The 55711-nt window shown below is 64.4% G+C and carries 57 protein-coding genes (2 of these 57 cut by a window edge); 37 read left to right on the top strand and 20 right to left on the bottom strand.

What is annotated here, in order from left to right; all coding sequences use genetic code 11:
• From N2605_RS29235 to N2605_RS29220, 4 genes are all read left to right on the top strand, one after another.
• On the top strand, positions 1–394 hold the end of the coding sequence (locus N2605_RS29235) for a TRAP transporter large permease (protein WP_260344248.1). Its footprint begins 911 nt before the window's first position; the window shows 394 of its 1305 coding nt (coding positions 912–1305); the start codon falls outside the window, past its left edge; its stop codon occupies positions 392–394.
• A 322-nt stretch (positions 395–716) separates the two neighbouring features.
• Complete coding sequence (locus tag N2605_RS29230) at positions 717–2435, top strand: pyrroloquinoline quinone-dependent dehydrogenase (RefSeq protein WP_035998486.1); 1719 nt, start codon at positions 717–719, stop codon at positions 2433–2435.
• A gap of 90 nt (positions 2436–2525) precedes the next feature.
• Entirely contained in the window at positions 2526–2864 is a 339-nt protein-coding gene (locus N2605_RS29225) for a c-type cytochrome (RefSeq protein WP_225187947.1), read from the top strand.
• 17 nt (positions 2865–2881) lie between these two features.
• Positions 2882–3649: a substrate-binding periplasmic protein gene (locus N2605_RS29220; protein WP_057028082.1), complete on the top strand. Its 768-nt coding sequence runs from the start codon at positions 2882–2884 to the stop codon at positions 3647–3649.
• 36 nt (positions 3650–3685) lie between these two features.
• Here the strand turns inward: N2605_RS29220 and N2605_RS29215 are convergent, their stop codons facing one another.
• Positions 3686–4330: a glutathione binding-like protein gene (locus N2605_RS29215; RefSeq protein WP_036021833.1), complete on the bottom strand. Its 645-nt coding sequence runs from the start codon at positions 4328–4330 to the stop codon at positions 3686–3688.
• Between the two features lie 106 nt (positions 4331–4436).
• On the opposite strand from N2605_RS29215, the gene N2605_RS29210 reads away from it, so the two are divergent.
• On the top strand, positions 4437–5117 hold the full coding sequence (locus N2605_RS29210; protein WP_225156802.1) for a TetR/AcrR family transcriptional regulator: 681 nt from the start codon (positions 4437–4439) through the stop codon (positions 5115–5117).
• 15 nt (positions 5118–5132) lie between these two features.
• Here N2605_RS29210 and N2605_RS29205 read toward each other — a convergent pair whose 3' ends face one another.
• Positions 5133–6098, bottom strand: coding sequence for a 2-hydroxyacid dehydrogenase (locus N2605_RS29205; RefSeq protein ID WP_225183479.1), 966 nt, complete (start codon positions 6096–6098; stop codon positions 5133–5135).
• Positions 6099–6238: 140 nt separating this feature from the next.
• On the opposite strand from N2605_RS29205, the gene N2605_RS29200 reads away from it, so the two are divergent.
• From N2605_RS29200 to N2605_RS29185, 4 genes are all read left to right on the top strand, one after another.
• The gene (locus N2605_RS29200; RefSeq protein WP_035998498.1) at positions 6239–6607 is read left to right on the top strand and encodes a YciI family protein; all 369 of its coding nucleotides are present in this window, start codon (positions 6239–6241) and stop codon (positions 6605–6607) included.
• Positions 6604–7890: an RNA polymerase sigma factor gene (locus N2605_RS29195; RefSeq protein ID WP_035998501.1), complete on the top strand. Its 1287-nt coding sequence runs from the start codon at positions 6604–6606 to the stop codon at positions 7888–7890. Before N2605_RS29200 ends, N2605_RS29195 begins: the two co-directional genes overlap by 4 nt.
• Positions 7891–8008: 118 nt before the next feature.
• The gene (gene kdpF, locus N2605_RS29190; RefSeq protein WP_260344246.1) at positions 8009–8548 is read left to right on the top strand and encodes a K(+)-transporting ATPase subunit F; all 540 of its coding nucleotides are present in this window, start codon (positions 8009–8011) and stop codon (positions 8546–8548) included.
• Between the two features lie 30 nt (positions 8549–8578).
• On the top strand, positions 8579–8992 hold the full coding sequence (locus N2605_RS29185; RefSeq protein WP_035998505.1) for a VOC family protein: 414 nt from the start codon (positions 8579–8581) through the stop codon (positions 8990–8992).
• Positions 8993–9185: 193 nt separating this feature from the next.
• Here the strand turns inward: N2605_RS29185 and N2605_RS29180 are convergent, their stop codons facing one another.
• From N2605_RS29180 to N2605_RS29170, 3 genes are all read right to left on the bottom strand, one after another.
• Complete coding sequence (locus N2605_RS29180; RefSeq protein ID WP_035998508.1) at positions 9186–9530, bottom strand: hypothetical protein; 345 nt, start codon at positions 9528–9530, stop codon at positions 9186–9188.
• A gap of 395 nt (positions 9531–9925) precedes the next feature.
• Positions 9926–10363, bottom strand: coding sequence for a hypothetical protein (locus N2605_RS29175; protein ID WP_260344245.1), 438 nt, complete (start codon positions 10361–10363; stop codon positions 9926–9928).
• A 126-nt stretch (positions 10364–10489) separates the two neighbouring features.
• Complete coding sequence (locus N2605_RS29170; protein ID WP_260344244.1) at positions 10490–11278, bottom strand: SDR family NAD(P)-dependent oxidoreductase; 789 nt, start codon at positions 11276–11278, stop codon at positions 10490–10492.
• A gap of 265 nt (positions 11279–11543) precedes the next feature.
• Between N2605_RS29170 and N2605_RS29165 the strand changes: the two genes are divergently transcribed.
• From N2605_RS29165 to N2605_RS29140, 6 genes are all read left to right on the top strand, one after another.
• Positions 11544–11948: a YciI family protein gene (locus N2605_RS29165; protein WP_260344243.1), complete on the top strand. Its 405-nt coding sequence runs from the start codon at positions 11544–11546 to the stop codon at positions 11946–11948.
• Positions 11949–11996: 48 nt separating this feature from the next.
• On the top strand, positions 11997–12362 hold the full coding sequence (locus N2605_RS29160; RefSeq protein WP_260344242.1) for a hypothetical protein: 366 nt from the start codon (positions 11997–11999) through the stop codon (positions 12360–12362).
• Between the two features lie 124 nt (positions 12363–12486).
• Complete coding sequence (locus N2605_RS29155) at positions 12487–13227, top strand: TetR/AcrR family transcriptional regulator (RefSeq protein WP_057028075.1); 741 nt, start codon at positions 12487–12489, stop codon at positions 13225–13227.
• A 121-nt stretch (positions 13228–13348) separates the two neighbouring features.
• A complete protein-coding gene (locus N2605_RS29150; protein ID WP_036041312.1) occupies positions 13349–13840 on the top strand; it encodes a DUF2852 domain-containing protein in 492 nt (163 codons plus the stop codon).
• A gap of 254 nt (positions 13841–14094) precedes the next feature.
• On the top strand, positions 14095–14352 hold the full coding sequence (locus tag N2605_RS29145) for a hypothetical protein (RefSeq protein ID WP_260344241.1): 258 nt from the start codon (positions 14095–14097) through the stop codon (positions 14350–14352).
• On the top strand, positions 14349–14483 hold the full coding sequence (locus N2605_RS29140; RefSeq protein WP_260344240.1) for a hypothetical protein: 135 nt from the start codon (positions 14349–14351) through the stop codon (positions 14481–14483). The genes N2605_RS29145 and N2605_RS29140 overlap by 4 nt, the downstream gene beginning before the upstream one ends.
• Positions 14484–14516: 33 nt before the next feature.
• On the opposite strand, the gene N2605_RS29135 is transcribed toward N2605_RS29140, so the two are convergent.
• Positions 14517–15680, bottom strand: coding sequence for an acyl-CoA desaturase (locus tag N2605_RS29135; RefSeq protein WP_057028073.1), 1164 nt, complete (start codon positions 15678–15680; stop codon positions 14517–14519).
• Between the two features lie 255 nt (positions 15681–15935).
• Between N2605_RS29135 and N2605_RS29130 the strand changes: the two genes are divergently transcribed.
• The gene (locus N2605_RS29130) at positions 15936–16706 is read left to right on the top strand and encodes a serine acetyltransferase domain-containing protein (protein WP_260344239.1); all 771 of its coding nucleotides are present in this window, start codon (positions 15936–15938) and stop codon (positions 16704–16706) included.
• A gap of 7 nt (positions 16707–16713) precedes the next feature.
• Here the strand turns inward: N2605_RS29130 and N2605_RS29125 are convergent, their stop codons facing one another.
• Positions 16714–17232: a DUF2231 domain-containing protein gene (locus N2605_RS29125; protein WP_035998550.1), complete on the bottom strand. Its 519-nt coding sequence runs from the start codon at positions 17230–17232 to the stop codon at positions 16714–16716.
• A 421-nt stretch (positions 17233–17653) separates the two neighbouring features.
• Between N2605_RS29125 and tolQ the strand changes: the two genes are divergently transcribed.
• The 14 genes from tolQ (at position 17654) to N2605_RS29055 (ending at position 33950) form a co-directional block, all read left to right on the top strand.
• Positions 17654–18370, top strand: a complete 717-nt coding sequence (gene tolQ / locus N2605_RS29120) for a protein TolQ (RefSeq protein WP_225126318.1) — start codon at positions 17654–17656, stop codon at positions 18368–18370.
• A 43-nt stretch (positions 18371–18413) separates the two neighbouring features.
• Positions 18414–18866, top strand: coding sequence for a protein TolR (gene tolR / locus N2605_RS29115; RefSeq protein ID WP_036021864.1), 453 nt, complete (start codon positions 18414–18416; stop codon positions 18864–18866).
• Between the two features lie 4 nt (positions 18867–18870).
• Entirely contained in the window at positions 18871–19830 is a 960-nt protein-coding gene (locus tag N2605_RS29110) for a protein TolA (RefSeq protein ID WP_081494442.1), read from the top strand.
• A 39-nt stretch (positions 19831–19869) separates the two neighbouring features.
• Complete coding sequence (gene tolB / locus N2605_RS29105; protein WP_035998559.1) at positions 19870–21213, top strand: Tol-Pal system beta propeller repeat protein TolB; 1344 nt, start codon at positions 19870–19872, stop codon at positions 21211–21213.
• Positions 21214–21291: 78 nt separating this feature from the next.
• Positions 21292–21435 (top strand): hypothetical protein, encoded by a 144-nt coding sequence (locus tag N2605_RS29100; RefSeq protein WP_157783954.1) that lies wholly within the window; start codon positions 21292–21294, stop codon positions 21433–21435.
• 36 nt (positions 21436–21471) lie between these two features.
• A complete protein-coding gene (locus N2605_RS29095; protein ID WP_036021865.1) occupies positions 21472–23793 on the top strand; it encodes a putative bifunctional diguanylate cyclase/phosphodiesterase in 2322 nt (773 codons plus the stop codon).
• Positions 23794–23953: 160 nt separating this feature from the next.
• Complete coding sequence (locus N2605_RS29090; protein WP_035998571.1) at positions 23954–24715, top strand: N-acyl amino acid synthase FeeM domain-containing protein; 762 nt, start codon at positions 23954–23956, stop codon at positions 24713–24715.
• Between the two features lie 243 nt (positions 24716–24958).
• Complete coding sequence (gene pal, locus N2605_RS29085; RefSeq protein WP_035998574.1) at positions 24959–25447, top strand: peptidoglycan-associated lipoprotein Pal; 489 nt, start codon at positions 24959–24961, stop codon at positions 25445–25447.
• Positions 25448–25653: 206 nt separating this feature from the next.
• Positions 25654–26736, top strand: coding sequence for a tol-pal system protein YbgF (ybgF, locus tag N2605_RS29080; RefSeq protein ID WP_109142503.1), 1083 nt, complete (start codon positions 25654–25656; stop codon positions 26734–26736).
• A gap of 64 nt (positions 26737–26800) precedes the next feature.
• Positions 26801–27856 carry a tRNA lysidine(34) synthetase TilS gene (tilS, locus tag N2605_RS29075; RefSeq protein ID WP_260344235.1) on the top strand — a complete coding sequence of 352 codons (1056 nt, stop codon included), beginning with the start codon at positions 26801–26803 and terminating at the stop codon, positions 27854–27856.
• Between the two features lie 276 nt (positions 27857–28132).
• Entirely contained in the window at positions 28133–30055 is a 1923-nt protein-coding gene (ftsH, locus tag N2605_RS29070; RefSeq protein ID WP_035998585.1) for an ATP-dependent zinc metalloprotease FtsH, read from the top strand.
• 252 nt (positions 30056–30307) lie between these two features.
• Positions 30308–31147: a universal stress protein gene (locus N2605_RS29065; RefSeq protein WP_225146443.1), complete on the top strand. Its 840-nt coding sequence runs from the start codon at positions 30308–30310 to the stop codon at positions 31145–31147.
• Between the two features lie 6 nt (positions 31148–31153).
• Positions 31154–32389: an APC family permease gene (locus N2605_RS29060; protein WP_260347520.1), complete on the top strand. Its 1236-nt coding sequence runs from the start codon at positions 31154–31156 to the stop codon at positions 32387–32389.
• A gap of 121 nt (positions 32390–32510) precedes the next feature.
• Positions 32511–33950 (top strand): hypothetical protein, encoded by a 1440-nt coding sequence (locus N2605_RS29055; protein WP_225146445.1) that lies wholly within the window; start codon positions 32511–32513, stop codon positions 33948–33950.
• Positions 33951–34014: 64 nt separating this feature from the next.
• Here N2605_RS29055 and N2605_RS29050 read toward each other — a convergent pair whose 3' ends face one another.
• The 3 genes from N2605_RS29050 to N2605_RS29040 form a co-directional block, all read right to left on the bottom strand.
• Positions 34015–35010: a glycosyltransferase family 2 protein gene (locus N2605_RS29050; RefSeq protein ID WP_225112948.1), complete on the bottom strand. Its 996-nt coding sequence runs from the start codon at positions 35008–35010 to the stop codon at positions 34015–34017.
• Between the two features lie 64 nt (positions 35011–35074).
• Positions 35075–36571 (bottom strand): hypothetical protein, encoded by a 1497-nt coding sequence (locus N2605_RS29045; protein WP_260347519.1) that lies wholly within the window; start codon positions 36569–36571, stop codon positions 35075–35077.
• Between the two features lie 110 nt (positions 36572–36681).
• Positions 36682–38172 (bottom strand): hypothetical protein, encoded by a 1491-nt coding sequence (locus N2605_RS29040; protein ID WP_260344234.1) that lies wholly within the window; start codon positions 38170–38172, stop codon positions 36682–36684.
• A 297-nt stretch (positions 38173–38469) separates the two neighbouring features.
• Here N2605_RS29040 and N2605_RS29035 point away from each other — a divergent pair, with 297 nt between their 5' ends.
• The 3 genes from N2605_RS29035 to N2605_RS29025 all read left to right on the top strand — a co-directional run bounded on the left by N2605_RS29035 (position 38470) and on the right by N2605_RS29025 (position 40030).
• The gene (locus N2605_RS29035) at positions 38470–38634 is read left to right on the top strand and encodes a Flp family type IVb pilin (RefSeq protein ID WP_035998610.1); all 165 of its coding nucleotides are present in this window, start codon (positions 38470–38472) and stop codon (positions 38632–38634) included.
• A gap of 167 nt (positions 38635–38801) precedes the next feature.
• Positions 38802–39863 carry a glycosyltransferase family 87 protein gene (locus N2605_RS29030; RefSeq protein ID WP_260344233.1) on the top strand — a complete coding sequence of 354 codons (1062 nt, stop codon included), beginning with the start codon at positions 38802–38804 and terminating at the stop codon, positions 39861–39863.
• On the top strand, positions 39863–40030 hold the full coding sequence (locus tag N2605_RS29025) for a hypothetical protein (protein WP_260344232.1): 168 nt from the start codon (positions 39863–39865) through the stop codon (positions 40028–40030). The genes N2605_RS29030 and N2605_RS29025 overlap by 1 nt, the downstream gene beginning before the upstream one ends.
• A 143-nt stretch (positions 40031–40173) precedes the next feature.
• On the opposite strand, the gene N2605_RS29020 is transcribed toward N2605_RS29025, so the two are convergent.
• The 5 genes from N2605_RS29020 to N2605_RS29000 form a co-directional block, all read right to left on the bottom strand.
• A complete protein-coding gene (locus N2605_RS29020) occupies positions 40174–40470 on the bottom strand; it encodes a hypothetical protein (protein ID WP_260344231.1) in 297 nt (98 codons plus the stop codon).
• Positions 40471–40721: 251 nt separating this feature from the next.
• A complete protein-coding gene (locus N2605_RS29015; protein WP_260344230.1) occupies positions 40722–41891 on the bottom strand; it encodes a glycosyltransferase family 87 protein in 1170 nt (389 codons plus the stop codon).
• A 136-nt stretch (positions 41892–42027) separates the two neighbouring features.
• Positions 42028–43626: a glycosyltransferase 87 family protein gene (locus tag N2605_RS29010; RefSeq protein WP_260344229.1), complete on the bottom strand. Its 1599-nt coding sequence runs from the start codon at positions 43624–43626 to the stop codon at positions 42028–42030.
• 313 nt (positions 43627–43939) lie between these two features.
• Positions 43940–44359 carry a hypothetical protein gene (locus tag N2605_RS29005; protein WP_035998618.1) on the bottom strand — a complete coding sequence of 140 codons (420 nt, stop codon included), beginning with the start codon at positions 44357–44359 and terminating at the stop codon, positions 43940–43942.
• Positions 44360–44611: 252 nt separating this feature from the next.
• On the bottom strand, positions 44612–45337 hold the full coding sequence (locus N2605_RS29000) for a hypothetical protein (RefSeq protein WP_260344227.1): 726 nt from the start codon (positions 45335–45337) through the stop codon (positions 44612–44614).
• A gap of 437 nt (positions 45338–45774) precedes the next feature.
• Here N2605_RS29000 and N2605_RS28995 point away from each other — a divergent pair, with 437 nt between their 5' ends.
• A complete protein-coding gene (locus N2605_RS28995) occupies positions 45775–46455 on the top strand; it encodes a TetR/AcrR family transcriptional regulator (RefSeq protein WP_057028549.1) in 681 nt (226 codons plus the stop codon).
• Positions 46456–46489: 34 nt separating this feature from the next.
• Here N2605_RS28995 and N2605_RS28990 read toward each other — a convergent pair whose 3' ends face one another.
• From N2605_RS28990 to N2605_RS28980, 3 genes are all read right to left on the bottom strand, one after another.
• Positions 46490–47401 (bottom strand): DMT family transporter, encoded by a 912-nt coding sequence (locus tag N2605_RS28990; RefSeq protein ID WP_260344225.1) that lies wholly within the window; start codon positions 47399–47401, stop codon positions 46490–46492.
• Positions 47402–47632: 231 nt separating this feature from the next.
• Positions 47633–49069 (bottom strand): pyruvate kinase, encoded by a 1437-nt coding sequence (gene pyk / locus N2605_RS28985; protein ID WP_036021924.1) that lies wholly within the window; start codon positions 49067–49069, stop codon positions 47633–47635.
• Complete coding sequence (locus tag N2605_RS28980; RefSeq protein ID WP_035998649.1) at positions 49066–49647, bottom strand: DUF1036 domain-containing protein; 582 nt, start codon at positions 49645–49647, stop codon at positions 49066–49068. Before N2605_RS28980 ends, pyk begins: the two co-directional genes overlap by 4 nt.
• A 153-nt stretch (positions 49648–49800) precedes the next feature.
• On the opposite strand from N2605_RS28980, the gene N2605_RS28975 reads away from it, so the two are divergent.
• From N2605_RS28975 to N2605_RS28965, 3 genes are all read left to right on the top strand, one after another.
• The gene (locus N2605_RS28975) at positions 49801–50106 is read left to right on the top strand and encodes a DUF1244 domain-containing protein (protein ID WP_035998652.1); all 306 of its coding nucleotides are present in this window, start codon (positions 49801–49803) and stop codon (positions 50104–50106) included.
• 195 nt (positions 50107–50301) lie between these two features.
• Entirely contained in the window at positions 50302–50574 is a 273-nt protein-coding gene (locus N2605_RS28970) for a DUF2312 domain-containing protein (RefSeq protein WP_018641571.1), read from the top strand.
• A gap of 86 nt (positions 50575–50660) precedes the next feature.
• The gene (locus N2605_RS28965) at positions 50661–52427 is read left to right on the top strand and encodes an adenylate/guanylate cyclase domain-containing protein (protein WP_035998656.1); all 1767 of its coding nucleotides are present in this window, start codon (positions 50661–50663) and stop codon (positions 52425–52427) included.
• 49 nt (positions 52428–52476) lie between these two features.
• Here the strand turns inward: N2605_RS28965 and mepK are convergent, their stop codons facing one another.
• Together mepK and N2605_RS28955 are read right to left on the bottom strand one after the other, a co-directional pair.
• Positions 52477–54084, bottom strand: a complete 1608-nt coding sequence (gene mepK / locus N2605_RS28960; RefSeq protein WP_260344220.1) for a peptidoglycan L,D-endopeptidase MepK — start codon at positions 54082–54084, stop codon at positions 52477–52479.
• Positions 54085–54368: 284 nt separating this feature from the next.
• Positions 54369–55711 carry the 3' portion of a L,D-transpeptidase family protein gene (locus tag N2605_RS28955; RefSeq protein WP_260344219.1) on the bottom strand. The gene runs 826 nt beyond the window's last position, so the window shows 1343 of its 2169 coding nt (coding positions 827–2169); the start codon falls outside the window, past its right edge — the gene reads right to left on this strand; it ends in the stop codon at positions 54369–54371.

Raw genomic sequence — 55711 nt, 5'->3', positions numbered from 1 at the left:
CATCCCGCAGGCGGTGGCCGCGTTCGTCAAGAGCCTCGGCCTGTCGCCCTTCATGCTGATCGTGGCGCTGATCGTCTTCTATCTCGTGCTCGGCTGTTTCCTCGACGGCTTCTCGATGATCGTGATGACGCTGCCGATCGTGCTGCCGATCGTGAAGGGTGCCGGCTTCGACGAGGTCTGGTTCGGCGTCTTCCTTGTGCTCGCCGTGGAGATGGCGCAGATCACGCCGCCCGTCGGCTTCAACCTGTTCGTGATCCAGGGGCTGACCGACGACGGTCTCGGCTATATCGCCCGCGTCACGATGCCGTACCTCATGATCATGATCGGATTCGTGCTGCTGCTGACGCTGTGGCCGGGCATCGTCACGATTCTGCCGAAGGTGCTTTACGGATAAGGCGACTTGTTCCGGGATCGGCGGCTCAAAAGCAAAACGGTCAGCGCCGCTGCCGTTTCAAGTCGCCCTGCATCGAAGCGACTTCGGCGCGCATTCCATATTTGCAGGCCCTGTGATCCGTCGTACAGTGTGACGGCAAGCAGAAGTACAACAGCAACCACTCCGGTGAACGTGGCTCCTCAGCGCGATGCGCCGAGGAGGGGACGTCTGTTGACGATTCGGTCCGATGGAGGACGATCGACGCACACTGAACTGCAAATACCCCTCGCAAGCCGCATTCACGAGACGCAATCAACAAACACAAGAGCGGGAGGAAGTGCAAATGAGGAAACAGTGGCTCAGCTCGGCCTTGGCTGTCGTTGTCGTTGCGACACTTGCAGCGACGGCGGCATTGGCTCAGTCCGTGGATACGGCCCGGATCGAGGCCGCCGGCCAGAACGATTGGCTCACCTATCACGGTTCGTACAAATCCCATCACTACAGCCCGCTTACACAGATCAATACGAGCAATGTCGGCAATCTGGGCGTGGCATGGATGCACATTCCCGGGCGATCGACGCGCGGCCTGCAGTCGATGCCGCTCGTCGCCGACGGCGTGCTGTACTATTCGGGCTCTTACAGCCGGGTCTTCGCGCTGAACGGCGCCAGCGGCGAGGTGATCTGGTCGTTCTTTCCGGAGCTGGATGAAGCGCTGATCAGCCGCCAGACCCACTCGCCCTATAACCGCGGCGTCGCTCTCGGCGAAGGCAAGGTCTTCGTCGGCACCATGGACGGTCGTGTCTTCGGGCTGGACGCCAAGACCGGAAAGGTTCTCTGGGAGACCAGGCTGATCGACTCGCAGAAGCTGACGGTCGGCTTCACCGGCGCGCCGCTCTACGCCAAGGGCAGCGTGATCATCGGCGCGCAAGGCGGCGAATGGCCGGGCCGCGGCCCGATCTTCGCGCTCGATGCCGCAACCGGAAAGAAGAAGTGGGAGTTCCTCACGGTCGCAGGCACCGAAGAGGCGATGAAGACCTGGGGCAACGAGTCCTGGCGCACCGGCGGTGGTGGCGGCTGGATGCCGGGCACCTACGATTCCGAGACCAACACTGTCCTGTGGGGCACTGCGAATCCGGCGCCGCTCTACGATTGGTCGGGTCCGGACTACAAGACCCAGGGGGCGCGTCCCGGCGATAACCTCTATACGAGCTCGGTGATCGGGCTCGACATCGATACCGGCAAGCTGAAATTCTACCATCAGGAACTGCCGCACGATGCCTGGGACTTCGACAGCTCGGTCGGCGAATTCGTGATGCTCGAGCGTGATGGCCAGAAATACGTGGTCCATCCGAACAAGGGCGGCTTTGTCTTCGTCTACGACCGCAATCTCAAAGTGAAGAACGTCTGGCGGCTGGTCGAGAACATCAACTTCGTCAAGGACATCGATCCCAAGACCGGCGCCCTGATCGGCCGTCGCGATTTCCCGGTCGGCAAGGTCACCGAACCGCCGCTGTGTCCGTTCATCGGCGGCGGCATCAGCTGGAACGCCGGCTCCTACAGCCCCAAGACCGGTCTCTATTACAAGATCGGACAGGAATGGTGCATGACGCTGGATATCCAGAAGACGACGCCGGTCACCACGCCGCAGGTCCAGCTCAACATCGGTGCCGATTTCAAGATGGTGCCTCCTCCGGGTGGCGAGATCTACGGACATCTCGACGCGCGCGATCCCATCACGGGCGCGAAGAAATGGGAGGTTCGCTATCCCGAGCCTCCGCTCGGAAGCGTGCTGTCGACCGCAGGCAACCTCGTCTTCGTGCCTGATTCGCGTGGCGTGCTGCACGCCTATGATGCCGAAACTGGCGCCGAGCTATGGAGGCACAACAACGGCACCGGCCATCAGGGCGGCATCGTCAGCTACTCCGTCGGCGGCAAGCAATATATCGCGGTGACGGCGGGCTTCGGCGGGATGCTGGCGGACGAATATGCGCCGAACTTCGGCGGCGTCTACAAGAGCATGCCGCGTGACGACGGCGCCCTGGTCGTCTTCAGCCTGAAATAGTCTGCCGCAGATGTTCTGATCATGGAGCGGGCGCAAGCCCGCTCCTCGATCGATGTCGCGGCCGCGTGGCTCAGGAATGGAGCGTAGCTGTTGAGACTGTCTTGCAAGACGATTTTGGCGGGGCTGGGCGCCTCGTTGCTGTGGGCTGCGATGGCCCAGGCCCAATCCGCCACACCCGCGCCGGAGAACACGGCGTTCGAGGTCGAGCAGGTGTTTGCGGGGACTTGCGGCTTCTGTCACTCCGACGGTGGCCGGGCCGCTGGGAAGGGGCCGCAACTGATGAATTCGCCGCGCGACGACGACTATATCCGCAGTCGCATCAAGCTCGGCAAGCAAGGAGCGATGCCGGCCTTTGACGGCGCCTTCACCGACGCCCAGATCGACCAGATGGTCAAGTACATCCGCGCCCTGAAACCGCGCGACGGCTGACTAGCATAGAGTGTGGAATGAAGACATTTGTCCCGGTCATCGTCGCTGCCGCCATCGTCCTGTCGGGGCAGGCGGCGGCGCGCCCCCTGGAGGCGATCCGCTCCAGCGGCGTGATCGGGCTCTGCGCACATCCCAATTCGCTTCCCTTCGCGCACAAGACCGGCGATCCGCCCGGCTTCCAGGTCGAACTCGGTCGGGTGCTGGCACGCGAGCTCGGTGTCTCGCTGCGGCTCGACTGGATCATCACGCAGTACCAGATGCGCAGCGCCGGCTGCGACATTCTCCTGGACGTCATCGCCGATCGCGAAGCGCAAGGCGAAACCCGTCTGAGAATCTCCAAACCGTATTATCGCACAGGCGTCGCGCTCGCCGTGCCGTCATCCAGCACGCTCACGTCCTTCGCCAGCCTCAACGAATCGACCAAGGTGGGCGTGCAGGTTGGATCGATCGCAGCCATGATCATCGGTCAGCGGCGCGTGCCGATATCGACCTTCGGCTTCGAGAGCGACAGCCTGGAGGCCGTGTCGAACCGCGAGATCGACGCCGCCGCGGTCACGCCCACCGCCGCCAGCTATTTCAATCTGACCCACCCGGACAAACCGCTCCGGATCCTCGATCGCGACGAGAGCACGGCCGATCTGAACTGGAACGTCGGCGTCGGCATGGTCCGCCCGGACGATGCGTTGCGCGAAGCCATCGACGCAGCCGTGGAGCGGCTGCGCAGCGACGGCACGATCGACCGGATCTACCGCCGCTACGGCATCGCGCTGCAGGCGCCGAGATAGCGCGCTGCCGCGCGAATAAGGAGCTCGCGTGCGGCCTCAGGCCGCCGCCTTCTTCCGCGCGAGCTCGGCCTTGTACAGCTCGAACTCCTCCGCGATCGCCTTGGCAATCGAAGGTCGCTGACGCAGCCGCTCGTGATACGCCTTCAGGTTCGGCCATTTCGCAAGCTCGATCGGCGGCGTCGCCATGGTCCAGTTGATGACCGTGACGAGATAGGCATCGGCCACGCTGAAATGGTCGAGCAGGAACTCGCGTCCCTTCAGGTAATTGTCGAGATAGTCGAGCCGCGACAGGTTCTTTTCCAGGGCATAGGCCTTGACTTCCTGCGGCGCCTTGCGGTCGAGCATGGGGATGAAGAGACCCTTGTGCAGCTCGGTGCCGATGAAGCAGAGCCATTGATGCAGCCGCGTGCGCTCGATGCCGGCGCTCGCGCCGAGGCCGGCTTGCGGGAAACGGTCCGCGACATATTGCAGGATCGCAGCGTTCTCGGTCAGCACCATGCCTTCATCGGTGCGCAGCGTCGGCACGAGGCCGATCGGATTCACGGTGCGGAAGTCGGAGCCGTCGCTCAAGACCTTCTTGGTCGGCGGATCGACTTCGAGGTAGTTCGCCTCGGCGCCGGCTTCATACAGCGCGACGCGTGTCGCCATCGAGCAGGCAAGCGGCGAGAAATAGAGATCCATCTGTAGCCTCCTTGGGCAATTCCTCTTTGGGTGTCGCTCAACCTGGCCAGATTGATTTTTGTACCATCTTGCATAATATGGGTGAGGTCAAGGAATAACTTGCGGAATGGTACAAAAATCGAAGCCGCCAGCTGCTGCCAATCAGCCCGAGCGTCGCGGCGAGTCCGAGCGTCGCGGTGGGCCTAAGCGCCGCGGCCGTCCGCGCGCCTACGAGCCCGATATCGCGCTCGGCAAGGCGCTCGACCTGTTCCGCAAGCAGGGTTTCGCGGCCACCTCGCTCGACGATCTCAGCGCAGCCACCGGCATGAACCGGCCGAGCCTCTACGGCGCCTTCGGCGACAAGCGCGAGCTCTACATCAAGAGCTATCAGCGCTACCGCGACGAGGCGGGCGCGGCGATGGTCGCGATCTTCCGCGAGGAGATGCCGCTGCGCCAGCGGCTGGAGCGCATCTACGCAGCCGCGCTGGACATCTATCTGTCCGGCGACACCGGACCGCGCGGTTGCTTCACGGTCGTGACCGCGGCCTCCGAGGCGGTCGGCGATCCCGAGATCCGCGCCATGGTGCTGGACGGCCTCACCGGGCTCGACAAGGCCTTTGCCAGTTGCTTCCGCCGCGCCAAGGAGAAAGGCGAGCTGCCGGAGAGCGCCGATCCGTTCGCGCTGGCACAGATCGCATCGGCCACCATCCACACCATCGCCATCCGCTCCCGCGCCCGCGTGCCGCGCAAGGAGCTGGAGGCGATCGTCAAGTGCGCGATCGACGTGATGATCGGCGCCAAAGGATAAGCTGGAAGCGAAGCTTCAATATCCCCGCGTTCGGTCCACCACGTTCTCCAGCGCGCCGCCCGCCTCAAACCGGGCGATCTGCTCGGCGACATAGGCCGAGATCGCATCCGCGTCGGTGTCGGCGGCATTGTGCGGCGTCAACACCACCTTGGGGTGGGTCCAGAACCGGCTGTCCTTCGGCTGCGGCTCCTGCACGAAGACGTCGAGCGAGGCGGCGCCGAGCGTGCCGTCGTCGAGGCAGGCGAGAATATCGGCCTCGTTCTGCAGGCCGCCGCGGCCGGCATTGATCAGCACCGGCGCGCCGAGCGGGCTGGTGCGATTGAGCTTGGCGAAGACCTCGCGGTTGAGGATGCCGTGCGTGTCTGATGTCAGCGGCAGCAGGCAGACCAGGATATCGGTCTTGCGCAGGAACGCGTCCATTCCGGCGGCGCCATGGAAGCATTCGACGCCCTCGATCGTGCGCGGGCTGCGGCTCCAGCCGGCGACGCGGAAGCCGAGCCGCCGCAGCACGTCGGCCGCATCGGCGCCGAGCGTGCCCAGCCCCATGACGCCGACCGTGATCGCGCTCGCCGGCCACTGATATCTGGGCTCCCAGCGCTTCTCGCGCTGCGATTGCCGCAGGTAAAGCTCCTGGCGGTGATGCATCAGAACGTGCAGCACGACATATTCGGTCATGCGATTGGTGAGATCGGGCACGGCGACGCGCACCAGCGGCACCTCGGGCAGGCTCTTGTCCGCCATTAGCGCGTCAACGCCGGCGCCAAGGTTGAAGATCGCCCGCAGATTGGGGAACGCACCGAGATCGCCGGGCACCGGCTTCCACACCGCCGCATAATGCACCTCCGTCGGATCGAGCCCGGCGTCCGGCAGCAGCACCACGCGGCGTCCCCCGCAGACCGCGTCGAAGCGGGCCTTCCAGCGCTCCGGCAGCCAGTTCTGCTGCGTGCTGTTGATCAGGACGGCCAGTGTGCCCATGGTCATTCGAAGTGCCTCTTCAGGTTCCGCGCAAGAAGGCCCTCCTTGGCACGATCTGCCGGATTTTTCTTGCAAATTTTTTCCGCAGCGCTGTCGGGGCGGGGCATATTGGCGCGTCTTCAGAACAGACGAGGGAAGTGCTGCCCATGCTTTACGCCATTCTTTGCTATCACGATGAGGATTTCGTCGGCTCCTGGAGCAAGGAACAGGACGAGGCCGTGATGAAGAAGCTCACCGTGGTGCAGGAGAAGCTCACCAGGCAGGGTCGACTCGGGCCGGTGGCGCGGCTGTTGCCGACGACCGCGGCGGCGACGCTGCGCAAGGAGGATCCGCCGCTGGTGCTCGACGGTCCCTATGCCGAGACCAAGGAGCAGCTCCTCGGCTTCTACATCGTCGACTGCAAGAATCTCGACGACGCGCTCGACGTCGCACGCGAGCTGGGTGCCGCCAATCCCGGCGGCGCCTATGAGGTGCGTCCCGTCGGTGTGTTCCGGCCCGGAGGAAACCTGACGTGAGCGAGGCCGATACCGCCTGGATCGAGACTGCGCTGACTTCGGCGCGACCCCAGGCGGTCGGCGCGCTGCTGCGCTATTTCCGCGATCTCGACACCGCCGAGGAGGCGTTTCAGAACGCCTGCCTGCGCGCGCTCAAGACCTGGCCGCAGAATGGGCCGCCGCGCGATCCCGCGGCCTGGCTGATCATGGTCGGCCGCAACGTCGCGATCGACGAAGTGCGACGCGCGCGCAGGCAGCAGCCGCTGCCTGAGGACGACCAGGCGATCTCCGATCTCGACGATGCCGAGGGCGAACTCGCCGAGCGGCTCGACGGCTCGCATTATCGCGACGACATCTTGCGGCTGATGTTCATCTGCTGCCATCCAGGACTGCCGGCGACGCAGCAGATCGCGCTGGCGCTGCGCATCGTCTCGGGCCTCACGGTGAAGCAGATCGCCCGCGCGTTCCTGGTCTCGGAAGCGGCGATGGAGCAGCGCATCACGCGCGCCAAGGCAAAGGTGGCCGAGGCCGGGACGCCGTTCGAGGCGCCGGGCGCGGTCGAGCGCTCTGAACGGCTCGCCGGCGTCGCGGCGATGATCTACCTGATCTTCAATGAAGGCTATTCGGCGAGCGGTGACACCGCGGAGATCAGGAAGCCGCTGTGCGAGGAGGCGATCCGGCTGGCGCGGCTGCTGCTGCGGCTGTTTCCGAGCGAGCCGGAGATCATGGGCCTGACCGCGCTGATCCTGTTGCAGCACGCGCGCAGCGCGGCGCGCTTTGCCGCGGACGGGTCGCTGATCCTGCTGGACGATCAGGATCGTTCGTTGTGGAACGGCACCATGATCGCGGAGGGCCTCGCGCTGATCGACAAGGCGATGCGCCACCGCCGCAGCGGGCCCTACCAGATCCAGGCCGCGATCGCCGCCCTGCATGCGCGCGCGGCGACGCCGGAGGAGACCGACTGGACGGAGATCGACCTGCTCTACGGCGCGCTCGAAGTGGTGCAGCCCTCGCCGGTGGTGACGCTCAACCGGGCGGTCGCGGTCTCCAAGGTGCGCGGGCCGCAGGCCGCGCTCGAGCTGATCGAGCCGCTGGCGCCGAAGCTCGCCAATTATTTCCATTTCTACGGCGTGCGCGGCGCCTTCCTGATGCAGCTCGGCCGCAACGACGAAGCCCGAATCGCCTTCGACCGCGCCATCGCGCTCGCCAACACCTCGGCCGAAGCCGCCCACATCCGCATGCATCTCGATCGCCTGATCCGGGACAGCCAGCCGAAGGCAAAGGAAAGCGCCAAGGCGAAGTAGGCCCGTCTGTTTCCACGCCATGACGTGGGGTGCGCAGTGCGCCAAAGAATTTCTGTCCCATTGTCGGGCCGGGGCCTCCCCCGTTCGTCCTAGGCTCCGTATCCACGGAGAGCCATCCATGCTGAAAGCCATTGCGGTCATCGCCATCGTTCTCGCCGCCGGCCTTGCCGCGGTCCTCGTCTTCGCCCTGACGAAACCCGACACGTTCCGTGTGGAACGCTCGCTCGCCGTCAAGGCACCGGCCGCTGTGATCTATCCGCTGGTTGCCGATTTCCATCGCTGGACCGCCTGGTCGCCGTATGAGACCCGCGATCCCGCCATGAAGCGGACGTTCGGCGGAACCGCGGCAGGGAAGGGTGCGACCTATGCCTGGGAGGGCGACAACAAGGTCGGCGCCGGCCATATGGAGATCCTGGAGGCGACCGGGCCCACCAAGCTCCGGATCAAGCTTGATTTCGAGCGGCCGTTCGAAGGCCACAACACCGCCGAGTTCACCTTTGTGCCGCAAGGCGATGCAACACTCGTCACATGGGTAATGTACGGTCCGGCCCCGTTCATGTCCAAGCTGATGCAGGTGTTCTTCAACATGGACAGCATGATCGGCAAGGATTTCGAGACCGGCCTCGCCGGCCTGAAGAAGCTCACCGAGAAGCAATAGGTCTCACGGCAAACGAAGAGGAGAGAAACGATGCTCAATCCCTATCTGTTCTACCAGGACAATTGCGAAGCAGCGTTCAACTATTACGCCAAGGTTCTCGGCGGCAAGATCGACGCGATGATGCGCGCATCGGATGCTCCGCCGGAGGTGCCGGCTACGCCCGGCCGCGAGAAGATGATCATGCATGCGCGGATGTCACTGCCGGACGGCACGGTATTGATGGCCTCCGACTCGCCGGCCGAGCATTTCCAGAAGCCGCAGGGCTTTGCAATCTCGCTTACGGTCAAGGACCCCGCAGATGGTGAGCGCAAGTTCAACGCGCTTGCCGACGGCGGCAGCGTCACCATGCCCTTCAGCAAGACGTTCTGGGCCAAGGGCTTCGGCATGTGTGTCGACAAGTTCGGCATTCCCTGGATGGTGAATTGCCCGGCCGAGGGCATGTGATAGAGCATGATCCGGAAAAGTGTGAAGCGGTTTTCCGAAAAGATCATGCTCACACAACAACCTAAAACGCGATGACGATTTATCCTATCGCATCGCGCTTTGGGCGCGACCGTCACCCGATCCCCTCTCTCCAATGCTGCGGGAGAGGGGACGTACGTTTCGTTACGTCAGGCGCCGATCAGCCGTTGTCCTTTCACCGGATTGATCCGGTGACGTCCTCGGGCGACGATTCCACGCAGCGAGGACAGATCACGAGCTTGGCGCCCAGCTTCCTGTCGTTCTCCGCCTGTATCTCGTCCTGGACCGCCCACCACGCCTCGGAATAGGGGCGCAATGTGCCGAGCACTTTTTCGCGCTCCTGATTGGGATCACTTGCAGCCGGCGCGCCGGTCGTGACGCGCCGCTTGGCCACATGCGGACGGTTCGGATCCTTGCCGAGGCCATCCCATGCAATGGCGCGGCGTTCCTGCGCTGGCGCCTCTGCGCATCCGATCAGCGCTGTGCAAAAAGTGAGCACGATCAAGCCGTGTCGAATCATGCCGGGCTTTTGCCTCCACAATCGGCGCGCAGAATCTGCGTGAGACACGCGCATCGTCGGTTCAATGGAACTCAAGGCAAAACAAACTTGCCGGCATGGCCGAATATGAGTCGTGCTTTCGCATCACTTTGCGGACGCAGTGAGGCCGCTTCGTGAAGCGAGCTGCATCGCACAACAATTGGCGCAAGATTGGGCTGTGCTCTGCACGTCAGAATCGTTATTGGTGAGTCATAAAAGCTACAAACTGGGATGGACGTCACTTGCAAGGGGAGCGACCGATGGCGGCGGCGCTACAGATCAACTTTGCTCTTTGGGGAATGCTCATTTGCGCCAGCGCGAAGCTGGCGCCAGTGATCCAGACGCTGTTTTGAAAGCGGTGGCGGCTGCCGGCTGTATCAGCGGCAACGCGGATAGATCGCGGCGAGTTCGCGCCCCTTCAACAGCAGCAACCGCGAGGTCAGACCGCCACGTCGGCTGATCCAGTCGCGCACCGGACCGGGATAGGCGGCAAGCACCGCGACCGATGCTTCCGGCTCGGCATAGAAGCGGCCGCGCCGGTCAACCGAGCGTGCGGCATGGAAGCCGAGCACGGCGCGCTTGGTGACGCAGATGCGCTCGCCCGGCACGATGCTCAGCACCAGCGTGCAGGCGGACAGGCAGGGACCGTCGATCACCACGCGCTCGCCACTGTCGCGGACCTTTTCGAACAGATCGAGGAACGGCCCGACCTGTCCGCCCGGAGACTGGATGATGCGGATCTCGGCCGCTGCGGGCGCGGCGGCGAGCAGCGCGGATGCAAGCATCAGAGCTTTGAGGAAGGTGATGCGTTGCATGAACTCTCCACCAACTCGCTTTCGAGGGTGGGCAAAGCGTAGCGTGCCCACCATCCGCACCGCAAATTTGGGATCGATGGTGGGCACGGCGCGTTGCGCCTTTGCCCACCCTACGAAATCTTGTTCCTACCCGTTGTGCCTTTGCCCGCGCAGCGTCGGCAGGCCGATGCCCGCCGCATCGAAGCCGCCGTCCACGGCCAAAATTTGGCCGGTGATGTAGCTCGCGCGGCCCGAGCACAGGAAATAGATCGCTTCCGCGAGTTCCTCTTCCAGGCCGTAGCGGTTGAGCGGAATGGCGTCGTGATAGTCGGCGCGGATCTCCTTGGTGTGCACCTGCTTCGCCATCGCGGTGTCGACCGGCCCCGGTGCGACCGCGTTGACGCGGATGTTGAGGGAGGCGAGCTCGACCGCGAGCTGCTTGGTAAGGTGTGCAAGGCCTGCTTTGCTGGTGCCGTAGGCCGAGCGCAGCGTCGAAGCGCGCACGGCTGAGATCGAGGTGATGTTGACGATGGCGCCGCCACCACCGTCGCGCATCAGGGGCACCGCGGCCTTGGTGCAGAGGAACGGTCCGGTGAGGTTGACCTCGAGCACGCGGCGCCAGTCGGCATCCGACGTCTCCATCAGCGGCGCGAACACCGCGATGCCGGCATTGTTGACCAGCGCGTCCAGCCGGCCGAACCGCCGCTCGATCGTCGTCATTGCGGTGCTGACTGCGGCTGCGTCGGCGACATCGCAGGTCAGCGCCAGCGTCGCCTCGCTCTGGCCGATGTCCGCGACCGCGCGGCCGAGCAGTTCGTGCTCGATGTCGAGCAGGGCCACGCGCCAGCCCTCGGCCAAGAATTTCTTCGCGGTCGCAAGCCCGATGCCGCGGGCGGCACCGGTGACGAGGGCGACTTTTTGCGGGGCTTGCGGCATTGGCTGATCTGTCCTGTGTCCGGGAGCAGCGCGCGAAGCGCCGGTTCCTTTTACTGCGCTTTCGTTCCGGCATGAAAGGCCTCGCCTAGCCCGATCGAGCCCGATGCGGCCCAGAATGCGCCAGCCGCGGCTGCGCTGCGGCCTCGAAATAATTTCTGTCCCGCTGTCGGCCCGGCAGAAGGCCGTTCGTCTTGGAGGGGACGCGGGCCCGGCCGTTTCCGCCCGCAGGACATATCGGAATGACTGAGAGCAGCAAGGAACTCCCATGCGATTCATGATGCTGATGATCCCGCTCGGCTACGAGAACGCGCCGCCGGAGCTGCAGCTCGATCCCGAGCGCGTCTCCGCGATGATGCGCTACAACGAGGCGCTGAAGGACGCAGGCGTGCTGATCACGCTCGATGGGCTGCACCCGCCGTCGACCGGGGCACGCGTCTCGTTTGCGACCGGCCAGCCCATCGTCACCGACGGGCCCTTCGCGGAAGCCAAGGAAGTCCTGGGCGGCTATTGGATGATCGAGGTCGCCTCGCGCGCCGAGGCGATCGCCTGGGCCAAGAAATGTCCCGCTTCAGCCAACGAGATCATCGAGGTCCGCCAGGTGCAGGAGATGGCCGACTACTCGCCCGAAGTGCAGGAGATCGTCGCCGGGTTCGGCGACCTGAAGACGTAGACGAGACGGCGGCTGCGCGATTCCCAATCAATCTGAAGGAGAAAACCCATGAGCACCGAACACAAATTTCTCGCCGTCTATCTCGGCAGCACGAGCGGATCGAAAATGGCGGCGTGGCGCGCGCTGCCCGAGGCCGAGCGGAAGGCGAAGGAGCAGGAGGGCATGGCCTCTTGGCACGGCTGGGTCGAGAAGCACAAATCCGCGATCGTCGAGATGGGCGGCCCGCTCGGCAAGACCCGCAGGATCGACGGGAGCGGAATCACCGAGGTCAGCAACGCGCTGACCGGTTTCACGGTGGTGCGTGCCGCCTCGCAGGAGGACGCTGCAAAGCTGTTCGAGAACCATCCGCATTTTGCGATCTTCCCGGGCGAGGCAATCGAGGTCATGCCCGTGCTGCCGATTCCGGAGATGTAGCCCCGGCCACCCGTCATTCCGGGTTCGATGCTCCGTATCGCCCCGGAATGACGTGAAAATACGGGTTAACCAGTCCGGCCGCCGCTAGTGACCTTCACGCCCGGCTCATGTAAAGCTCGTTCACATGAGCTGGCGCAAGGAGCAGCGCCGCGCCGAGCGCGGCTATCACCACGGCAATCTGAAGGAAGCCTTGTTGCAGGCGGCCCTCGGGCTGATCGCCGAGAAGGGGGCGGCCGGCTTCACCTTCGCCGATGCCGCGCGCATGGCCGGAGTCAGTGCGGCGGCGCCCTACCGGCATTTCCGCGACCGTGACGAGCTGCTGTCCTCTATCGCCCAGCGCGGTTTCGAGCAGTTCGAGGCGCGCCTGTCGGCGGCCTGGGACGACGGGCGGCCCGACACCGTCACCGCCTTCGAGCGCGTCGGCAAGGCCTATCTCGCCTTTGCCCGCGCGGAGCCGGCCTTCTACAACGCGATGTTCGAATCGGGCGTGCCGGTCGATGCCAATCCCGCACTTCAGGCGGCCAGCGAACGCGCCTTCAACATCATTCGAGCCGCAGCCGAGCGGCTCGCCGCACTGACGCCGCCCGGCACACCCCGCCCGCCGGCGATGATGATGGCGCTGCACATCTGGTCGATGTCGCATGGCGTGGCCTCGCTGTTTTCCCGCGGCGATGCTGCGCGACGCAAGCTGCCGATGTCGCCGGACGAGCTGCTGGAGGCCGAGGTACTGATTTATCTGCGCGGCCTCGGCTTCCCGATCGACCGCCGTCCTCCGGCCAGGGGCGCCGAGCCGCCACCGGTGCCGCCGGAGGCTCCCTCCGGTTCGGGCCTGCCGCCCGGCAGCCCCTGGGGCAAGCCGAAATAAGATTGCGCCAATAATCACGCGGGCGTGTCTTGCTGCCAGCTTGACAAAATCGCGGGATGGTCTAGCTATGTAAATGTTATTTACATTCACAACGGCGCTGGTGCCGTGATGGAGAAGGGAAATGGCCTACACCGCTGATGTCAATCGCTGGCGCGGCCCGTCGAACCAACAGCAATATTACGAGCGCCCCCGCATGCTGGACACGCCCTGGCATCCCGGCTGGATCGCCGTGACCATTCTCGGCTTCATCATCTGGTGGCCGATCGGACTTGCCCTTCTCTTTTTCACACTCGGGAGCAGAAGAATGTCGTGCTGGAGCAATCAGGATCGCTGGCAGAACAAGATGGAAAAGATGCAGTACAAGATGGATCGCATGCGCGACCGCATGGAGCGCCGGGGCTTTGGCTTTGGCTTCGGCCCGCCGTCCTCCGGCAACCGCGCCTTCGACGAGTATCGCAGTGAGACGCTGCGCCGGCTCGAGGAAGAGCAGGTCGAGTTCAAGAACTTCCTCGACCGCCTGCGTCACGCCAAGGACAAGGAAGAGTTCGACCAGTTCATGGCGCAGCACAAGACGCGTCCGACCCCGCCGCCGACCGATCAGCAGCAGGGCTGATCCGAAGAATTGCACCTCTCAAAGCCTTCAGGCGCATGCCCCCAAAGTCCTGATGGCCCCGAGCCGCCCGTCTGCGCAACCCGCAGGCGGGCGGTTTGGCTTATGTCACACTTCGATGGTCGTCCTGGCGATGCGAAGCGCCTGCGAGGGCTTTGCGAGGCCCATCACGCAGATGTGCAGGATCGATAGAACCCGGACCGCGCGAGCACCGACCAAGCCTTGACTGCGCCTCCGCGGCGCCGACGGGCACGATCATGACCAATATTGAACGCAAACAAATCAGCCAGCGCCTCGCATTGTTCGAGCGCGCGGCCGTGTTGTTCGAGCGCTTCGGCCCGGTCGTCCCGGTGGCGATCGCGTTCCTCAATGGATGGCCCACGGAAGTTCAGCTCTACCCGGAATGGCAGCTCGGTGAGTCCTGGCGGTTGTTTCTTAGCGCCTATCTATATTGGGGCGCATCGTACGCACTCAGCCGCGCGGTGTCGTTCGCGCAGGGAAGTATCGTCCCATGATCCTGCTCCGCGATTTCGCGCTTTTCGTCCTGCCCGTGCTGATCGCCGCAGGCGGCTGGCTCTATGCGCTCAGCCTCCGCAAGCAGGCTGACCCCGGCCGCGCCCGCGATGGACGCGCCCCGGCAACATGACCGCTGCCGGCCGGTGTCGCATGGCGTGGAGTTTCAGCGCGCCGTGGCGAGTTGCGCGTGAACCGAGGCCAGGAAGTATTCGTAGGCGTGGTCGACGATCTCGTTGAGCGATCGCGTTCGCGCGAACATCGCCTTGGCCTCCGCGAGAAACTCCTCGCGTGTCGGGATCTTCGGCAGATGCAGATGCGTCAGCGCGTCGACACCTTCATGCGCGCGATTGAGGATGTCGTGCAGCGTCGGCAGCTGCAACTGGGCGAGATCGGCCCGGCGGCGTGCCGACGAGATCGCATGCGCCAGGGTTTGCGCATCGAACCGTCCGGCGAGCTCGCGGGCCGCCCGCTGGATGACCCGCGCGCCGAGCGGCTGCTCGTTGCGCAGCACCTGTTCGGGCGGCGCCTTCATGTTCCAGACGACGCCGATCCACGACAGCAGCGTCAGGATGTAATAGGTCACGTCGACCTCCCACCAGCGAAAGCCCTGTCGCACGCTGCTCTGATAGGCGTGGTGATTGTTGTGCCAGCCCTCACCCAGCGTGACCAATGCCAGCAGCCAGTTGTTACGGGAATCATCGCCGGTCACGTAGCGCTTGCGCCCGTGCACATGGGCAAGCGAATTGATGCAGAAGGTCGCGTGATAGACCAGCACCGTGCTCCAGAGGAAGCCGACCACCAGACCCGACCATCCTGCGACCAGGAAGCAGAGCCCTGCCAGCACGAAGGCCGGCAGCAGCTCCAGCCGATGCAGCCACATCAGCTCGGGATAGGCGGCGAGATCGCCGACCTTCACGAGGTCGGTTGCGTCGTGCTGCCGGTAAAAGATCCAGCCGAGATGGCTATAGAGGAAGCCGCGGTGACGCGGTGAATGCACGTCGTTTTCAGTGTCGGAATGCAGGTGATGGTGGCGATGCTTGGCGGCCCACCACAACACGCTCTTCTGGGCGCTGCTTTGCGCAAGGCAGGCCAGGATGAACTGAAACACCCGGCTGGTCGCAAACGCCCGATGCGAGAAATAGCGATGGTAGCCGGCTCCGATCGCGAACATCCGCAAGCAATAGAGTGAGACGCAGATCGCGACCGCCTCCCAGGTGACGCCCGACCAGATTGCCGCAAGGCAGCCGAGATGGACCAGCAGGAACGGCAGGGCGGATGGATACATGATGTCGTCGTGCTGGTCGTCGGCGGGGGCGTTGAGCGGCATATTTGAGCGTGACCTCGGATGACGTGGATTCGGAACTGGCCGGCAGCTTGACGTCCGGCGGGTACCAAAACCCGCGGATGCCACCGCGGGCTTCGGCCGAAGGCTGGCCGCAGCTCTCTGGCAAGCAAGCCCGTAGCCTTACGGGGAGCATGGCGCACAGGTGGCCGCGCGTGTTGCCGACGCCAATTGGCGCGCAGGCGGCCTGCGTCCTATATTCGACAGCGAGAAGCAAGCGTCAAAACACCGCAGGCGGCAATGCGGACGGAGACTGCGATCGTGGCGAGCGACATCCTCTGGCAGGAGATACGCGGCGAGGCGCGGCGCGCCGCAGCGGCGGACCCCGTCTTCGGCAAGGCTGTCGCCGATGCCATCCTTGCCCATGATGATTTTACCGCTGCCTTGGCCGATCTGATCGGGCGTCGGCTGGGCGGCAGCGCCGCCGATCGCGAGCGCTTCACGACGTTTTCCCGCGATGCCTTTCGCGGCCAACCGGATCTGGTCGAAGCGGCCGGCCGCGATCTGCGCGCCATCATGCTCCGTGATCCCGCCATCGCCGGATTGTTGCCGCCGCTGCTGCACTTCAAGGGCTATGTCGCCCTGCAGTCCTGGCGCGTCTCGCACTGGCTATGGCGTCATGACCATCGTGATGCGGCGCTGCTGTTGCAGAACGAGGCTTCGAACGTCCTGCAGGTCAGCATTCATCCGGCCGCGAGCCTCGGCTCGTCGGTTTATCTCGACCATGCCACCGGCATCGTGATCGGTGCCAATGTCGTCATCGGCGACGAGGTGACCATCCTTCAGAATGTCAGCATCGGACGCCATGGCGACCTGCCGATGCGCTCGCCTCGCATCGGTCGCGGCGTGTTCATCGGCTCCGGCGCGACCATCCTCGGCGACATCGAGATCGGCGACTTCGCCAAGATCGGCGCCGGGACTGTCGTGACCGGTGACGTGCCTGGCGGCTGCACCGCAATCGGCAATCCCGCGCGGCTCACCAATTGCCTTGCGGCCGCTTCGTCCGCTTGACTGTCGCTCAGGCGGCGCGGCGGTGGCTTTCGCCGCCATGATGCGGGTTGACCGGCTCCGAGCTGGTCTGGCCCGGCGCATCCAGCACCGCGACGTGGTGGCGATAGACCATTTCCCAGCCCTTCCATCCCGTGAACAGAAGGATGCCGACCACGACCAGGGACAGCACGACGCCCCAGGGCTTGATCGCCGCCTCCGCGCCTTGGGCGTAGCGGAGATAGAAATTGACCAGGGCCAGCACCACCGCCGCGAGATTGCCGACCATGTGGTACCAGGCATCGTTCAGGCGGCGGATGCGTGGCTCGCTGAAGAAGTCGGTGAAGCCGGCTGCGGCGGCAACCAGCGCCATGACGATGCCGGCGCCGATCAGCCACATCGCGGCGCGTGCCCAAAAACCGTCGCCGGTTCCGATGAAGGCCAGATCGGCGATGGGAGCGCCGACCAGGAACGCGACGGGGAACGGAATCAGCATGGGGTGGAGCGGGTGATCGCCGATCGCGGCGGTCGTCTTGGGGTTGATGGACATGGCAGGACCTCGCTGAGCGTGATTTTCCGGACAATTTTTGGCACGAGAGCAGGTTCCTCCGGCCGGTGCGTCTGGAACACGGGATCCGGGGTCCATCCCCCTGCAGGGACTGTCTTTCCTGCAGCCAAATGCGCCGCCGGTAACCCCGCATTAACCATCGGCGGGCTCTGGTATGTGCGGACAGGCGTGCCCGGAGCCCGACGTCAAGGCCTGGGGTCGAGGCCCCTTAGTTTTGACATCTTGGCGGGGAATGCAGGCGGCCGGCTTTTGACGAGCCTTTGGACGAGCCCTGCACCCCAGAAAGACAAGGCTTTGAGCGGGCTTGCCCGCCGCGCGGGTCCGGCGCGGCTGTTGGGGAACACCGGCCGCGATTTGCTGGCCGAAGACATTAGGTAACGATCGCCTTGAGAGGATACTGCTTATGAATCCGGCCGAATTGGCTCAGACAGCCCTTCCGGTTGCTGCCTCCGCCGACGTGTCGCTGATCGCGCTGTTCTGGCAGGCTCACTGGATCGTGAAAGCGGTGATGCTGGGGCTTCTGGCCTGCTCGGTCTGGGTCTGGGCGATCGCCATCGACAAGATCTTTCTCTACGCGCGCACCCGCCGCTCGATGGACCGGTTCGAGCAGGCGTTCTGGTCCGGCGAGTCGATCGAGGAGCTCTATCGCACGCTGTCGGCCAAGCCGACGCATTCCATGGCGGCCTGCTTCGTGGCGGCGATGCGCGAGTGGAAGCGCTCGTTCGAGAGCCATGCCCGCTCGGTCGCAGGGCTTCAGATGCGCATCGACAAGGTGATGAACGTCTCGATTGCGCGCGAGGTCGAGCGGCTGGAACGGCGCCTTCTGGTGCTGGCGACCGTCGGCTCCGCCGGCCCCTTCGTCGGCCTGTTCGGCACGGTCTGGGGCATCATGTCGAGCTTCCAGTCGATCGCGGCCTCGAAAAATACTTCTCTGGCGGTGGTCGCCCCCGGTATCGCCGAGGCGCTGTTTGCGACCGCCGTCGGCCTTATCGCCGCCATTCCTGCCACTATTTTCTACAATAAGTTCACCTCCGAGGTGAACCGGCAGGCCCAGCGGCTCGAGGGCTTTGCTGATGAATTTTCAGCCATTCTGTCTCGTCAGATCGACGAGCGGGGCTGACGGACGGCATGTATAGTGTGAAGGGCAATCTGGGCACGCGATCATGGCCATGAACGTTGCGAGTTCGTCCGGCGGCGGCGGGCGCCGCGGCCGGCGCAAGCCGGTTGTGGCCGAGATCAACGTCACGCCGATGGTCGACGTCATGCTAGTGCTGCTCATCATCTTCATGGTGTCGGCACCGATGTTGACGGTCGGCGTCCCGCTCGACCTGCCCCAGACCAGTGCCAAGAGCCTCGAAAACAACGACCAGAAGCCGATCCAGATGTCGGTCGACATCAAGGGCAAGGTGTTCATCAACGACACCGAGATTGCGCTGAACGAGCTGATCCCGAAGCTGAAGGCGATCACCGATGCGCGCGGCGGCCTCGAGGAACGCATCTATCTGCGCGCCGACAAGAAGGCGGATTACGGCACCGTGGCCAAGGTGATGGGCCAGCTCTCGGGCGCCGGATTCAAGAAGCTGGCGCTCGTCACGGAAGCGGATCAGGGGTCTTGAGACCGTGAAGGTGAACGTCGACAAGACACTCGTTGCGTCGATTGCCCTGCATGTTCTCGTGCTGGGATGGGGGCTCGTCACCTTCAGCAGCAAGGCCTACATCGCTACGCAGGAATCGCTTCCGATCGACATCATCTCCTCCGATCAGCTCGCCAAGATGATGGCGGGGCAGAAGACCGGCAAGAAGGAAGAGCCGAAGCCGAAGGTCGAGAAGATCGCGGAGCCCAAGCCCGAGGAAGACGCCGTCGGCAAGGTCACCGAGAAGAAAGAGCTGATCAAGACCAACTCCCAGCCGGAGCCGCCGCCGAAGCCGGTCGAGAAGCCGGTGGAGAAGAAGCCGGAGCCGCCGAAGCCCGTGGCGGAGGCCAAGCCGAAGGAAGAGCCGAAGCCGCAGGAAAAGAAGCCTGATCCGGCCAAGGAAGATCCGATCGCCGAGCTGCAGAAGAAGATGGAGGCCAAGAAGCCGCCGCCCAAGCCCGTGGAGCAGAAGGTCGCGGCGGTGCAGCCGCAGCAGCAGCCCAAGCCCAAGGAGCGCACCTTCGACCCCGCGCAGATCCAGCGCGACCTCGACAAGCGCGCCGCGACCCGGCACGAGCAGACCGGCTCGGCGTTGAATGCATCGGCGTCGCTGGGAGCAGCAACCGGGACGGCCGCCAACAATGTTGCGACCTGGCAGGGCGCGTTCATGTCGGCGGTCAGGCGCTGCTTCACGCCCACCTACAACGGGCAGGATGCCGACCAATACGAAGTCGACATCGATATTTTTATGAAGATCGATGGAACACTGGCATCCGAGCCGGTTGTCGTTGCAGCGCGTGGGCCGTCCAGGTCGATCGCTCAGGCCGTGGCGGAGAGTGGCAAGCGTGCCATCGTCCAGTGTCAAGTCTATTCGTTCCTGCCGAAGCAGCAGTATGACACTTGGAAAACCATTCCGATGCGCTTCGGCCTGAAGGATATGTTGTGATCCGAACAAAAGAATTTTGCGATGAATGACATTCGATCGATGAACCGCCGCCGCTTCATGACGCTGACCGGATCCGCGCTTGCGACGCTTGGGGCTGGACATGCGCTCGCCCAACCGCAAAAGCGGCTTGAAATCAATCCCACCGAATTCCAGCCGATCCCGATCGCGATCAGCAACTTCCTGCCCGGCTCGCCCTCCGACGGCGACGTCGGCAACGGCGTCACGCAGGTCATCACCAACAATCTGAAGCGCTCGGGCCTGTTCGCGCCGATCGATCAGGCCGCCTTCATCGAGCGCATCAACAACATGGATGTCGCGCCGCAATTCCAGAACTGGAAGACCATCAACGCGCAGGCGCTCGTCACCGGCCGCATGACGCGGCAGCCGGACGGGCGGCTCAAGGCCGAATTCCGTCTGTGGGACGTCATCTCCGGCCAGCAGCTCGCCGGCCAGCAATATTTCACCTCGCCGGAATATTGGCGCCGCATCGCCCACATCATCTCCGACCAGATCTACGAGCGCATGACCGGCGAGAAGGGCTATTTCGACAGCCGCGTCGTGTTCGTGGACGAGACCGGGCCGAAGGAGCGCCGCGTCAAGCGGCTCGCGATCATGGATCAGGACGGCGCCAATGTGCGCTATCTGACCCGCGGCTCCGATCTCGTGCTGACCCCGCGCTTCTCGCCGAACTCGCAAGAGATCACCTACATGGAGTTCGGCCAGGGCGATCCGAAGGTCTATCTCTACAACATCGAGACCGGCCAGCGCGAGATCGTCGGCAACTTCCCCGGCATGACCTTCGCGCCGCGCTTCTCGCCGGACGGCCAGCGCGTCATCATGAGCCTGCAGCAGGGCGGCAATTCCAACCTGTTCGTGATGGATCTGCGCTCGCGCTCGACCACGCGTCTCACCGACACGCCGGCGATCGACACCTCGCCGTCCTATTCGCCCGACGGCAGCCGCATCTGCTTCGAGTCCGATCGTGGCGGCAGGTCGCAGATCTACGTGATGAGTGCGGGCGGCGGACAGGCGCAGCGCATCTCCTTCTCCAAGGACGACACCAACGCCAGCTACTCCACCCCGGTGTGGTCGCCGAAGGGCGACTACATCGCCTTCACCCGGCAGGGCGGCGGGCAGTTCGCGATCGGCGTCATGAAGCCCGACGGCTCGGGCGAGCGACTGCTCACCTCCGGTTTTCACAACGAAGGCCCGACCTTCTCGCCGAACGGCCGCGTGCTGATGTTCTTCCGCGATCCTGGCGGCAATGGCGGGCCGTCGCTGTACTCGGTCGACATCTCCGGCCGCAACGAATTGAAAGTGCCGACGCCGGGTTTTGCCTCGGACCCGGCATGGTCGCCACTGTTGTCCTCGACCTCGGGCTGACCACGGCGCAGTTGAAACATCGCGCGTTCAGACGCGCGATGTTTTCGAAAAACCGCACCGATTTTTTCCGAGTTTGCCGTGAACGGCAACACTTCCTTCACCTTGCGCCCGGCAAGGCTTGCCTACCTGCTTGATATTGCAGCGGAAATCATTTCGCTATTGCCGAAAAACAACCCGACTTTAACGATGTTCCCTCAGAAAAGCTTCATCTCGGCTGGGTAAGACTACGCGCTGAACAGGACGCGCGTACAAACCAAAATGCAGTTCGCAAGCCAGAGCGGAGAGCAGGGGCAGCCGCCGCCGGTCAATCCGGCGGCGCAGATCGATTCGCTCTTTGAAGCGCCCGGACCGCTGCTGGCCGGTCTCATCTTCGTGTCGATCGGTGCTGCGCTGACTGCGCTGAAGACAGGTGAGCCCCTGATTTGGGCGTGCGTGGCGCTGCTCGTCTTGGCCGGAACGGTGCGGGCGATCGATTTGCGTCGCTATCAGGGACGCAAGTCGAGTGTGACCGCCGAGGCGGCCAAACGCTGGCAGGCGCGGTATCAGATCGGCGCGAAGATCCAGGCCGCGGCGATCGGCATCTGGTGCGGCACGACTCTGCTCGCCACCGACGACGCGGTCGCGCACATGATTGCCTTGTCGGTCACGACAGGCATCGCCGCAGGGGGAGCGGGAAGGGCGTACGGACGACCGTCGATCTTCCATCTGCAGGCGCTGCTCATTTTCGCCCCGGCGGTGCTGGCATTGGCGTGGCGCGGCACGCCCTACTACATCGCGATGGCCGTTGTGAGCGCGGCCTTCCTGCTGGCGATCATGCAGCTCTCGGTCAACTTGCACCGGATCTTCATGGGCGCCGTGGTGGCGCGCGAGCGCGAAGCCGCACTTGCGGGCCAGTTCGATACCGCCCTCAACAACATGCCGCACGGTCTTTGCATGTTCCATCGCGATGGCCAGCTCGCGGTGATGAATCACCGCTTCGCGGCGATGATGAACCTGCCCGACCATCTGCCTCGGAGCGGCGCCAGCGCGCGCGACATCATCGCGGCATGCGTGCAGGCAAGATCCATCTCGAGCGCGGACGGCGAGCATATCGTCGCCGGCATCGAAAGTTCGCGGGAGAAGGAGATCATCACCGCCGAGGCGAACCTGGAGCGAAATCGGTCACTGTGCTGGACCGTTCAGCCGATGGCGGACGGAGGGGCGGTGCTGCTGCTCGAGGACATCACCGAGCGGCGCAACGCCGAGGCCAAGATCACCCATCTTGCGCGATACGACGACCTGACGGCGTTGCCGAACAGGGTCAACTTCCGCGACCAGATCGAGCACCTGCTGGCTGTCTCCCACGATGCGGCGCAGCTCTCCGCGCTGCTGTTCATCGACCTCGACCAGTTCAAGCAGGTCAACGACACGCTGGGCCATCCCTGCGGCGACCAGCTCCTGTGCGCCGTCGCCAACCGCCTGCGCGAGATGCTGCGCCCCGAGGATTTCGTCGCCCGGTTCGGCGGCGACGAGTTCGTCGTGTTCCAGCAGAACCTCACGTCGCCCGAGGATGCCGCGGCACTCGCCCGCCGCATCGTCGAGCGATTGAGCGAGCGGTACCGCATCGACAATCATCTGGTCGAGATCGGCGCCAGCGTCGGCATCGCGCTGACCTCGCCGGAGGGCACCAGCGCCGACACGCTGCTCAAGAACGCCGACATGGCGCTGTACCGCGCCAAAGCCGACGGCCGCGGCACCTATTGTTTCTTCCGCGACGAGATGGCCGCGACCGTCGAGGCGCGCCGCATCCTCGAGCTCGACCTGCGCAAGGCGCTCGCCAACGAGGAATTCGAGCTGTTCTTCCAGCCGCTGGTCAATCTGAGGTCCGGCAAGATCACCACCTGCGAAGCGCTGCTGCGCTGGAATCATCCGGTGCGCGGCACGGTCTCGCCGGTCGACATCATCCCGGTCGCCGAGGACATGGGCCTGATCGTCGATCTCGGCCGCTGGATCCTGCGCCGCGCCTGCATGGAATGCATGAAGTGGCCGGAAGGCGTCAGCGTCGCCGTCAATTTCTCGCCGCAACAATTCCACCAGCGCGACGTCCTGAGCGAAATCCGCTACGCGCTCGAAGTGTCGGGCCTGCCGGCGCATCGTCTTGAGATCGAGATCACCGAGTCGTCGCTGCTGCGCAACACCCAGCTCACCCACGACATCCTGTCGCAATTGCATGCGCTCGGCGTGCGCATCTCGCTCGACGATTTCGGCACCGGCTATTCCAGCCTCAGCTACCTGCACAATTTCCCGATGCAGAAGGTGAAGATCGATCGCTCCTTCCTCGAAGGCATCGATTCCGACCGGCCGCTGACGCTGCTGCGCGGTGTCGCGCGGCTGTCCGCCGATCTCGGCATGGCCGTCGTGGTCGAAGGCATCGAGACCAACGAGCAGCTCGAGCTGATCAGCGCCGACGGCACCGTGACCGAAGGGCAGGGCTACCTGTTCAGCCGGCCCGTACCGGCGGTGCGAATCCGGCAATTGCTCAACGCCTCGCATGGTCGTCGCGTGCCCGACGACCAGCTCGCCCTCGTGTCGTCGCGATAGGCCCGATTCCCTTCCCCTCTCTCGCAATCGGCTCCCATCGGCACCGTAGTCTTGCGGGCTCGCAAAGGTTAACCCTAACGATTCTATAGCTTTGCAATTCCGTTAAGGAACCATTAAGGTCTGGCTACTCGTGGAAGTTGCTTGGAGTCAGAGGTTGCAGATGAAGTCCGGAGCCGAACCGAACACGGCGCTCCTTCCACGAGGCGCCGCGTTGTTTGACCGCATCGATTATCGGCTCATCGAAACGCCCGAGGACAAGGACAACCTGTATCTGATGCGCTACCGCGCCTATCTGCAGGCCGGTCTGATCGAGCCATCACCTTCGCTGCGCGTCAGCGATCGTTTCGACGAAACGCCCAACACCTGGAATTTCGGGGTCTACGTTGACGGAGAGCTTTGCAGCTCCGTCCGCATCCATCTGCTGACGTCGGAATGGCGGATGTCCTATACCACCGAGGTGTTCGGCGACATCCTGCATCCCCGCCTCGATCGCGGCGAGGTTTTTGTCGATCCGTGCCGGCTCGTTGCAGATCCCGACAAGCACCACCGCTTTCCCGAGCTGCCCTATTTGACCGTCCGCCTCGCCTTTGTCGCGTGCGATCATTTCAACGCCGACACCGGCCTTGCCATGATCCGGACCGATCATCAGGCGTTCTACCGCCGCATCTTCCTGCACGAGACCATTTCGCCGGAGCCGCGGGGCTTTCCGGGCTGGCCCACCAAGAAGGCGGTCCTGATGGCGACCGACGTCCGGCGGCAGCGGGACAAGGTGCTGGCGCGCTTTCCGATCATGCGCTCCAGCGCGTTCGAGCGGCGCATGCTGTTTGAACGCAGCATCCCCCGCCAGGCCGCCACGCGGCCGATTCTGCTCACCACGCCGCGGACCCTGGACGTGGCCTCTCAAGCGCTCGGTTCGGTCTAGGCGGGCGCCCCCGGTCATTTCGGCCCAAAATTCCATCAAGTGCCGGCCCTTTTGCCGGCCGACGCGGCTTGCCTTCACCCTCGCGCCACATTTACAACCCATTAACCATGACGTTTGCTTTTCGCTGGTTGGGGGCATTTGACCGGCTGAGGCAAGGTTCCGTCAAGGTTGACGGAACGTTCGCTTAACCAACCCCCTGTAGACCGGACAGCAGTGGACTAACGTGAGCGTGGAGGCTCCGGAATGAGACATCCTATGCGTATCCTCCAGGGATTGAAGCTGGCCGCGGTGCTCGCCGTCGCGCTGTCGATGGGCGCCTGCGCCAACAAGAATGCCGCGACGGATGCGATGGCCAATGCGGCGACGCCCGGCAGCCAGCAGGACTTCGTCGTCAACGTCGGCGACCGCGTGTTCTTCGAAAGCGACCAGACCGATCTGACCCCGCAGGCGATCGTGACCCTGGAGAAGCAGGCGCAGTGGCTGCAGACCTATCCGCGCTACTCCTTCACCATCGAAGGTCATGCCGACGAGCGCGGCACCCGCGAATACAACATCGCGCTCGGCGCCCGCCGTGCCCAGTCGGTCCGTTCGTTCCTCGCCTCGCGCGGCATCGACCCGAACCGCATGCGCACGATCTCCTACGGCAAGGAACGGCCGGTCGCCGTCTGTAACGACATCTCCTGCTGGTCGCAGAACCGCCGCGCCGTCACTGTCCTGAACGCCAGCTCCTGACGCTCGGTCAGGTCCCCGGTGGTCAGTCAGGCCCCGTTCAGCTTTGCAATTGGATATGCCGGCGCCCTCTCGGGCGCCGGTTTCGTTTCAGCATTCTGTGACTGAAAACCCCTTGGTATCAGTCACATTTTTGGCGTACTCCACTTCGATGTGTGGCGCGTCGAAGGTTCCGTCGCAGGCCATTTCGCTTTCGTCGTCAGGGCAAGATGTCATCCAGATTTAAGGCTTTTACCGGTACCGCGGCGACCGCCGCGCTGCTCTCTTTGTGCTCGCCCGCGCTTGCGCAATCGGTCTACGGGCAGTCGGATGATGTCGACCCGGAGATGCGGATCGAGCGGCTGGAGAACCGGCTGCGCCAGCTCACCGGCCAGAACGAGGAGCTGCAATATCGCAACCGCCAGCTCGAAGAGCGCCTGCGGGCGCTCGAGGGCGGCGCGCAAGGGGCGCCCGGGCAGGCACCAAACGTCGCGGCGATGCCGCCCGCGCAGATCGCACCCAGCCAGATTGCACCAGGTCAGGTCGCGCCCGGCTATCGCCAGCCGCCGCCGCAACAGCAAGCCGCGCAGCCGAGCTACGAGCAGCCGCAGATCGCCGCGCCCGCGCCGATCGTTCAGGAGCAGCCGGCGCCCGGCGCTCCCGGCACACGCCGCCGCGGCGATGCCTTCGACCCCAACCAGAACCCGAATGCACCCGGCGCGCCGCGCGCACTCGGCGGCGGGCAGCAGCCGATGCCGGCGGTCACGCCTGGCGGCGGCCGCAATGCGGGCGAGCCGCTCGATCTCGCCAACACCAGCCCGCGCTACCAACAAGGTGTGCCGCCGGCCGCGCAGCCCGGCTATCCGCCGGCACAATCGGGTTATCCCGCACCGGCCGGTGGCGCTGCTTTGGCCACCCTGCCGCCGTCGGCGACGCCCCGCGACGAGTTCGACCTCGGCATCGGCTACATGCAGCGCAAGGACTACGCGCTGGCCGAGCAGACCATGAAGAACTTCACGCAGAAATTTCCGAGCGACCCGCTGGTCGGCGACGCGCAATACTGGCTCGGCGAGAGCTATTTCCAGCGCCAGCAATATCGCGATTCCGCCGAAGCGTTCCTCGCCGTCACCACCAAATACGAGAAATCGGCCAAGGCGCCGGATGCGCTGCTGCGGCTCGGCCAGTCGCTCGCCGCGCTGAAGGAGAAGGAGGCCGCCTGCGCCGCCTTCGGCGAGATCGGCCGCAAATATCCCCGCGCCTCCGCCGGCGTCAAAGCCGCCGTCGATCGCGAGCAGAAGCGGGTGAAGTGCTGATCCGCTGACAAAGCGGATGGCGTTGCGCTAAACATTCGGTCCATCCGCGGATGATTGCAGCGTCATGTCAGACGACGACGATTCACCGATCTCGGCGCGCGAGGCGAGGCGGCTCTTCGCGGGCCTGAGAGATGCCCCGGCGCTGGTGCTCGCGGTCTCCGGCGGGCCCGACTCGGTTGCGCTGATGTGGCTTGCAGCGCGCTGGCAGCGCAGCCTCGCGCGAGGCCCGCAAATCACGGTCGTCACGATTGATCACGGCCTGCGCCCGGAGGCCGCCCGTGAGGCGCGCGAGGTCAAGCGGCTCGCCGCGGCGCTCGGATTGCCGCACCGGACCTTGCGCTGGCGCGGTGAAAAGCCGAAGACGGGGCTGCCTGCCGCCGCGCGCGAGGCCCGTTACCGCCTGCTCGCACAGGCCGCCCGTGCCGCCGGCGCGAGCCATGTGCTGACGGCACACACCCGCGACGACCAGGCCGAGACCCTGTTGATGCGCCTGTTCCGCGGCAGCGGACTTGCCGGACTCTCGGCCATGGCTCCATTCACCGAGCGCGACGGAATCGTGCTGGCGCGTCCGTTGCTCGACGTTCCGAAATCGCAGCTGATCGCGACCTTGCGGCGGGCGAGGATCGGCTTTGCCGAGGATCCCACCAACCGGGACACCGCCTACACACGGCCGCGGCTGCGCGCGCTGCTGCCGCTCCTCGCGGCCGAGGGCGGCGACGCCAGAAATCTGGCGCGGCTCGCGACAAGGCTGGCGCGGGCCAATGCGGCGGTCGAGGTGCTTGCCGACGGCGCCGAGCGCTTCCTCCGCCTGCGGGATCGCGGCGATGCGCCGCAGGCGAGTGTCAGGAGCTTCGAGGCCGCGACCTTTGCCGCCCTGCCGGAGGAGGTGCGGCTGCGGCTCCTGCTGCGGGCCATCAACGCGCTCGGCCATGAAGGGCCGGCGGAACTCGGCAAGGTCGAAACCCTGATGTCGGTGCTTGATCGGGCGATCGCCGGCCCCGGTGCAGCCGCAACTGGCCGGCCGGTTCTGAAGCAGACCCTCGCGGGAGCCTTGATCAGCCTTGCCGGCGGGCGTATCCAGATCGCGCCGGCGCCGGCCCGGCGGCGCAAGGGCAGATGAGCGCGACGAGAGCGGATCATGACACCGGTCAATTCGCGTCCGTGCCGTCAGGCCACCTTAACCAGGCAGGAAAAACCCGGGTTCGGACGCCATGATTTCAGCGGGAATCGCGCTAAGATGGGATAAATAGTCCCATCTCGTTCCCTTGGCAGCGACCGGGGCGGCACCTAAATTGTATCCGTCTAACGATGAGGATTCCTTGGGATTTCCTCGCATTGACCAAATCAACTGCCCAAGGATCACGGCCGCGATCCGCGCGACCACGAAGGAAGATCGATGAACGCCAATCTGCGCAATTTCGCCCTCTGGGTCATCATTGTCTTGCTGCTGTTGGCGTTGTTCACGCTCTTCCAGAATCCGGGTCAGCGGGCCTCCTCGCAGGACATCGCCTTCTCGCAGCTGCTGAGCGAAGTTGACCGCGGCAATGTGCGCGACGTCGTGATCCAGGGGCCGGACATCCACGGCACCTTCACCAACGGCTCCAGCTTCCAGACTTACGCGCCGAACGACCCGACGCTGGTAAAGCGCCTCTATGACAGCAAGGTGCAGATCACCGCGAAGCCGCCCGGCGACAACGTGCCGTGGTTCGTCTCGCTCTTGGTCTCCTGGCTGCCCTTCATCGCGCTGATCGGCGTCTGGATTTTCCTGTCGCGGCAGATGCAGGGCGGCGCCGGCAAGGCGATGGGCTTCGGCAAGTCGCGTGCGAAGATGCTGACGGAGGCCCATGGCCGCGTCACCTTCGAAGACGTCGCCGGCGTCGACGAAGCCAAGCAGGACCTGCAGGAGATCGTCGAGTTCCTGCGCGACCCCGGCAAATTCCAGCGCCTCGGCGGCCGCATTCCGCGCGGCGTGCTGCTGGTCGGCCCTCCCGGCACCGGTAAGACCCTGATCGCGCGTGCGGTCGCGGGCGAAGCCAACGTGCCGTTCTTCACCATCTCCGGTTCCGACTTCGTCGAGATGTTCGTCGGCGTCGGCGCGAGCCGCGTCCGCGACATGTTCGAGCAGGCCAAGAAGAATGCGCCCTGCATCATCTTCATCGACGAAATCGATGCCGTCGGTCGTCACCGTGGCGCCGGTCTCGGCGGCGGCAATGACGAGCGCGAGCAGACGCTGAACCAGCTGCTGGTCGAGATGGACGGCTTCGAGGCCAACGAAGGCGTGATCCTGATCGCCGCCACCAACCGTCCCGACGTGCTCGATCCCGCGCTGCTGCGTCCGGGCCGCTTCGACCGTCAGGTCGTGGTGCCGAACCCCGACGTCGTCGGCCGCGAGCAGATCCTGAAGGTGCATGTTCGCAAGGTTCCGCTGGCGCCCGATATCAACCTCAAGACCATCGCGCGCGGCACCCCGGGCTTCTCCGGCGCCGACCTGATGAACCTCGTCAACGAGGCCGCTTTGACCGCCGCCCGCCGCAACAAGCGGATGGTGACGCAGGCCGAGTTCGAGGAGGCCAAGGACAAGGTGATGATGGGCGCCGAGCGCAAGTCGCTCGTCATGACCGAGGAAGAGAAGTTGCTCACGGCCTATCACGAGGGCGGCCACGCCATCGTCGGCCTCAACGTGCCCGCGACCGATCCGATCCACAAGGCGACCATCATCCCGCGCGGCCGTGCGCTCGGCATGGTCATGCAGCTGCCCGAGCGCGACAAGCTGTCGATGTCGCTGGAGCAGATGACCTCGCGCCTCGCCATCATGATGGGCGGCCGCGTCGCCGAAGAGCTGATCTTCGGCCGCGAGAAGGTGACCTCGGGCGCGGCGTCCGACATCGAGCAGGCCACGCGCCTGGCCCGCATGATGGTGACGCGCTGGGGCCTGTCGGAAGAGCTCGGCACCGTCTCCTATGGCGAGAACCAGGACGAGGTCTTCCTCGGCATGTCGGTGTCGCGCACGCAGAACGCCTCCGAAGCCACCGTCCAGAAGATCGATTCCGAGATCAAGCGTCTGGTCGAGGAAGGCTACAAGGAGGCGACGCGCATCCTCACCGAGAAGCGCGCCGATCTCGAGACGCTGGCCAAGGGCCTGCTCGAGTTCGAGACGCTGACCGGCGACGAGATCGTCGACCTGCTCAAGGGCAAGAAGCCGAACCGTGAGTCCGTGCTCGAGCCGACCACACCGCGCGCCTCCGCCGTGCCCCCGGCCGGCAAGCCGCGCCCGCGTCCCGATCCGGATCCCGGCCTGGAGCCGCAGCCGCAGGCGTAATTCCAAGCGGCAGTTGAGAATCGAAAAACGCGGCGGTAACGCCGCGTTTTTTATTGTCCGAGCGCGCTTCGCGAGCTGGCATTGCGCTGGCCCCTCCCGCAAGGCAGGCGCCGCCGAACCAAAGCGTTCTGTTCCGGCGCCATCGTTCGAGCCTGGGCCGTTTTGCCACAGCCATCCGGCTAAATCGGTTGCGGTGGGTCAAGAAGGAGCATCTCGACAGCGTTAGGTTCCGACTCGTCAAAGGAGGCACACATGGCTTTCAAGGATGTTCTGTTGACCCTGGCGAGCTACCCGGAGCCGACGCCGGTTTCAGTGATCGACGATGCCGTCTCGGTGGCCGCCACCCTGGGGGCGCACCTCGCAGCCATTTCCTGCGAGGTCCATGCGGAGGTGCGCGCAAGCCTGCTCGGGGATGTCATCCTGGACATACCCGCGCTTATTGCGCGCGAGGCCGCCAAGAGCCGCGAGAATGCGAAAGCCCTGCTTGCCGCATTCGAAGCCTCCGCCGACAAATCCGGCGTCCGGCATGAGACCATCTTCGAGCACTGTGCAACCGCCAGCGAGGCCGCGCTGCTGGTTGACTATGCAAGGCTTCGGGATCTCACGATCATGGCGGTGCCGGACTCCCATGATCTGGGGTACGCCGAGGAGGTGATCTTCGAATCCGGCAGGCCGACGCTGATCCTGCCCACCGGCCCGCGGTCGCGTCCGTTGCGGCTCGACGCCATCTGCGTGGCTTGGGACTTCAGCCGCACCGCTGCGCGAGCGGTTTCCGACGCACTTCCTTTGCTTGAAAGCGCAAGAAGTGTGCGCGTCGTGACTGTCACCAATGAAAAGCCCCTGGATTCCAGACATTCCGGCCGAGAACTGGCGAAGAACCTGGCTCGTCACGGCATCGAGGTCGTGCTGGATGAGATCGATGCCGAGAGCAAGCCGATCGACGAGGTCCTCACATCTTACGTGCTGTCCCACGGCATCGACGTCCTCGTGATGGGCGCGTACGGAACGCCGAGGTGGCGGGAATTCGTGCTCGGCGGCGCGACCAGGGGCCTGCTGTCCAAGCCGCCGATCCCGATCCTGTTTTCGCATTGACGCTTGGTGACGCAGGAGGTGGCGCCGCTCGGGTCTACGAAACTCGTCAGATCGCTGACGCTCACGCACGCGGTCCTCTATGGGCTCGGCGTGACGATCGGCGCCGGAATCTACGTCCTGGTGGGCGCGGCCGCTGCCCGGAGCGGAATGCATGCACCTCTGGCGTTCCTCGTTGCCGCGGTCGTGATGGGCGTGACGGCCGGGAGCTTTGCCGAACTGGGCACGCGACTGCCGGTCGCGGCGAGCGAGGCCGCCTATGTCCAGGCCGCGTTTCATCGAAAATGGCTCAGCGGTGCCACAGGGTTGCTCGTGGTGGCTGCAGCGACGATTTCGGGCGCGACCATCACCGTTGGGAGCGCCGGCTACATCAGCGTGTTCCTGCCGCTGCCTGCCAGCTGGATCATCGCCGGCGTTGTGCTCGCGATGGGAGCGATCGCCTGCCTGTCCGCGGTTCAGTCCATCAGCTTCGCCGGCTTGATGACGGTCGTGGAGATCGGAGGATTGGTCCTCATTGTCGGAGCCGGGCTGTTTGAGGGCGACGCCCTGGTCTCCCGGCTGCCCGAACTGTTGGCTCCCCTGAACGATAAAGCAGCGTGGACCGGGATCGCACAGACATCGCTGCTCGCCGTGTTTGCATTCATCGGGTTCGAGCACCTCGTGAACATCTCCGAGGAAATGAAAAATCCGTCCCAAACGCTGCCTTGGGCGCTCTTCATCACCCTCGGCGTGACGGCGCTCCTCTACATGATTGTCGTCTGGGTTGCGGTGGTCGCGGTGCACCCGGCCGAGCTCGCGCACGCCTCGGCTCCGCTTGCTTTGGTCTTTCAGCGGTTGACTGGTCTTCCCCTCTCGGTATTGAGCGTCATCGCGATCGTTGCGACGGTCAACGGGATCATCGTTCACATGCTGATGATCGGACGTGTGCTGTACGGGCTTGCGGACCAAGGCAGCCTTCCGGCCTTTCTGGCCCGGGTGAACGCCAGAAGCGGAGCGCCGGTGGTTGCAACCCTCTTCGGCGTGGGCGCCATCCTGATCCTCGCGCTCGGCATTCCCTTGACCGGATTGGCCGAATGGACCTCACGCCTGACGCTCGGGATCTTCGTCCTGGTCAACCTGGCGCTTCTTCGCATCAAGACGAGAGAATCCAAGCCTCCCGCCGGCGTGTTCTTCGTGCCCATTTGGGTGCCGATCGCAGGACTGTTCACAAGCGCCGCGTTGCTCCTGATCGATCTCGTGCGATAGCGCCCGCGTGGCGTTTTGGCGGAGGGCCCGGGCGTTGCGATGGCGGTTCTCTCGCTTCCGCACGCGCGATCGGTGAAACATTAAAGAACACCTTAACAATTAAGGCCTAGCTTGGCCCGCCATGACTGATCAGGTCGTCTCCAGCGCGGTTCAACCGTTTTCGGCGCGTGCAGTGCTCCCTTGGGCTGTGGGGCTCGCCGTCTACGCTGTATTGCTGGCTGTCGGCCCGAAGCTGCTCGGAGATCCCGACAGCTATTCTCACGTCGAGCTCGGGCGCTGGATCATGGCGCATGGGGCCCTGCCGACGAGTGATCCATTTTCGTTTTCGAAGCATGGCGCGCCCTGGATCACGTTCGAATGGCTGTCGGAAGTCATCTATGCCGGAGCCTACGTCCTGTCCGGCTGGTCCGGCGTCGTCGTCGTCGCGGCCGCGGCGATCGCACTCGCCTTTGGTCTGCTCACATACTTCCTGCTGCGCGAGCTGTCGCCGACCCAGACGCTGATCATGGTGATCGCGGCCGTCATCCTGACGGCGCCGCACATGTTGGCGCGGCCACACGTGCTCGTGATGCCCATCATGGTGATCTGGGCGGCTGCCCTGGTGCGTTGCATGGATCATGGCAGGCCGCCACCATACTGGGCCCTGCCGCTGCTGGTCGTGTGGGGCAATCTGCACGGCAGCGGAGTGCTGGCGCTTGGCTTGATTGGACCCGTGGTGCTCGAGGCGCTGCTGCGCGAGGAGCGAAGCCAATGGCCACGCGTGCTGCTGCGCTGGGTGCCATTCACACTGCTTGCCGTCGCCGCATCCTGCCTGACGCCGCATGGGCCGGAACCGCTGCTGATGCCGATCACGACACTCGGCCTCGGTCCCGCGCTCGCCTGGATCGCGGAATGGCGGCCGCAGGATTTCAGCCGCATCGGCGGCTTCGAGCTGCTGTTGCTGGGGGGCATCTTCGCGCTCTCGCGCGGCGTCACGCTGCCGGTCGTGCGGACCCTCGTGGTGATCGGCTTGCTCCATTTCGCGCTGGCGCAGATGCGCAATGCGGATCTGCTGGCCATGCTGGCACCGCTCTACCTCGCGGCCCCGCTGGCCCGGAGGTTCGGCGGGCCGAGCGGGAACGAGACCGACCGCTCCTCGCGTGGCTTGAACCTGGCGGCATTCGGCATCTTGGCCGCGATGAGTGGATTGGCGCTGGCGCGCGACATCCGGCCGGCTCCCCTCATCACCCCCGAGGCGGCGGTCGCCCGTGCCGACCTCGCCAAGGCGGGGCCGCTGCTCAACGATTATTCCTTCGGCGGCTATTTGGTCTTTGCCGGCATTCCAACCTTCATCGACGGCCGCGCGGAACTGTTCGGCGGACCGTTCATCGACCGCTACAATCGCGCCCTGGCGCTGATTGACCTCGGAGATTTTCTCAAGCTGCTCGACGACTACAAGATCCGCGCGACGCTGCTCGCACCGAATACGCCCGCCACAGCGATGCTTGATCGGTTGCCGCACTGGCAGCGCGTGTACAGCGACGATGTGGCGGTCGTCCACAAGCGTCGGGAGATGCAGTAAAGCCCGCTCGGCAGCAGCATCGAAGACCAGGTGTTGGCCTCACGTCCGAGATGATTGCGGCGGATCACTCGTTGATTGCGTGCTTGGCGGGTACGGTCGCCGCCTCGTTGCGATCGAAGCCGGCTCGCTTCTGGACCACGTACAGTGGACGGCGCTTTACTTCGGCATGGATGCGGCCGACGTAAAGGCCCACGATCCCCGTCATCAGCATGTTCATTCCACACAACAGCGAGAGGAGGACGATGGTCGAGGACCAGCCGGTCACGAGATGAGCGTCGTTGCTCAGCCACATCACGACGACCCAGCCGCCGTAGAGCAGAGCGAATGCCGAGACGGTCAATCCGCACCAGATCGCCAGGCGCAAGGGCAGATCAGAAAAGCCGAGCGCGGCGTTCACCGCTAGGCGGATCATCTTGAACAGGGGGTACTTGGTCTCGCCCGCAGCGCGCTCGAGGCGATGGAACGTGACCTCGGCCTGGCGGAAGCCGAGCCAGGCGATCATGCCGCGTACGAAGCGATCCTGCTCCGGCATCTGCCTGAGCGCGTCCAGCACCTTGCGATCGATCAGGCGGAAGTCGCCGACGTCGGCGGGGATGCCGACGGAGGACATCTTGCCGAGCAGCCGGTAGAACAGGTGTGCGGTCGCGCGCTTGAATCGGCTCTCTCCCTCGCGCGACAGGCGGCGGGCGTGGACGACGTCGTTGCCTTCCTGCCATTTTGCGATCAATTGCTCGATCACTTCGGGCGGATCCTGCAGATCGGCGTCCATGACGATGATCGCGTCGCCCTGCGCGGCGTCCATGCCGGCGGTGATGGCGACTTGATGGCCGAAATTCCGCGACAGGCCGATATAGCGAAAGCGGGCGTCGCGCACGGCGAGTGCCTGCAGCACGATCGAGCTGGAATCGCTGCTACCGTCGTCGACGAAAATCGCCTCTGCCGGCCCGTCGAGCCGGGACAGCAGCAAGTCGAGCCGGCGTAACAATATCGGCAGTACGGCTTCCTCGTTGAAGACGGGAATGACGAGGCTGTAGCGGATCGGTCCGGAATTGGCCGCCATGCGAAGGAGTCCAGCTGGGTTGCAGGGGCGGAAGTCTATGGGCAGGTGGTTAAGGTCGCCTTTCTCAGGACTTGCGGCGAATCCTGTAGAGGACGAACCGATCCGAGGTCTGCAATAGTTCCAGCAGATCCGGCAGCGGGTTTGCGGCCCGCGGTCCCAGCACATAAAGGTAGTCGAAATCCCGGTACCAGGTGCGGACAAAGCGCGGCGAGTCCGCCGGCGGGCGGCCCGCTGCTATCGCGGTGAGCAGGCCTGAGGACACCAATCCGCCATCCGGAGTGGCAAGATGGCGCACGGCCTCCACGGCCCGAACAGGCTGCTTGCCCGCCTCCGTGAAGAGATTGGGCACGAACGCATTGGCATAGTGCACCGCCAGCGTTGGCGCATAATACATCGGATACGCGGTGAGATTGGCGAAGGGCGGGTCGCCCGCTTCGTCCGCATTGCTGACGAGGACGCGCGAGCCGCGTTCGAGCTTGCGGAACGACTCGACAATGGCCGCGTAGTCAGCGCGGTAGGGCAGCCATACCGTGAAGACAACGGCGAGATTGATCAGCGTGATGCTGCTGATCGCAGCGAGTGCAGCCATCCGCCAAGCCCGGCTTGGCAGCGACAGCGAGCAGAACGCCGGCAGGATCAGCGCCGCAGCAGGAAACACGCGGAGGTCGGCGAAAGAGGTCCCGAACAGTCTCGAGGGAATGGCCACGTACAGGAGCGCAAGACCGAGCGCGATCCAGATCCCGGCGGGCTCGAGCCTGAGCAAGCCGCGCCTTGCGGCGAACAGCAACGCGGTCATGAGGGTCAGCCCCGTCACCGCCGCGGCCGTCAGATTGTAACCGTTCATGATGCGGAGCGGCCAGACCGGCTTGAATGCGAGGAACCAGTCATTGCCTTGGCTTCCGATCGCGCCTGCCGTGACATGCATGATCGCAAGCAGCGCAAGCGCCGGTAGGGCTAGCGCGCCAAGCCGCGCGGCCGCGACGGGATAAGCGACCCGCCCTTGGCGGATGCGCGACAGCTCGAAAAGGCCGAGCGTTGCGCCATAGATGCCGAGCGAAAAGAAATGCGCCACATAGAGCGCGGCGACGAAGATCAGATTGGCCATGAAGCGCAGCGGCCAGGGGCCTTCGGCCAGCATCAGATAGACGGCGATGCCCCAGAGCGCGAGGCCGAGCCCGAACTCGAAGTTCACGAAACCCCAGCTGAACGGCAGGCAATAGAGGAAAGCGAGCGCGGCGAAACCGGCGAGATGGATGCGTCCCTTCCGGACCCATTCGAGCAGAAGCGCACCGGTGACGATCAGGCATTGGCTCAGCAACAGAAACAGCCGCGTCGCGTTCTCGACGCTCATCAGCCGCGCCAGCTGCGGGACCAGCAGGTCCATTCCGAGGTTGGGATAGAAGGCCCACCTCACCTCGTAATACGGATTTGCGCCCGCGGTGCCGTTCTGGCTCAGAACAGACATGCGGGCGAGGTGATTGGGATAATCGACCATCGCCGGAATGGGCGTCAGCAGCACCGGAACAAACGAGACCACAGCCAGCATCGCAAGCACAATCATCGCCACGGCTCGGTCCGGGTCGGGACGCGCCGGATCTGTCAGGATCGGCTTGCTGGAAGGAACCATCTGATGAAGTCGCTGAGGCCGAAGACGCGCGCTGGAGCGGGTCGTCACTTCGAAGGCGCCACGGTCGCGCCGTCTGCGGCGTCGCGCACGTGGATCACGGCGATGTCGTCCGCATAGATCCGCTTCCAGCCCTTGAGCTGGTCGAGGATCTGCGGGCCCGGCGCATCCGCGCCCAGCAGTGTCGCATCGATCTTGTGCTCGTCGAGCAGGCGTGGCAGCAGCTCGGGCTTCTTGCCCTCGGTCGCCTTGAAGAAGTCCATGATGAATTTCTCGCCGTAGAGCTCGGCGCGGCCGTCGACGAAAACAGGTATATCGCGCGAGATCAGATAGCCGCCGAACTGGTAGGCGTTGAAGACGCGCTGTAGCTTGCGTTGCTCGAGCAGGTCGACCGCCGCGACCGGCGTCTGCGTCATCGTGAAGGTGAAGCGGTGGTGCCCCAGATAGAGCGAGGTCGAGGTCCAGCTTGCCGCCACGATCATCAGCGGGCCGAGCGCCGTGACGTAGCGGCCCGGCCAGCTTTCGACACCGGCGGCCTCTGGCTGTGGCTGCGGGAACATCTCGCCGAGCGGCTTTGCCAGCACCAGCGGCACCAGGAATGCAAATGCGTCGATGCTCCTGACGTGGCTCAGCGCGCTCCAGGTCAGGAAGAGGATCAGGAAGATCCGGGGTGCCGACAGCACCAGGCCGCGATAATAACCGAATGCGATCAGGGCGAGCAGGGCGCCTTCGAACGGGGTGAACGTGGCAAAGTTCGCCGGCATCCATTCGACGATCAGCGTCAGCAACTCGCCGAGGCTGAGAATGTTGGTCGCGCCCTGCAGCGTTCGCCAGCCGTACGGCGTGCAGCAGCTCGCGATCAGCGCCCCGAACCCGAACAGCACCCAGCGCATGAACAGGGCGAGCCGCCGTCCCTTCCCGGCATGCTCGACCGCTTCGAGCGAGATCGGGCCGATCAGCGCGAGCCCGAGCACGAAGCCGCCGTGCAGGTTCGCCCACAGCGCCATCAGCGGCAGCCAGGTCCAGGACGGCGCGCTCCGGCGGCTCGCAGCCGCCATCAGCAAGCCGACCCACGCCACCATCACCGGCAGCGCCAGGATATGCGGCCGCGCCAGCACGTGATGGATCGACAGCAGCAGCGCCAGCATCGCGAACAGCACCGCGCGCGGGGCTCCGATATGCGCCTCGAGCAGATGGACGAAGATCGCGACGGTGAGCGCGACGGCGGCCGCGGTGAGGATGACGGGGCCTGCCCAGCCCCAGTGCGCATGCGAGAAGGCGAACGCGACCTGCGACAGCCAGGACGTCGAGATCCACGGCGCGCCCGTCCGCGTGAAGGAATAGAAGTCGATCATTGGCATGGCGCGGTGATCGAGGATCCATTGCCCGATCTTGATCTGCCAGAACGAGTCGGAATCCTGAAGCAGCGTATCGCCCAGGAACAGGAAGAACAGATAGGCGCCGGCGCCGACGCACAACGGCACCAGGGCACGCGCGCGGCCCTGCACCGCGATGCTGTTGGCGAAAGAAAGGGACATGCCGTCTCGTCGTCCTGGTTGTTCTTGCCGGCCCGAGCGGGCGGCATTGGACCACGCCGGTCATAACTTCGGGTAAACCGGCCGCGCCAGGCCGGCGTCAGATGCTTACAATTTAACGGATTGTTTCGAACTTGGATTTACCATGGGCCGATACACGCAATCCGCTCGGTGTTTACGCAGCCGAATTAACTGCGGTGCAATTCTTTGCCTCTATGTTCCGTTGCCATGGTCGGGCGGCGCTGGGAAGCCGAAGAGACCAGATCAGTTGTAGCCTCGTGTACTCATTTGGAGCACTCTATGAAGAACCTCGTTGCGCGTTTCATGAAGGATGAATCCGGCGCCACCGCCATCGAATACGGCCTGATCGCTGCCGGCATCGCGCTGGCGATCATCACCGTCGTCAACAACCTCGGCACCACGCTGAACACGAAGTTCAGCTCGATCTCGACCAGCCTCAAGTAAGGCCGGACGACCAGCGGAATAGCGAAGGGCCCCGTCATCGACGGGGCTCTTTTGCGTTGTCCAAGAATCGGCGCGGGGCGTTCGACGATCAGGCTTAAGCCTCCTTCAAGCCACTCGGGTGTATGGCTTGGGCGCATCCGCCTCACATCATCGCGCAAGGAAGCCGCATGGCCGAAGCCTCCTCCGTTCCGCCTGCAATCGGCCGTCACGGTGCGGTCCCAGCGATCCTCGTCAACATCTCCTTCGTGCTGGCGATCGTCACGCTGGCGTATTTTCCGACGGCCTATCTCGCCCATCTCTGGATCTTTGACGCCGACGGGCGCGGCATCCCCACTGATTTCGTCAACGTCTGGGCGGCCGGAAGACTGGCGCTCGAGGGGCATCCCGCGCAGGCCTGGGATTGGGACATTCAGAAGCAGGTCGAGCTTGCGCTTCTCAAGCAGGATTTTGTCGGCCATTTCGCCTGGCATTATCCGCCGCCCTTCCTGTTCGTCGCGTCCTTCCTCGCGCAATTTCCCTATACGGTGGCGTTCATCGGCTGGGCCGCGTTCAGCATGGTGCCCTATCTCGCCGTGATGCGCGCCATCATCGGGCGCAACGCGGGCTTGGTAATTGCGGTTGGATTTCCGGCCGCCTTCCTCAACATCCTGGTCGGGCAGAACGGTTTCCTCACGGCCTCGCTGATCGGCGGCATGCTCTATCTGTTGCCGACGCGGCCGGTGCTGGCTGGAATCTGCCTCGGCCTTCTCAGCTACAAGCCGCAATACGGATTGTTGTTTCCGCTTGTCCTGCTCGCCGCCGCCGAATGGACCGTACTGTTCAGCGCCGCGATCGTCACCGTTGCGATCGCTGCACTATCCTGGTTCGCCTTCGGCACCGAAAGCTGGCAGGCGTTCTTCCACTGGATTCCGATGTTCTCCCAGGCCTTCCTGACCGAGGGCAGGGCGCCCTGGTTCAAGATGCAGAGCATCTTCGCGCTGGTGCGCTATCTCGGCGGCACCGAGCAGCTCGCATGGATCTTCCAGTGGGTGTTGACCACAGCTGTTGCCGTGGCGCTGGTCGTGGTGTGGCGGAGCCGGCTGCCCTATGCCCTCAAGGCGGCGATGCTCGCGACCGCGGCGCTGCTGACGACGCCCTATCTCTTCATGTACGATCTGGTCGTGCTGGGCATCGCCGTGGCCTCCTCATCAGAGCCGGTCTCGACGAAGGTTTCGCACGCCACGAGGTGATGGCGCTGGCGCTCGTCTTCGCGCTGCTTGCGAGCTTCCTGTTTCTCGGGCAGCCGGTCGGCTTCCCGGCGATCCTGATCGTGTTCGGGCTGATCCTCGGACGCTGCGCAGCCTGGCGGAGTGCCGAGACCGCATCGGCGCAGCTCGCTCTCACGCGAACGAGCTGAGGAGTTCAGTCATGCTCGGTCTCCGGGTGAGACGTTGGGGCGTGAGGCGTTCGCGGTCAGCGCAGTGATGGAGGCTGCACCATTAGGCGGCGGAACAGTTGATATTCCTCAACTGCTGCGATGGGCCCGTTCCGGACACCGCGTTATCGCTTCCTTTCCCGCTCGGCGATAATTCGAGCCATCGAGGAAAACTCCTCCTCATGTGCAGCAACGGCCTGCTCAACGGTGGCGAACCATCGACTGCGTTTCTTCGGCTCCACTTCGATAAAGAGCTCGATGAATTGGCGGTCGAGCTCGCGACGGGCGTCGACCGTCACCGGCAAGGCATAGAAGTCGGCGCTTTGGACGCAGAAAAGGTGCGACGCAACATCCTCAAAGCATCTGAAGTGAACTGCTCTTTTGGCGTCAATTCGTTTCCAGACGGAGAGTTCTCGATACATCCGCGTCCACCGACCAGCTCATAATCTTCGCGCAATAGGTTTTCCGTCCTGCTGCTTAGATGCAGCGTATAGCACGAAGCGGAAAGTTCGCTTAGGTCAAAGGCGCCGGTTTGGCGAGCGCCAACAGCCAAGGCTCCCCTTTTTCGCCTGCGAGGTTCCCGTGCGAACCGTTGACGTCTCGCCCGCAATTGAACGGGCACTCGATGTCTTCATCGAACTCGATGGCGTCGCGCAACAGGAAATGTCGCCACTCAAGCTAACGCTGGCGACGTCACTGACGAGGCTTGCTTTGATCTATCATTGGACAACCGCCACAGCAGACGAGCGGCGAACAAGGGGAGGATCAGTAGAGCAATCGGTATTTGCGCGAAGCCGAATGGAAACATCAGAATAGGCAACATCCACAACGCAAGCGAAAGAACTTGATCGGCGAATGCTTCGTTTCCGCGCTGACGCAGAAGCGCGACAATCCATCCGAATACGACCATGTCGTAGTTCATGATCCAGGGTGAAAACAAGAAGGTTGCGGTAACGAAGAGCGCTAGTGAGAGGACCGGATCGCGCTTGCGCCAGAACGTCCAAACCACCGCACCGACGGCGCATACCGACGCCGCTCCTTGCACCACCCAGGCCAAATCAGCCGGAAGACCCGCAAGGCGGGCGTTGATCAAGGCTGAGGCAACGATCGGCCAGCCCATGATACCTGCCACGTCGAGCAGTTCGTGCTGTTGCGGCAAAACTTTATGCCAATATGCGATCCAGATTTCTGGCCCAAACCATGCTGCAGTCGCGGCGACAAGCGACACGGTCATGACGACGGCTGAACCAATGACTCGCCAGTGCCCTCCCAGCACCAGCACGATCGGAAGCAGGAGTCCGAGTTGCGGCTTGATAGTCAGCATACCAAACAAAATTCCAGCGAGTATCGGCCGCCGCTCGAGGTTTGCCAGACCGCCGATCAAGAGCGCAGCGGTCAAGAAGCCATTTTGGCCGAGGAATACGTTAACCGTGACGGCAGGTGCGACGGCCAGAAACACCCAGTATTTTCGTTCGACACCACATGATGTTGCCGCCCAAACATACAGGGCAAGCCCGGTGACGCACCACACAATGTACGACGGCAGAAAACCGAGCAAACCAAAGGGCCAAATGAAGAACAGAAGATGCGGCGGATACGACCAATACAGAGGTGCCAAATCGGGAATGCCGGTCACCTTCGCTATCGCAGCCATGTAGGCGCTGGAATCAAACCAGTCCGCAGGGCCGCCGGAAAAAGCCGATCGGCCGCCTATCCAAGTGTTCAGAAAATCTCGACCAACCGGAAAGCCGCCTGGGTCAAGTACGAACGATGGGAACGACTGGGCTGCTGCCAGTTGGAAGTCAAATATGACAACCGCCAGCAGAATGGCCGCAGCGACCACGGTGAGGGACGCGTAGATCCTTACTGATGCTGGTTGTCTGTGCCAAGCTTGCCATGACTCATTGTACGCTCAAAGGGTAAGGCCTCTGTTCGAGAGGCGCGATGGTTCTCAAGTTTGAGTTCCGCGCGGACGGCGACTAATGCGCAGTCCGCGCGATCAGCGGGCAACTTTCGATCACCGTGCCGGGGCGGGCGCCCTCAATGGTGACGCAGGGCCGGGAGCGATCGATGGTGAGCTCGTAGCGATCCAGCAGCGCGCTGCGGTCCGGATCGCCGCGCATGTGCAATTCGCGGACGCCGCCGGGCAGCGGCGTCTTCAGCCCGGCGCGAATGCGCTGGTCGAAGATGCCGCCGGGGACGATCGGCACGGCGATATCGGCGAGCAGGTAGAAGCGCGATTGGGAGGGCAGCTGCGGCGCGATATAGGCCAGCGGCTTGCCGAGGATGAAATAGGTCGCGGGCTGATCGAGCTCGTGGGCGATCTTCGGCCGGTAGAGGTCGGACCAGGGGCGGTGCCACCAGTCCGCCGGCTGCGACCACGCTGCGATCGCGACTGCGAGCGTCAACGTCAACACGGCGAGCGGACGAGGGGACGCCGTCAGCGATGACGGTCCGGTGCTCGCGGCGAGGCGCGTGAGCAGGAGAACGATCAGCGGACCGCACAGGAGCTCCAGAACCACCGCATAGCGCTGGATCGAGAACAAGCCGAGCCATGCGAGGTAAGAGGCCGCAAACAGCACCACCAGCTGCACGTCACCCCGGGTGAGGATCGCGCTCTTGCGCCTCGCGCGGACCCACAGGCCGAGCACGAGCAGGACCATCACCACCGCGAAGCGCGCGTCGCGGAACGGATGCTCCGCGCCGCGGTGGTCGCCGATCAGCCAGTAGAAGGGGTAGGCCAATGCGTCGAGCACGCCATAAGGCATGAACTGCGCATCCATCAGGTTGACGCCGGCCACCTCGCTCGACTGGAACAGTGCATTGAACAGCGGGAAGATCGGATTGCCGGTGTCGCGCCACGTGATCAGGCACCATCCGCCGCCGGTGAGCGCCGCGCCGGCCATCCCGCCGATGCCAAGAAGCGCGATCGCGCGAAGCGGACGCGCGGAGACGAGCAGCGCCGCGGCAGCGCCGATCGCGTAGACGACATTGGTCAGCTTCAGCCCGACGGCGGCACCGATCAGCAATCCCGCGAGCAGGACGCAGATCGCGGGTCGGCGATCCGCCACCAGGATCAGAAGGCAGCCACCGATCACGGGCAAGGCCAGCAGCACGTCGGAAAAGCTCGTGCCGACTTCCGAGAGCGTCATCGGACCCGAGGCAGCGATGACGACCACTGCTGCGACCGGCGCGATGGTCGCGGCCTGGCGCAGCACCAGACGTGCGAACAGGCAGATCAGCGCGAGGTTGAGGCCGTGAACGGCGCCGATGATCATCAGCCCATAGGGCGCCGGCAGCACATGGCGGAGATAGTAGACTGGGAAATAGACGAGCGGATTGAAGTAGGTCTGAAAGCCCGGCGGGACCACATCGACGCCATAGCGGCCGTTGAGAACGGCCCAGACATTGTATTCGTGGTAGTTCTGCCAATCCCAGTTGACGTCTTCGCCCATCGCCAGGGTGTAGAGCGCGCCCGCCAGCATCGCGCAGACGACAACGGCGGTGGCTGCAAGCGCATTGCCGCGCTGCTTCGCCCTCCACGACCGCCGCAGCCTGTCGGCCGCGGGAAGGGACATGACCTCTCGCGGATCGGAAGAAATCGCCGCGCGTTCCAGCATCAAGGCGCCATATGCGCCGGGAACATCAGGAGCAGAGCCGGGTCGCTGAACCGCAGAAAGCCCGCTCGTGAAACGCATTGCCGAATTCCAATTTACAACCGTATGACTATGGATAGCCAGTTAAAGTTGTATGAATCGATGCGGGAACTTTGCGTGATTGCACGTCAAAGTCGCGAGTAGTCGAGGGCTCGAATCGGTCCTCCGGGTCGACCTGCAGCGTTTAGGGCCTGATGCCCATGCGCTCGCGCTCATCGTTCCAGAATTTCTCTTCTCAACTCCGATACTCTGCCTCGCTCATCGGAAATCCGGCCAAATGCCAATGACCGCCATCGTCCGCGTACACGACGACAAAATAATCCCTCTCCAGCTCGGACTTGGTACGCGGCACCGGAATTAGGGAATGGGTTTGATCAGTTACTCCGAACGTCGCGTCGAAGACCGAGTCGACCGATGCATTTCCGCTCTGGACTTCGAGAACCCTGAGGCTGACCGCGAGACGCTCCCTGAGAGAATCGTTCCCACGGCCTCCCGGTGGAATCCGCCCACCCAGGCCGGCCGCAGTCCCCAGTAGCCGCACTCTCGCCAGCAGTACTTCCTTGGCCGTCGTGGGTAATGTTGACGTGCGAATATCGCTCGGAGGCTTATCGAGAAAGTACATAACGGGCAGCTCGGATCCGGCTGTGAGCAGCATCTTTCGTTCTCCTCTCCAAGATGAGCTTGCCGGGACCAAATGTGCCGCGAATCGGACTTGGAGGGTTTGGTTCTTGGTCGGCTGCTCGGCCGAAAAGATGGCTGTGGGCAACGCCAGAACGAGAATGGCGCAGCTTGCTCCGCGTGCAGCGAGTTTGCGTCTCATGACGACGCACCATCAACGTTCATGTCGTCGGCACGGTCGCCCAGTCTTTCGTTTTCTTTGATTGTTGCTGCCGTGGAGAGGCGTCTCTTACCGCTGCGACTCTCTATGGAATTCCATCATTGTTCGAGGCGGGACTTCTTGACATTGCACGACAGTGCGAGGTCGCGCTGCATCGCCATCGATGCCTTCAATCGTGATAGTCTGGCGGCTTCTGCTCCATACGACCCGGCGGGGGACCTCGAAATTCATCGAGAGCGTGACGTCATCCTGGCCGGCATCGGTGACTTCACCGCGAAACCCTCTTCCCTCCTTGCCACGCTCGAAGAGTGCTTGTTTCGAAGCTGCATCCATCGTGAAGTACACAGCGCCCGTGTGTTCACAGCGTACAGAGATCGGATTCAGAATGGGATCGCGAACCCCGAAGCTCAAAATGCTTCTCGGGGGCGTGACAGTGCACGGATGGGTTAATGTCGGCCGAAAGGTGGGGTCGTCGAGTCCCGGCCAAGTCATCGTCTTCTTGTTGCTATCAAAGATCAGGCCGATCCGACCTGGACGAACGCGCAGCATGAATTCGATCTTTCCATCGTTTTTGGAAATGATTTCTCCAGAACGTGTAGTGATGCCGAAATTTGTTTCGAGGTCTATCGGCGGCGTCTCAAACACGACAGCTTTGCCATCGACGTCGAACGTCGCGAAGTAGAGGCGGGCGGGAATGCCGCCTTCACACCGCACCGAAAATAATTCACCGGCTGCCGCGCAGTCTGGCGTCGGCATCAGAAAGAGAATGAGCGCGAGGCCCAAGAGCCGCTTCATGACGCACGCTCCGTTCGTCCATGAGACTGTCCACCGCAGCTTGAGAGAGCGCCGAGTCTTTCGAGGCTTCGAAAACTGCCTGGCAGTGAAGATCGATGCCATCAGCACACTGCACCAGGCGCGCGTCAACGTCTGGCTGCGAACAGGATAAATGAACCTATAAGTATATGATCGTAGCGCAATCCAGCCGGAACACTCACAGGCGAACACCGACCACTGAATTCACATTGTGCGATCCAAGCCCTCCAAGAATACTCGTTCAGTCTCTCGACCGGTTCGTTTGACGCCCCCGTCCGCCCACCATGACGCCCCACGCATTTGCATCTTGTCATTCACCCTGAATAGTTGTTCAGTCCTTGCGGGGCGATTTGCATCTATTGCGTGAGAAGCGTTCGGCCGCAGGGCGTGCGGCCGGCGTGTGGGACAGGAAGCGCGCCATGGTTTATCGGCGGACGCATCAAGTGGTGAAGCGCCTTGCGGCGCGGCGCAGCGCCATTCTGGCGGCGGCGCGGGAGGCGGCGGCGGAAGGCGGGATGGCGGCGGTGCAGATCGCGCCGGTCGCGGTCCGGGCCAATGTCGCGGCCGGCACCGTCTACCGCTATTTCCCCTCCAAGGCCGAGCTGATCTCCGAGCTCATTGCCGAGGTCTCCCGCGACGAACTCGCGGCGATCCGAAGGGCGGCCGATGCCGCGCCGGGGCCGTCCTCGGCGCTGGCGGCCGCCGTGACCACCGTGGCGGTGCATACGCTGTCGCAGCGCCGGCTGGCCTGGGGCATCCTGGCCGAGCCGGTCGATGTCGATGTCAGCGCCTCGCGCCTTGCCAGCCGGCGCGAGATCGCCGGCGAGATCGCCTCCCGGATCGACGCCGCCGTGCGTGCCGGCCATCTGCCGGCGCAGGACACCGCGCTCGCCGCCACCGCCTTGCTCGGCGCGCTGCATGAGGCGCTCGTCGGCCCGCTCGCGCCCGACAATCTCGATGATCCCGTCAAGATGCGCGATGCGGTGCAGACCGTGACGCTGCTGGCGCTGCGCGCCGTCGGCGTCATGGACGCTCGTGCCCGCGGCCTCGTGGTGCAGCAGACGCTGCTGCCGACGACCAAGGCACTGGTCGGCGCCTGAGCCGACCCGCCACCGGGATCGCCCGGGCCCGCTGTTATCCTGCTACATCAGCATTTTCCCGGCCGGACTGATCAACCCCGGTGGGACGCTTCAGAAGAATGAGCCCGGCGGTCACAATGAGGACGGCTCCGGCGATCGTGGAGCCTTGCGGGATATCCTTGAAGACAAGATAGCCGATGGCTGTGGAACCGAGCAGTTCGAGATAGACCAGCGGCGACAGGGTGGACGCTTCGGCGAAGCGAAATGCCGCGATGGACAGGACATGACTGACAGCAGAGAGCGCACCCAAAGCCAGAAAGAACATGACAGCGTCCCAAGCCGGTGTGGTCCAGGTCAAGATGGCTTGTGGCGTCAGGAGCACCATGCCGACGACACACTGGAAGGCGAGCGTCTTGACGGGATCGCTGACCAGAGAAGCCTGCCGCGTTGCGATCAGATAGAGCGCGAACGTTAGCCCGGCGCCGAGCGCCAGCAGGATGCCGGGCTCGATGTCGCCGTCCGGGCGCAGAATGACGATGGCGCCGGTGAAGCCCAGCGCCAGGCTCGCGATCTTTCGTTGCGTCAAACGCTCCTTCAGGACCATGGCGGCGAGCGCGACCGCGATGACCGGCCCCACGAAATAGGCGCTGACGGCTGTAGCCAGCGGAACGGTCGCGATGGACAGGAAGTAAAGTGTCATCCCGGTGACGAGGAACACCGTCCGCAGCATATGGGAGGCGCGCCGTTCGGCGGGAAAGATCTCTCCTTTGTACCTGAGCGCGGCCACCGGAAGGACGACGGCGCTTGCCACGGCGTAGCGCGCCCAGGCGATGAAGAGCGGCGAATAGTCGGCGCTCAGATATTTGGCGATCCCATCGACCAGCGGGATCGAAAGCATCGCGGCCGCCATGAGCACGATGCCCAGCGTCGGGCGGGCGCGGGCTTCGGATTCTACGGTGGTGGCCATATAACCGGTTCCTAGCGATAGCGGCCTGGTGCAGCAGACGCTGCTGCCTGCGAACACGGCGCTGGTCGGGACCTGAAGAAATCGCGCCGCGAGCCAAAAGGCGATCTGATCGCGCTCAGGCCATTGCCCGAGCGTGTCTTTTCGCAAAACCCCGGCAAGGTCCGGCCGAGCGGCCGGCTACTGTGCATGGGGTTGTTTTTTGACTTTTTGTTTGGCCGCCCCCGGCGGGCCTCACATGTTGGCGTCGCCCTCGGGGCCGACCGAGGCGATGCGCACCATGTTGGTGGTGCCGGGGATGCCGAGCGGCACGCCGGCGACGATGATGACGCGCTGGCCGGCGCGGACGAAACCGTCGCGGAAGGCGATCTGGCCGGCGCGGCTCACCATGTCGTCCTGGTCGCGCGCGTCCTCCGCCACCACGCAATGCACGCCCCAGGCGACCGCGAGCCGGCGGCCGGCGGTGATGTTCGGCGTGATCGCCACGATCGGCGGCTTCGGCCGCTCGCGCGCCACGCGCACGGCGGTCGAGCCCGATGAGGTCCAGCAGATCAAGGCCGGCAGGTCGAGCGTCTCGGCGATCTGCCGCGCGGCGTCGGCGATGGCATCGCCCGCGGTGGATTCCGGCGCCGGACGTTGGGCCATGATCACCGAACGGTAGGTCGGATCGCGCTCGACCTCCTCGCCGATGCGGTTCATGGTCGAGACCGCCTCGACCGGGAATTTGCCGGCCGCCGATTCCGCCGACAGCATGATGGCGTCGGCGCCCTCATAGACCGCGGTGGCGACGTCGGAGACTTCGGCGCGGGTCGGCACCGGCGACTGGATCATCGATTCCAGCATCTGGGTCGCGATCACCACCGGCTTGCCGGCGCGGCGCGCCATCCGCGTCATCTGCTTCTGCAGGCTCGGCACCCGCTCCAGCGGCAGCTCGACGCCGAGGTCGCCGCGCGCCACCATCAGCGCATCGGAAGCCTCGATGATGTCGGCGAGGCGGTCGATCGCCTGCGGCTTCTCGATCTTGGCCATCACGGCGGCCCGGCCGCGGATCATCTTCTTGGCCTCGATGACGTCGTCGGCGCGCTGCACGAAGGACAGCGCGATCCAGTCGACGCCGGTGACGAGGGCGGCCTCGAGGTCGGCGCGGTCCTTGGGCGTCATCGCCGAGACCGGCAGGTCGGTGTCGGGCAGGCTGACGCCCTTGCGGTCGCTCATCTTGCCGCCGACCACGACACGCGTCACCGCATGCTCCTTCGAGGTCTCCTCCGCGATCAGCCGCACCTTGCCGTCGTCGAGCAGCAGCGCATGGCCGGGCCTGAGCGCCGCCAGGATCTCCGGATGCGGGAGCTGGACGCGCGTGGCATCGCCGGGTGTCTTGTCGGAATCCAGCGTGAAGGTCTGTCCGTTCTGGAGCTGGATCGCCCCTTCGGCAAAGGAGCCCAGTCTCAGCTTCGGGCCCTGCAGGTCGACCAGGATGCCGATCGGCCGGCCGTAGCTGCTCTCGACGTTGCGGATCGTCGCCACCAGCTCCCGCATCTTGTCATGCGGGGTGTGGCTCATGTTGATGCGGAACAGGTCGGCGCCGGCCTCGAACAGGCGACGGATCATCGCGAGGTCTGAAGAGGCTGGTCCCAGGGTCGCGAGAATCTTGATACGGCGAAGGCGCCTCATGGCTTATTTCCAGACGGGGGTGGCAGGCCGGGCGAGCCCGGGGGCGTAGCACCGGGCGGGCTATTGGGCAAACCCGGAACGCCGCCGGGGCCCACCGGGCCGGGCAGGCCAGGCACGCGCTGCTGCGCCGGCTGTTCGTTGGCGTCGGTCAGCTGCACCGTCCAGGCGCGCTGCTCGCCGGTGTCGACCTCGAAATAGCCGGTGCGGTCATAGCCGCGGGCCAGGCAATCCTCGGTGCCGCGGATGGTGAACTCCTTGTCGCGGGAGCACATGAAGGCTTGGCCCGACCATTCGCCGCCGCGGTCGTAGTCGATGGCGTAGATGTAGTAGTACCGGGCGACCAGCGTGCCGCGCAGCAGCGTCTCGCAGGAACGGGACGAGATGTTCCACCAGCCCTCGGTGGTCCAGCCCTCGGCGTCCTTGTAGCCGAGCGCGATCCCAACCCGGCTCGACGTGTTGTTGCAGAGGCGGAAATCGGCGGAGGCCGGGCCGGCGTAGAGGCACGCCAGGGCGACCACCAGCACCGGGACCAACCGGGCGAGCAGGTAAAGCGGGGAGCGGGGAGATTCGGCAGTCATTGTCGCGGAAGCTATACCAGATCATTGACGATTTGGCGTTGGGCCGGGGGCAGCCGGGCAGTGGCCCCTTTGCGCCGCGATATGGCAAAATCTGTGACAAGACCCACCTGATCCCGTAACCCTGCCCCGGAACGGACCTTGAGGAAGACAGCCATGGCAATCGACGACAAAACCAGAACGGAGCTCGAGGCGGCCGCTTTTCGGCGCTTGGTCGAGCATCTGCGGAGCCGCACCGACGTCCAGAACATCGACCTGATGAATCTGGCCGGCTTCTGCCGCAATTGCCTGTCCAACTGGCTCAAGGACGCCGCGGACGCCCAGGGCGTCGCCTTGAGCAAGGACGAGAGCCGGGAGGCCGTCTACGGCATGCCCTATGAGACCTGGAAGGCGAAACACCAGGGCACGGCCACGCCCGAGCAGCTCGAGGCGATGAAGAAGGTCCATCCCCACGGGCATTGAACCGCCCATCGCCGAGCCCTGAGTCGCACCACACAACAGCTTTCTGTGCGTCGGCGCAGGAAGGTGTGGGCGCGCTGTGGACGAGCGTGATGCTTGCTTGAACGCTGGGAGCGCCGACCCTAAGGGTCTACCCAGCACGCGCGGTGAGGGATGCCGGCGTCACCTCGTTTTGCCAGTTCCATTGGGAGTACCAAGATGGCCACCTCCGCCGCCGTCCGCGACGACGAGCCCGCGACGAAATTCGCCAAGGACCAGCTCAAATCCATCATCGAGCGCATCGAGCGGCTGGAGGAAGAGAAGAAGGCGATCTCCGACGACATCCGCGACGTCTATGCCGAAAGCAAGGGCAACGGCTACGACGTCAAGGCGCTGCGCACCATCGTGCGCCTGCGCAAGCAGGATCCCAACGAGCGCGCCGAGGCAGAGACCATCCTCGAGACCTACATGCAGGCGCTGGGGATGCTCTGAGGCGCCCCGCCCGGTCGGCGTTGCAGCGCACCAAGCTTGGGCAAAATCTCGGCATCTGCTAGGTTGCTCGGTGAAGGGACCGAGCGATGGATGTGCCGGGACCAGAGCGCAGGCTTGCCGCGGTTCTCGCTGCCGACATGGTCGGCTTCAGCCGGCTGATGGAGGTCGACGAGGCCGGCACTCTTGCGCGCCTCAAGACCCATCGTGTCGAGCTCATCGATCCTGCCATTGCCAAGAATCGCGGCCGTATCATCAAGACGACCGGCGACGGCATGCTCGCGGAATTCCACAGCGTCGTCGATGCCGTGCTATGTGCGGCCGAGGTTCAGCGCCGCATGGCGCGGCGCAATGCCGACGTCCCGCCGCCGCGGTGGATCCAATTCCGCATCGGCATCAATCTCGGCGACGTCATCGTCGATCAGAACGACATATTCGGCGATGGCGTCAACGTCGCGGCGCGGCTGGAGACGCTGGCCGAGCCCGGAGGAATCTGCGTCTCCGGCGCGGTGCGCGATCAGGTCGGCGACCGGCTCGACGGCGTTCAGTTCGACGATCTCGGTGAACAGAGCGTCAAGAACATCGCCCGTCCAATCCGCATCTTCCGCATTCGGCTGGCGGAGGGGCCCGCAAGCCTGCCTGACGGGTCCAATCGTGCTCTGACGCCGCCGGGTGTTTCGAAGAAGCCGTCCATCGCCGTGCTGCCGTTCGCCAATATGAGCGGCGATCCGGAGCAGGAGTTCTTCGCTGACGGTCTCACCGAGGACATCATCACCGAGCTTTCGCGCTTCCACGACCTGCTCGTCATCTCCCGCAACTCGACGTTCGTCTACAAGGGAAAGGCCGTAAAGGTCCAGGACATCGGCCGCGAGTTCGGAGTCGACTATGTCATCGAGGGCAGCGTTCGCAAGGCCGGCGAGCGCGTCCGCGTCACCGTGCAGCTGATCGATGCAGAGACCGACCGCCATATCTGGGCCGAACGTTACGACCGCGAGCTCCGGGATATCTTCGCCATCCAGGACGAGATGACCCGCGCGATCGTGGCGACGTTGCCGGGGCGAGTAGAAGCCGCAACGCACGACCGCACCAAGCGCAAGCCGACCGACAACATGCCCGCTTACGAATGCGTGCTGGCTGCAAAGCTCCTGCATCATCGATCAACCCGCGACGACAACGCTCAGGCGCAGACGCTGCTCAACCGTGCGCTGGCGATGGATCCGAACTATGCCCACGCTCATGCCTGGAAGGCATGCGTGCTCGGTCAGTGCTGGATCTATGGCTGGTGCGCCGACCGCGAGGCGACCTTCGAGCAGGTTGCTTCGGAGCTGGAAATTGCGTTGGCGCTCGACGACAACGACGCGGACGTGCACCGAATTCTCGCCGCGCTCAATCTGACGCGACACGACTACGAAAAGGCCACCTATCACCAGGAGCGTGCACTCGCCCTCAATCCGAACTACGACCTCGTCGTCGTGCAACAGGGAGAGCTTCTGACCTGGCTGGGCCTGCCGGAGGAAGGCATCGACTGGATCAGGAAAGCGATGCGTCTCAACCCCTATCATCCCGAGCGCTTCTGGAGCCATCTGGGCCGCGCCTATTATTGCGCGGAGAAATACGCCGAGGCCGCCGAGGCGTTTTCAAGGATCACGCGCCCCGACTATACCCATCATGCGTTCCTGGCGGCGACATTCGCGCAGATGAAGAACGCGATCGCGGCCGGCGCTCACGCCGCCGAGGTCTTGAAGCGCGAACCGGGATTCTCGGTGGCAGCTTATCTTGCGACGCTGCACTATAAGCGCGAGCCCGACCGGCAGCGTCACGAGGCCGGCCTCATCGCGGCCGGCTTGCCGGCTTGATCAACCCCGGGCAAGGACGAACAGAGAGAGCTTTGCTGGTACAGAGGACTCAGCGCAGCGCGGCGGTGCGCACGACGAACGACGTCGTCTCGAGCTTTGCGGTCGCGCTGCCCGAGAAATTGTCGCAGGACAGGCCCTGCATCGGGTCGTCGGAGAAGCCCATCGCGATCACGGAGCGCGGCTTGACGAAATAGCCGCGCAGCGCCGCGGTATCGAGCTCGCCCATCAGCGTCACCGACATCGCGTGGCTGGCGCTCGGCGACAGCATCACGATCTTGAGCCAGATGCTCTCGCCCTTGGCCGCAGACAGGCGGGTCGCGGTTGCGACCCTGCCGTCGACGCTCTTGCCGACCACGCTGTTGATCTCCGGCGCCTGAGCCAAGCTGCGGGGGCGGGTGGTGCGCGGGATCGGCGCCGAGGCGGCGACGACATTGCCGCGGTCGACCGGGGACGCCGCCGGCGCGTAAGCCAGGGCTTGCAGGGCCGCGTTGGACACGCTCGCGGTCGGTTGCGGATCGGTGGCCGCGGCCAGCGCCTGCCGCGCCTTCAGCGCGGCGACCTGCGCCGGCGTCGCCTGCTGCGGCGTGGCCGGAACGTCATCCCAGAAGCCGCGCGCATTGATGATGTCGGCCGGGGTCTCCGGCTTTCCGTCAACAGGCTTGCCGGAAGCGGGCTTGTCAGCCACGGGCGCGGGCTTCGGCTTGGGCGGCGCGACGATCTGCGCATCGGCCGACGCGAGCTGGATCGCGGCGGCGATCTGCGGCTTGGCGCGCGGCGTCGGCACCGGCTCGGCGGGCTTGGCGGCGGCTGCGACGACGGTCGGTGCCGCCGGCTTCGCGGCCGGGGCGGGCGCGCCCTCGTCATCCTCGTCGCTGGCGGCCGGAGCTGCCGGCTTGCTCCTGAACAAGGCTGCGAAGAAATTCGGCTTGCTGCCGGCATCATCGCCGTTGCCGCGCCGCTCGATCTCGGCCTTGGCGAGCTCATAGTTCTTCAGCGGCACGCCATCGGTCGGCAGATGCACCGTCTTGCCGTCCGGGAAGACGCGGGCGAGCTGGTCATGCGTCATCCGCGGCCAGTGCCGGACGCTGCCGGTGTCGAGGTGCACGAAAGGCGAGCCGGATGTCGGATAGAAGCCGACCCCGCCGCGCTGCAGGCGCAGGCCGGCGAAGCGGATCTGCTCCAGCGGTACGCCGGGGATGAAGAAGTCTATCGCATGGCCCAGCATGTGCTGGCTGGCGCGCGCCACGCCAGAGGAGCGGCGGCGGAGCATGGCGTTGGTGGCGGGGGAGCGATAGGAGGAGATGATCTGAATCGGCTGCTTGCCATCGACGTCCCGATAGACTTCCCAGAGGATGTCGAACAGGCGACGGTCCATGACCGTCTGTTCCTGGGTACGCCAGTCGCGCAGGAAGTGGTTGAGCTGCTTCAGCGCCGCCTCGTCGTAGCGCCCGTCGCGCTTGAAGGTGACGGTGAGGTCTTCGCCGGAATGGGTGTGGTGGAACGAGAGCGTCTTGGTCTCGTTCAGAGCGGCGGCGTCATGAACCGAACCGGCGGCCGCAAGCAGCAATGCAGCCGCAAGGCCGATCCGGGATCCGGCCTTCACGCCCGCATGGGACAACGACAGCACAACGAATTGGCGTGCGAGACCAGTCAGCACGTATGAGCCCACCCAGTCGACGAGCGTTCAAATGGACTCTCCCGCCAACCCCGTTAGCAGCGCGAAAGAGGATGAACGCTTTCTTAAAGCGAGAAGGTTAATTTGAGGTTGACCTTCTCGCCCCCAAACCAAGTCAGATTACGATCCTAAGCGGTTGACTGTGGCAAAAAAACGCCCGCCGCCCCATCGCAGGTCGCAGCATGGTTAACGTCAACGACCCCATCCTGGGGACGGGGTCGCTGATTTCCTTGCAGAATTTCAGGAAAACGAGTGCGGGACGGGCGTCAGCGGGTAAACACCCGCTGCTGTTGCGGACGGCGGCCGACCGGTGCCGGCGGCACGGCCTGGGTGGGCGCCCCGAACAGCCGCTCGAAGAAGTTCGGCCCGGACGAGCCGAAGCCGCTGCCGTTGTTGGCCACGGCCACTCCGGAGGGCAGCGTCGTTGCCGGACGCGAATAGCTCGGCTGGGAATGCGCCACGACGGCCTCGAGGTCCTTGCCGCGGTTGTTCTTCAGGACGTTGATCATGGCCGCGTCGCGGCCATAGACGTCCTTGCGGAACTGCAGCTTGCCGGCCTCATCCACGAACGCGGTCTGATAGGTGATGTTGACCGGGATTGGGGTCGGGAATTTCAGGTCGATCTCGCTTTTGCCGTACATGCTGCGGATGCGCTCCGGCGTGTACTTCTCGTTCGGCATGACGATGTTGAGCAGAACGGAGGCGTACTGATCCGGATTCTGCACGCGCATGCAGCCATGGCTGAAGGCGCGCTCTTCCTTGGCGAACAAATGCTTGTCCGGCGTGTCGTGTTGATAGACGAGGAACTTGTTCGGGAAGTTGAAGCGGATGCGGCCGAGCGCGTTGGCTTCGCCCGGCGGCTGCGAAATGTGCACCGAGCCGTCGCGGTTTTGCTCAAGCCTCAGGCCCATGCGTTGAAGCACGGTCGGGTCCTGCTGCAATGCCGGCAGGTACTCGTTGTAAACGATGGATGGCGGCACATTCCAGGTCGGGTTCACCGTGATGTACTTCATCGTCTCGGTGAGGAGCGGGGTGGCTTGCTTGCCCGGCTTGCCGGTGACGACGCGTGTGGTCCAGACCTGCTGGCCGCGTTGCATCACTTTCAAAGTGAAATCGGGAATGTTGAGGATGACATAGGCGTCACCCAGCGCCGGCGCGCCGAGATCGCGCGGCAGCCAGCGCCAGCGCTCCATGTTCACCAGCACCACGTCGATCTGCTTGTCGCGCTTGGGGGTGTTGAGCGCCTTGACCGTCTTGTCGTCTAGGATGCCGGTCGGCTTCAGCTCGGCGCCGGTCTGGAACTTGCGCACGGCTTCGGCGACCGCAGCGTCGTAGCGGGTGTCGCTGGCATTCTCCGCGAGGCCGAGCTTGGCGCGCAGTTGCGGCACGCGCGGATCTTCCACGACGATCTCAGCCTGCTTCTTGCCGGCAGGGGTGTATTTCAGCGCAGGGCCGTCGGCGATCTCGATCACCGGACCGCTGCCCTGGCCGCGCAGCTCGGCGAGCTTGGCCTTCAGCTCCTTGTAGAGCTTGTGCGGCGGGTTGTAACTCTCGAGCGCCGCGGAGGCGTCCGCCGCCGTCGTGATCTTGGCGAGCACTTCGCCGGGAT

The sequence above is a fragment of the Bradyrhizobium yuanmingense genome, from assembly GCF_025200905.1.
Classification (GTDB): Bacteria; Pseudomonadota; Alphaproteobacteria; order Rhizobiales; family Xanthobacteraceae; genus Bradyrhizobium; species Bradyrhizobium yuanmingense.
The sequence above is the reverse complement of the archived record's forward strand: the minus strand, read 5'-3'. Positions and strand labels throughout refer to the sequence as shown.

Excerpts from the sequence above, each read along its gene's own strand:
- N2605_RS29230 (WP_035998486.1), top strand. The coding sequence starts at position 717 with ATGAGGAAACAGTGGCTCAGCTCGGCCTTGGCTGTCGTTGTCGTTGCG.
- N2605_RS29220 (WP_057028082.1), top strand. The coding sequence starts at position 2,882 with ATGAAGACATTTGTCCCGGTCATCGTCGCTGCCGCCATCGTCCTGTCG.
- N2605_RS29215 (WP_036021833.1), bottom strand. The coding sequence starts at position 4,330 with ATGGATCTCTATTTCTCGCCGCTTGCCTGCTCGATGGCGACACGCGTC.
- N2605_RS29210 (WP_225156802.1), top strand. The coding sequence starts at position 4,437 with ATGGTACAAAAATCGAAGCCGCCAGCTGCTGCCAATCAGCCCGAGCGT.
- N2605_RS29205 (WP_225183479.1), bottom strand. The coding sequence starts at position 6,098 with ATGACCATGGGCACACTGGCCGTCCTGATCAACAGCACGCAGCAGAAC.
- N2605_RS29200 (WP_035998498.1), top strand. The coding sequence starts at position 6,239 with ATGCTTTACGCCATTCTTTGCTATCACGATGAGGATTTCGTCGGCTCC.
- kdpF (WP_260344246.1), top strand. The coding sequence starts at position 8,009 with ATGCTGAAAGCCATTGCGGTCATCGCCATCGTTCTCGCCGCCGGCCTT.
- N2605_RS29185 (WP_035998505.1), top strand. The coding sequence starts at position 8,579 with ATGCTCAATCCCTATCTGTTCTACCAGGACAATTGCGAAGCAGCGTTC.
- N2605_RS29180 (WP_035998508.1), bottom strand. The coding sequence starts at position 9,530 with ATGATTCGACACGGCTTGATCGTGCTCACTTTTTGCACAGCGCTGATC.
- N2605_RS29175 (WP_260344245.1), bottom strand. The coding sequence starts at position 10,363 with ATGCAACGCATCACCTTCCTCAAAGCTCTGATGCTTGCATCCGCGCTG.
- N2605_RS29170 (WP_260344244.1), bottom strand. The coding sequence starts at position 11,278 with ATGCCGCAAGCCCCGCAAAAAGTCGCCCTCGTCACCGGTGCCGCCCGC.
- N2605_RS29165 (WP_260344243.1), top strand. The coding sequence starts at position 11,544 with ATGCGATTCATGATGCTGATGATCCCGCTCGGCTACGAGAACGCGCCG.
- N2605_RS29160 (WP_260344242.1), top strand. The coding sequence starts at position 11,997 with ATGAGCACCGAACACAAATTTCTCGCCGTCTATCTCGGCAGCACGAGC.
- N2605_RS29155 (WP_057028075.1), top strand. The coding sequence starts at position 12,487 with ATGAGCTGGCGCAAGGAGCAGCGCCGCGCCGAGCGCGGCTATCACCAC.
- N2605_RS29150 (WP_036041312.1), top strand. The coding sequence starts at position 13,349 with ATGGCCTACACCGCTGATGTCAATCGCTGGCGCGGCCCGTCGAACCAA.
- N2605_RS29145 (WP_260344241.1), top strand. The coding sequence starts at position 14,095 with ATGACCAATATTGAACGCAAACAAATCAGCCAGCGCCTCGCATTGTTC.
- N2605_RS29140 (WP_260344240.1), top strand. The coding sequence starts at position 14,349 with ATGATCCTGCTCCGCGATTTCGCGCTTTTCGTCCTGCCCGTGCTGATC.
- N2605_RS29135 (WP_057028073.1), bottom strand. The coding sequence starts at position 15,680 with ATGCCGCTCAACGCCCCCGCCGACGACCAGCACGACGACATCATGTAT.
- N2605_RS29130 (WP_260344239.1), top strand. The coding sequence starts at position 15,936 with ATGCGGACGGAGACTGCGATCGTGGCGAGCGACATCCTCTGGCAGGAG.
- N2605_RS29125 (WP_035998550.1), bottom strand. The coding sequence starts at position 17,232 with ATGTCCATCAACCCCAAGACGACCGCCGCGATCGGCGATCACCCGCTC.
- tolQ (WP_225126318.1), top strand. The coding sequence starts at position 17,654 with ATGAATCCGGCCGAATTGGCTCAGACAGCCCTTCCGGTTGCTGCCTCC.
- tolR (WP_036021864.1), top strand. The coding sequence starts at position 18,414 with ATGGCCATGAACGTTGCGAGTTCGTCCGGCGGCGGCGGGCGCCGCGGC.
- tolB (WP_035998559.1), top strand. The coding sequence starts at position 19,870 with ATGAACCGCCGCCGCTTCATGACGCTGACCGGATCCGCGCTTGCGACG.
- N2605_RS29095 (WP_036021865.1), top strand. The coding sequence starts at position 21,472 with ATGCAGTTCGCAAGCCAGAGCGGAGAGCAGGGGCAGCCGCCGCCGGTC.
- N2605_RS29090 (WP_035998571.1), top strand. The coding sequence starts at position 23,954 with ATGAAGTCCGGAGCCGAACCGAACACGGCGCTCCTTCCACGAGGCGCC.
- pal (WP_035998574.1), top strand. The coding sequence starts at position 24,959 with ATGAGACATCCTATGCGTATCCTCCAGGGATTGAAGCTGGCCGCGGTG.
- ybgF (WP_109142503.1), top strand. The coding sequence starts at position 25,654 with ATGTCATCCAGATTTAAGGCTTTTACCGGTACCGCGGCGACCGCCGCG.
- tilS (WP_260344235.1), top strand. The coding sequence starts at position 26,801 with ATGTCAGACGACGACGATTCACCGATCTCGGCGCGCGAGGCGAGGCGG.
- ftsH (WP_035998585.1), top strand. The coding sequence starts at position 28,133 with ATGAACGCCAATCTGCGCAATTTCGCCCTCTGGGTCATCATTGTCTTG.
- N2605_RS29065 (WP_225146443.1), top strand. The coding sequence starts at position 30,308 with ATGGCTTTCAAGGATGTTCTGTTGACCCTGGCGAGCTACCCGGAGCCG.
- N2605_RS29055 (WP_225146445.1), top strand. The coding sequence starts at position 32,511 with ATGACTGATCAGGTCGTCTCCAGCGCGGTTCAACCGTTTTCGGCGCGT.
- N2605_RS29050 (WP_225112948.1), bottom strand. The coding sequence starts at position 35,010 with ATGGCGGCCAATTCCGGACCGATCCGCTACAGCCTCGTCATTCCCGTC.
- N2605_RS29045 (WP_260347519.1), bottom strand. The coding sequence starts at position 36,571 with ATGATTGTGCTTGCGATGCTGGCTGTGGTCTCGTTTGTTCCGGTGCTG.
- N2605_RS29040 (WP_260344234.1), bottom strand. The coding sequence starts at position 38,172 with ATGTCCCTTTCTTTCGCCAACAGCATCGCGGTGCAGGGCCGCGCGCGT.
- N2605_RS29035 (WP_035998610.1), top strand. The coding sequence starts at position 38,470 with ATGAAGAACCTCGTTGCGCGTTTCATGAAGGATGAATCCGGCGCCACC.
- N2605_RS29030 (WP_260344233.1), top strand. The coding sequence starts at position 38,802 with ATGGCCGAAGCCTCCTCCGTTCCGCCTGCAATCGGCCGTCACGGTGCG.
- N2605_RS29025 (WP_260344232.1), top strand. The coding sequence starts at position 39,863 with ATGGCGCTGGCGCTCGTCTTCGCGCTGCTTGCGAGCTTCCTGTTTCTC.
- N2605_RS29020 (WP_260344231.1), bottom strand. The coding sequence starts at position 40,470 with ATGTATCGAGAACTCTCCGTCTGGAAACGAATTGACGCCAAAAGAGCA.
- N2605_RS29010 (WP_260344229.1), bottom strand. The coding sequence starts at position 43,626 with ATGTCCCTTCCCGCGGCCGACAGGCTGCGGCGGTCGTGGAGGGCGAAG.
- N2605_RS29005 (WP_035998618.1), bottom strand. The coding sequence starts at position 44,359 with ATGCTGCTCACAGCCGGATCCGAGCTGCCCGTTATGTACTTTCTCGAT.
- N2605_RS29000 (WP_260344227.1), bottom strand. The coding sequence starts at position 45,337 with ATGAAGCGGCTCTTGGGCCTCGCGCTCATTCTCTTTCTGATGCCGACG.
- N2605_RS28995 (WP_057028549.1), top strand. The coding sequence starts at position 45,775 with ATGGTTTATCGGCGGACGCATCAAGTGGTGAAGCGCCTTGCGGCGCGG.
- N2605_RS28990 (WP_260344225.1), bottom strand. The coding sequence starts at position 47,401 with ATGGCCACCACCGTAGAATCCGAAGCCCGCGCCCGCCCGACGCTGGGC.
- pyk (WP_036021924.1), bottom strand. The coding sequence starts at position 49,069 with ATGAGGCGCCTTCGCCGTATCAAGATTCTCGCGACCCTGGGACCAGCC.
- N2605_RS28980 (WP_035998649.1), bottom strand. The coding sequence starts at position 49,647 with ATGACTGCCGAATCTCCCCGCTCCCCGCTTTACCTGCTCGCCCGGTTG.
- N2605_RS28975 (WP_035998652.1), top strand. The coding sequence starts at position 49,801 with ATGGCAATCGACGACAAAACCAGAACGGAGCTCGAGGCGGCCGCTTTT.
- N2605_RS28970 (WP_018641571.1), top strand. The coding sequence starts at position 50,302 with ATGGCCACCTCCGCCGCCGTCCGCGACGACGAGCCCGCGACGAAATTC.
- N2605_RS28965 (WP_035998656.1), top strand. The coding sequence starts at position 50,661 with ATGGATGTGCCGGGACCAGAGCGCAGGCTTGCCGCGGTTCTCGCTGCC.